This is a genomic window from Tumebacillus lacus (assembly GCF_026410385.1).
GTDB lineage: Bacteria > Bacillota > Bacilli > Tumebacillales > Tumebacillaceae > Tumebacillus > Tumebacillus lacus.
The window spans coordinates 1-57,671 of the sequence record NZ_JAPMLT010000008.1; the positions used below are offsets into that span (position 1 = coordinate 1).

At 57.8% G+C, this 57,671-nt stretch carries 53 protein-coding genes (1 of these 53 running past the window's edge); 18 read left to right on the forward strand and 35 right to left on the reverse strand.

The features are described 5' to 3' along the window. The 3 genes from OS242_RS13550 to OS242_RS13560 form a co-directional block, all read left to right on the forward strand. A partial coding sequence (locus tag OS242_RS13550) for a polymorphic toxin-type HINT domain-containing protein (protein ID WP_267152221.1) occupies nt 1-1,889 on the forward strand: 1,889 nt, incomplete at its 5' end. Continuing rightward, complete coding sequence (locus OS242_RS13555; protein WP_267152222.1) at nt 1,889-2,320, forward strand: SMI1/KNR4 family protein; 432 nt, start codon at nt 1,889-1,891, stop codon at nt 2,318-2,320. The genes OS242_RS13550 and OS242_RS13555, both read left to right, overlap by 1 nt. Nucleotides 2,321-2,423: 103 nt before the next feature. Beyond that, entirely contained in the window at nt 2,424-4,079 is a 1,656-nt protein-coding gene (locus OS242_RS13560; protein ID WP_267152223.1) for a polymorphic toxin-type HINT domain-containing protein, read from the forward strand. Between the two features lie 387 nt (nt 4,080-4,466). Here OS242_RS13560 and OS242_RS13565 read toward each other — a convergent pair. Beyond that, a protein-coding gene (locus OS242_RS13565; protein WP_267152224.1) for an IS3 family transposase occupies nt 4,467-5,725 on the reverse strand; the annotation gives its coding sequence in 2 pieces (ribosomal slippage) (nt 4,467-5,416 and nt 5,416-5,725; 1,260 coding nt in all). Nucleotides 5,726-6,445: 720 nt separating this feature from the next. Here OS242_RS13565 and OS242_RS13570 point away from each other — a divergent pair. Further along, nucleotides 6,446-6,703, forward strand: a complete 258-nt coding sequence (locus OS242_RS13570; protein WP_267152225.1) for an RHS repeat domain-containing protein — start codon at nt 6,446-6,448, stop codon at nt 6,701-6,703. After that, on the forward strand, nt 6,693-7,244 hold the full coding sequence (locus OS242_RS13575; RefSeq protein ID WP_267152226.1) for a cobalamin B12-binding domain-containing protein: 552 nt from the start codon (nt 6,693-6,695) through the stop codon (nt 7,242-7,244). Before OS242_RS13570 ends, OS242_RS13575 begins: the two co-directional genes overlap by 11 nt. On the opposite strand, the gene OS242_RS13580 is transcribed toward OS242_RS13575, so the two are convergent. After that, entirely contained in the window at nt 7,157-7,492 is a 336-nt protein-coding gene (locus tag OS242_RS13580; RefSeq protein WP_267152227.1) for a chemotaxis protein CheB, read from the reverse strand. The two genes, OS242_RS13575 and OS242_RS13580, sit on opposite strands and share 88 nt — an antisense overlap. Before the next feature lie 235 nt (nt 7,493-7,727). Here OS242_RS13580 and OS242_RS13585 point away from each other — a divergent pair, with 235 nt between their 5' ends. Together OS242_RS13585 and OS242_RS13590 are read left to right on the forward strand one after the other, a co-directional pair. Continuing rightward, a complete protein-coding gene (locus OS242_RS13585; RefSeq protein WP_267152228.1) occupies nt 7,728-8,033 on the forward strand; it encodes an antibiotic biosynthesis monooxygenase family protein in 306 nt (101 codons plus the stop codon). Then, the gene (locus OS242_RS13590; protein ID WP_267152229.1) at nt 8,033-8,398 is read left to right on the forward strand and encodes a hypothetical protein; all 366 of its coding nucleotides are present in this window, start codon (nt 8,033-8,035) and stop codon (nt 8,396-8,398) included. Before OS242_RS13585 ends, OS242_RS13590 begins: the two co-directional genes overlap by 1 nt. Nucleotides 8,399-8,445: 47 nt before the next feature. Here the strand turns inward: OS242_RS13590 and OS242_RS13595 are convergent, their stop codons facing one another. Further along, nucleotides 8,446-10,404, reverse strand: coding sequence for a DUF4910 domain-containing protein (locus OS242_RS13595; protein WP_267152230.1), 1,959 nt, complete (start codon nt 10,402-10,404; stop codon nt 8,446-8,448). Nucleotides 10,405-10,559: 155 nt separating this feature from the next. Between OS242_RS13595 and nikA the strand changes: the two genes are divergently transcribed. The 8 genes from nikA to OS242_RS13635 are packed head-to-tail and all read left to right on the forward strand — an operon-like array spanning nt 10,560 to nt 18,559. Continuing rightward, the gene (gene nikA / locus OS242_RS13600; protein WP_267152231.1) at nt 10,560-12,095 is read left to right on the forward strand and encodes a nickel ABC transporter substrate-binding protein; all 1,536 of its coding nucleotides are present in this window, start codon (nt 10,560-10,562) and stop codon (nt 12,093-12,095) included. A gap of 1 nt (nt 12,096) precedes the next feature. After that, nucleotides 12,097-13,041 (forward strand): nickel ABC transporter permease, encoded by a 945-nt coding sequence (nikB, locus tag OS242_RS13605; RefSeq protein WP_267152232.1) that lies wholly within the window; start codon nt 12,097-12,099, stop codon nt 13,039-13,041. Then, nucleotides 13,038-13,862, forward strand: coding sequence for a nickel transporter permease (gene nikC / locus OS242_RS13610; protein ID WP_267152233.1), 825 nt, complete (start codon nt 13,038-13,040; stop codon nt 13,860-13,862). The genes nikB and nikC overlap by 4 nt, the downstream gene beginning before the upstream one ends. Before the next feature lie 16 nt (nt 13,863-13,878). After that, nucleotides 13,879-14,775, forward strand: coding sequence for an ATP-binding cassette domain-containing protein (locus tag OS242_RS13615; RefSeq protein ID WP_267152234.1), 897 nt, complete (start codon nt 13,879-13,881; stop codon nt 14,773-14,775). Next, nucleotides 14,735-15,523: an ABC transporter ATP-binding protein gene (locus OS242_RS13620; protein ID WP_267152378.1), complete on the forward strand. Its 789-nt coding sequence runs from the start codon at nt 14,735-14,737 to the stop codon at nt 15,521-15,523. Before OS242_RS13615 ends, OS242_RS13620 begins: the two co-directional genes overlap by 41 nt. A gap of 19 nt (nt 15,524-15,542) precedes the next feature. Continuing rightward, nucleotides 15,543-16,358: a nicotianamine synthase family protein gene (locus OS242_RS13625; protein WP_267152235.1), complete on the forward strand. Its 816-nt coding sequence runs from the start codon at nt 15,543-15,545 to the stop codon at nt 16,356-16,358. Next, complete coding sequence (locus tag OS242_RS13630; RefSeq protein ID WP_267152236.1) at nt 16,359-17,663, forward strand: opine metallophore biosynthesis dehydrogenase; 1,305 nt, start codon at nt 16,359-16,361, stop codon at nt 17,661-17,663. Further along, nucleotides 17,660-18,559: a DMT family transporter gene (locus OS242_RS13635; protein WP_323372949.1), complete on the forward strand. Its 900-nt coding sequence runs from the start codon at nt 17,660-17,662 to the stop codon at nt 18,557-18,559. The genes OS242_RS13630 and OS242_RS13635 overlap by 4 nt, the downstream gene beginning before the upstream one ends. Nucleotides 18,560-18,634: 75 nt before the next feature. Here the strand turns inward: OS242_RS13635 and OS242_RS13640 are convergent, their stop codons facing one another. Further along, on the reverse strand, nt 18,635-19,147 hold the full coding sequence (locus OS242_RS13640) for a PepSY-associated TM helix domain-containing protein (RefSeq protein WP_267152237.1): 513 nt from the start codon (nt 19,145-19,147) through the stop codon (nt 18,635-18,637). Between the two features lie 173 nt (nt 19,148-19,320). On the opposite strand from OS242_RS13640, the gene OS242_RS13645 reads away from it, so the two are divergent. After that, nucleotides 19,321-19,926, forward strand: a complete 606-nt coding sequence (locus OS242_RS13645; RefSeq protein ID WP_267152238.1) for a C39 family peptidase — start codon at nt 19,321-19,323, stop codon at nt 19,924-19,926. Nucleotides 19,927-19,973: 47 nt separating this feature from the next. On the opposite strand, the gene OS242_RS13650 is transcribed toward OS242_RS13645, so the two are convergent. After that, nucleotides 19,974-24,245, reverse strand: a complete 4,272-nt coding sequence (locus tag OS242_RS13650) for a phosphodiester glycosidase family protein (RefSeq protein ID WP_267152239.1) — start codon at nt 24,243-24,245, stop codon at nt 19,974-19,976. 115 nt (nt 24,246-24,360) lie between these two features. Here OS242_RS13650 and OS242_RS13655 point away from each other — a divergent pair, with 115 nt between their 5' ends. Beyond that, entirely contained in the window at nt 24,361-25,128 is a 768-nt protein-coding gene (locus OS242_RS13655; protein WP_267152240.1) for a TatD family hydrolase, read from the forward strand. Nucleotides 25,129-25,413: 285 nt separating this feature from the next. Here OS242_RS13655 and OS242_RS13660 read toward each other — a convergent pair whose 3' ends face one another. From OS242_RS13660 to OS242_RS13770, 23 genes are all read right to left on the reverse strand, one after another. Beyond that, nucleotides 25,414-27,390 carry an ABC transporter substrate-binding protein gene (locus OS242_RS13660; RefSeq protein WP_267152241.1) on the reverse strand — a complete coding sequence of 659 codons (1,977 nt, stop codon included), beginning with the start codon at nt 27,388-27,390 and terminating at the stop codon, nt 25,414-25,416. A gap of 101 nt (nt 27,391-27,491) precedes the next feature. Then, entirely contained in the window at nt 27,492-28,976 is a 1,485-nt protein-coding gene (locus tag OS242_RS13665) for a nicotinate phosphoribosyltransferase (RefSeq protein ID WP_267152242.1), read from the reverse strand. 44 nt (nt 28,977-29,020) lie between these two features. Continuing rightward, the gene (locus tag OS242_RS13670; protein ID WP_267152243.1) at nt 29,021-29,818 is read right to left on the reverse strand and encodes a DUF92 domain-containing protein; all 798 of its coding nucleotides are present in this window, start codon (nt 29,816-29,818) and stop codon (nt 29,021-29,023) included. A gap of 53 nt (nt 29,819-29,871) precedes the next feature. After that, entirely contained in the window at nt 29,872-30,420 is a 549-nt protein-coding gene (locus OS242_RS13675; RefSeq protein WP_267152244.1) for a PIN domain-containing protein, read from the reverse strand. Nucleotides 30,421-30,543: 123 nt separating this feature from the next. Next, nucleotides 30,544-31,092: an excisionase family DNA-binding protein gene (locus tag OS242_RS13680; protein ID WP_267152245.1), complete on the reverse strand. Its 549-nt coding sequence runs from the start codon at nt 31,090-31,092 to the stop codon at nt 30,544-30,546. A 123-nt stretch (nt 31,093-31,215) separates the two neighbouring features. Beyond that, nucleotides 31,216-32,025, reverse strand: a complete 810-nt coding sequence (locus OS242_RS13685) for an ABC transporter permease subunit (RefSeq protein WP_267152246.1) — start codon at nt 32,023-32,025, stop codon at nt 31,216-31,218. Next, entirely contained in the window at nt 32,022-32,927 is a 906-nt protein-coding gene (locus OS242_RS13690; protein ID WP_267152247.1) for an ABC transporter ATP-binding protein, read from the reverse strand. Before OS242_RS13690 ends, OS242_RS13685 begins: the two co-directional genes overlap by 4 nt. Before the next feature lie 16 nt (nt 32,928-32,943). Further along, nucleotides 32,944-33,582 (reverse strand): TetR/AcrR family transcriptional regulator, encoded by a 639-nt coding sequence (locus tag OS242_RS13695; protein WP_323372955.1) that lies wholly within the window; start codon nt 33,580-33,582, stop codon nt 32,944-32,946. A gap of 126 nt (nt 33,583-33,708) precedes the next feature. Then, entirely contained in the window at nt 33,709-34,767 is a 1,059-nt protein-coding gene (locus OS242_RS13700; RefSeq protein ID WP_267152248.1) for a phosphotransferase family protein, read from the reverse strand. After that, the gene (locus OS242_RS13705) at nt 34,742-35,956 is read right to left on the reverse strand and encodes an acyl-CoA dehydrogenase family protein (RefSeq protein ID WP_267152249.1); all 1,215 of its coding nucleotides are present in this window, start codon (nt 35,954-35,956) and stop codon (nt 34,742-34,744) included. Before OS242_RS13705 ends, OS242_RS13700 begins: the two co-directional genes overlap by 26 nt. Before the next feature lie 16 nt (nt 35,957-35,972). Further along, complete coding sequence (locus OS242_RS13710) at nt 35,973-36,749, reverse strand: SDR family oxidoreductase (RefSeq protein ID WP_267152250.1); 777 nt, start codon at nt 36,747-36,749, stop codon at nt 35,973-35,975. 85 nt (nt 36,750-36,834) lie between these two features. Beyond that, the gene (locus OS242_RS13715; RefSeq protein WP_267152251.1) at nt 36,835-38,427 is read right to left on the reverse strand and encodes a long-chain-fatty-acid--CoA ligase; all 1,593 of its coding nucleotides are present in this window, start codon (nt 38,425-38,427) and stop codon (nt 36,835-36,837) included. Between the two features lie 126 nt (nt 38,428-38,553). After that, nucleotides 38,554-40,437 carry an LTA synthase family protein gene (locus OS242_RS13720; RefSeq protein ID WP_267152252.1) on the reverse strand — a complete coding sequence of 628 codons (1,884 nt, stop codon included), beginning with the start codon at nt 40,435-40,437 and terminating at the stop codon, nt 38,554-38,556. A gap of 86 nt (nt 40,438-40,523) precedes the next feature. Next, nucleotides 40,524-41,168, reverse strand: coding sequence for a DUF1385 domain-containing protein (locus OS242_RS13725; RefSeq protein ID WP_267152253.1), 645 nt, complete (start codon nt 41,166-41,168; stop codon nt 40,524-40,526). A 27-nt stretch (nt 41,169-41,195) separates the two neighbouring features. Beyond that, nucleotides 41,196-41,888, reverse strand: a complete 693-nt coding sequence (locus OS242_RS13730) for a uracil-DNA glycosylase (RefSeq protein ID WP_267152254.1) — start codon at nt 41,886-41,888, stop codon at nt 41,196-41,198. 109 nt (nt 41,889-41,997) lie between these two features. After that, nucleotides 41,998-42,333 (reverse strand): hypothetical protein, encoded by a 336-nt coding sequence (locus tag OS242_RS13735; protein ID WP_267152255.1) that lies wholly within the window; start codon nt 42,331-42,333, stop codon nt 41,998-42,000. 59 nt (nt 42,334-42,392) lie between these two features. Continuing rightward, on the reverse strand, nt 42,393-42,641 hold the full coding sequence (locus OS242_RS13740; RefSeq protein WP_267152256.1) for a hypothetical protein: 249 nt from the start codon (nt 42,639-42,641) through the stop codon (nt 42,393-42,395). A gap of 100 nt (nt 42,642-42,741) precedes the next feature. Continuing rightward, nucleotides 42,742-43,374 (reverse strand): hypothetical protein, encoded by a 633-nt coding sequence (locus OS242_RS13745; protein WP_267152257.1) that lies wholly within the window; start codon nt 43,372-43,374, stop codon nt 42,742-42,744. A gap of 2 nt (nt 43,375-43,376) precedes the next feature. Continuing rightward, entirely contained in the window at nt 43,377-44,555 is a 1,179-nt protein-coding gene (locus OS242_RS13750; protein ID WP_267152258.1) for a HEAT repeat domain-containing protein, read from the reverse strand. A 741-nt stretch (nt 44,556-45,296) separates the two neighbouring features. Continuing rightward, nucleotides 45,297-47,138 carry an FAD-dependent oxidoreductase gene (locus tag OS242_RS13755; protein WP_267152259.1) on the reverse strand — a complete coding sequence of 614 codons (1,842 nt, stop codon included), beginning with the start codon at nt 47,136-47,138 and terminating at the stop codon, nt 45,297-45,299. Nucleotides 47,139-47,335: 197 nt separating this feature from the next. Further along, the gene (locus OS242_RS13760) at nt 47,336-48,625 is read right to left on the reverse strand and encodes a helix-turn-helix domain-containing protein (RefSeq protein ID WP_267152260.1); all 1,290 of its coding nucleotides are present in this window, start codon (nt 48,623-48,625) and stop codon (nt 47,336-47,338) included. 222 nt (nt 48,626-48,847) lie between these two features. Further along, the gene (locus tag OS242_RS13765) at nt 48,848-48,979 is read right to left on the reverse strand and encodes a hypothetical protein (RefSeq protein WP_267152261.1); all 132 of its coding nucleotides are present in this window, start codon (nt 48,977-48,979) and stop codon (nt 48,848-48,850) included. A 56-nt stretch (nt 48,980-49,035) separates the two neighbouring features. Then, complete coding sequence (locus tag OS242_RS13770) at nt 49,036-50,196, reverse strand: helix-turn-helix transcriptional regulator (RefSeq protein WP_267152262.1); 1,161 nt, start codon at nt 50,194-50,196, stop codon at nt 49,036-49,038. A gap of 230 nt (nt 50,197-50,426) precedes the next feature. Between OS242_RS13770 and OS242_RS13775 the strand changes: the two genes are divergently transcribed. Further along, nucleotides 50,427-51,107: a hypothetical protein gene (locus OS242_RS13775; protein ID WP_267152263.1), complete on the forward strand. Its 681-nt coding sequence runs from the start codon at nt 50,427-50,429 to the stop codon at nt 51,105-51,107. 91 nt (nt 51,108-51,198) lie between these two features. On the opposite strand, the gene OS242_RS13780 is transcribed toward OS242_RS13775, so the two are convergent. From OS242_RS13780 to OS242_RS13810, 7 genes are all read right to left on the reverse strand, one after another. Further along, the gene (locus tag OS242_RS13780; protein WP_267152264.1) at nt 51,199-51,456 is read right to left on the reverse strand and encodes an HPr family phosphocarrier protein; all 258 of its coding nucleotides are present in this window, start codon (nt 51,454-51,456) and stop codon (nt 51,199-51,201) included. Nucleotides 51,457-51,574: 118 nt separating this feature from the next. Beyond that, on the reverse strand, nt 51,575-52,513 hold the full coding sequence (whiA, locus tag OS242_RS13785; protein ID WP_267152265.1) for a DNA-binding protein WhiA: 939 nt from the start codon (nt 52,511-52,513) through the stop codon (nt 51,575-51,577). A gap of 39 nt (nt 52,514-52,552) precedes the next feature. Next, on the reverse strand, nt 52,553-53,719 hold the full coding sequence (yvcK, locus tag OS242_RS13790; protein WP_267152266.1) for a YvcK family protein: 1,167 nt from the start codon (nt 53,717-53,719) through the stop codon (nt 52,553-52,555). A 7-nt stretch (nt 53,720-53,726) separates the two neighbouring features. Further along, a complete protein-coding gene (gene rapZ / locus OS242_RS13795) occupies nt 53,727-54,602 on the reverse strand; it encodes an RNase adapter RapZ (RefSeq protein ID WP_267152267.1) in 876 nt (291 codons plus the stop codon). A gap of 138 nt (nt 54,603-54,740) precedes the next feature. Then, on the reverse strand, nt 54,741-54,920 hold the full coding sequence (locus OS242_RS13800) for a hypothetical protein (RefSeq protein ID WP_267152268.1): 180 nt from the start codon (nt 54,918-54,920) through the stop codon (nt 54,741-54,743). Nucleotides 54,921-55,115: 195 nt separating this feature from the next. Beyond that, on the reverse strand, nt 55,116-57,335 hold the full coding sequence (locus OS242_RS13805) for a methyl-accepting chemotaxis protein (RefSeq protein ID WP_267152269.1): 2,220 nt from the start codon (nt 57,333-57,335) through the stop codon (nt 55,116-55,118). Between the two features lie 180 nt (nt 57,336-57,515). Continuing rightward, on the reverse strand, nt 57,516-57,671 hold the end of the coding sequence (locus OS242_RS13810) for an NUDIX hydrolase (RefSeq protein ID WP_267152270.1). Its footprint extends 297 nt past the window's final position; the window shows 156 of its 453 coding nt (coding positions 298-453); the start codon falls outside the window, past its right edge; the stop codon is at nt 57,516-57,518.

Consider the following 57,671-nt stretch of genomic DNA (forward strand, 5'->3'; position numbering starts at 1 on the left):
GCACCCCGACCGGCCACGAAGAAGCCATCAAGCAATACCACCTGAAAAAAGAGCAGACCCGCTACCTCTACGACGGCGCGACCTTGCTCAACGAATACACCGGAGCGGGCGATCCGCTCGCCCAATATTACATGGGCGCTGACGACCAGATCGTCTCCCGCAAAATGTTCGGCTTCCACGGCCGCAAAGACCAAGGCTACCTCGGCAACCTGCGCGACCGTGGTCACCAGCTCTTCTACCACTACGACGCGATGGGCAACGTCAACGACCTGACCGACCATCTGGGCAGCGACGTGCTGAAGTACCGCTACGACGCATTCGGCGGCGTGTTTACCCAACTGTGGACCCCGTACAACAACGTCGGTCTGACCGGCAAGAGCTACGACATCAAAGCCAGCCTCATGGACTACAGTGCCCGCTGGTACAGCCCGGCAGAAGCCCGTTTCACCACCAAAGACACGTGGGCCGGCCTGCAAGATCTGCCGCAGACGTTGAACCGCTACGCCTACGCCCTGAACAACCCGGTCAACATCACCGACCCGTCCGGCCACGCCCCGTGCTACGAAGATGACGACGGCGTCCTGCACTGCGGCTACGATCCTGATCCCGACAACTGGGAACCCCGCGGAGGCGGTGGTGGTGGAGGCGGCGGTTACACCCCGCCCAACCCAGACCCGGTCGACCCTGACCCGACCCCGCTCCCGCCCGCCTGGATGGACGTCGCGAAACGCGCCGCCGACCTGCTGGCAGCAGCAGGATTCACCCCGGAGGAGATCCAGAAGATCATCCCGCAACTGTTCTCGACAGGCGTGGACTTCATCCCGGTCGTCGGCAACATCAAATCCGGGCTGGAAGCGACCCTCGGCATCGACCTGATCACCGGGGAGAAACTCTCCACCTTCGACCGAGTCACAGCGGGAATCTCCGCCTTCAGCCTCAACTCAGGGGCACTGAGGGCAGGCTTAAAAACAGCCGGAAAAGTCGCCGACGTCGCCCTCGACACGAGCAGGCACACCGACGACCTCACCGACGTCTCACGAGCCCTCTCGTGCGGCCGCTGCTTCGGAACCGGTACGAAAGTCGCCACCGACGAAGGTCCGAAAAACATCGAAGACATCCAAGTCGGCGACAAAGTGCTCTCGAAAAACGACGTGACAGGCGACCTTGACTACAAAGAAGTCGAGGAGCTCTTCACCCGCATCGCACCGGACGTGTATCGGATCACCATCGGCAACGAAACCCTCACCACCACCGCCGAACACCCCTTCTACATCCACCACGTAGGCTGGGTCCGAACACAAGACCTCCACATCGGCGACGAGATGGAGACCAGTTCCGGCACGACGGCGGCGGTGGAGAAGATCCAGCGGGTAGACGAGCCAACGAAGGTGTACAACTTCAGCGTCGCGGACTACCACACGTACTTCGTGTCGGAGTTGCAGGTGTGGACGCACAATTCGAGTTCGGATTGTGGGATTGAGACGAATTATGTACTTTATAACAGTAAACATAAAGATTCAATGCCGAGACCAAAAGGAACTGGACCAAATGGTGGTCTACTGCAATCACACCATGGATTACAACAAGAATGGGCAAGTAATAATCTTAAACAATATGGTTATGATCCAAAACTTGCGCCGACAGTAACTATCGAGACTGGAAAAGGACTCCCACACACCTCAATTAGTAACGCACAAAATGCAAGGAGGAGTGCTCGGGTTGCTGTAGGAAATGGGAAGTGGAGTACGACTTTGCAAGACGAATTACACTATATTGTTGAAGATTTTTCTCGGGCAGGTTTTTCTCGGCAAACTATTCAGGGGGTTCTAGATCAACAGTATAGAATGCTAGATAAGCTCAATGTCCCATATGGGAGGGTAGATTTCTAATGGACATATACAATGATTTAAGCAGCAGGTTTGTAGTAGAATCAAAACAGTTGGGAGCAACAGAGGAGGAATTGAACCAACTCCGTGCAATTTCACCAATTGACGTGCCAAGTGAGTACGCGGAGATTGTAAAGCAAGCAACTGATCTTGAAATAAATGTGGATAGCAGTATGTATCTTCGCATATGGGGTCCATCTAGATGCATTGAACTAAATGAAGCGCACAATGTTCACATGTATATGCCACACTCACTTGCTATTGGAGATGATGAAGGCGGCAGAGGGTTATTTTACCTGAGTGGTAAATCAGGATTTGGGCTTTATGTCACTGGGTTCGGAAACTTGGACATTGATGAAGCGGAATACCTTGCACCAACATTGAATGATTTGTTAAAGAATAATGTTGGAGTAGAAAGGTTGTTAGAGTATTAATGCTGTTCGGATGGTTGTTTTATCAACCATCCTTTTTTTATGAAGAGGGGTTTCTTTTACTTAAAACGAATGGGGCGCAGACGACCAGATCGTCTCCCGCAAAATGTTCGGCTTCCACGGCCGCAAAGACCAAGGCTACCTCGGCAACCTGAGAGACCGTGGTCATCAGCTCTTCTACCACTATGACGCGATGGGCAACGTCAACGACCTGACCGACCATCTGGGCAGCGAAGTGCTGAAGTACCGCTACGACGCATTCGGCGGTGTGTTTACCCAACTGTGGACCCCGTACAACAACGTCGGTCTGACCGGCAAGAGCTACGACATCAAAGCGAGCCTCATGGACTACAGCGCCCGCTGGTACAGTCCGGCAGAAGCCCGTTTCACCACTAAAGACACGTGGGCGGGCCTGCAAGACCTGCCGCAGACGCTGAACCGCTACGCCTATGCCCTGAACAACCCGGTCAACATCACCGACCCATCCGGCCACGCCCCGTGCTACGAAGATGACGACGGCGTCCTGCACTGCGGCTACGATCCCGACCCCGACAACTGGGAGCCACGTGGAGGTGGCGGTGGTGGTGGAGGCGGCGGTTACACCCCGCCCAACCCAGACCCGGTCGACCCCGACCCGACCCCGCTCCCGCCCGCCTGGATGGACGTCGCGAAACGCGCCGCCGACCTGCTGGCAGCAGCAGGATTCACCCCGGATGAGATCCAAAAGATCATCCCGCAACTGTTCTCGACAGGCGTGGACTTCATCCCGGTCGTCGGCAACATCAAATCCGGACTGGAAGCGACCCTCGGCATCGACCTGATCACCGGAGAAAAACTCTCCACCTTCGACCGAGTCACAGCGGGAGTCTCCGCCTTTAGCCTCAACTCAGGAGCCTTGCGAACAGGCTTAAAAACAGCCGGAAAAGTCGCCGACGTCGCCCTCGACACGAGCAGGTACACCGACGACCTCACCGACGTCTCACGAGCCCTTTCCTGCGGCCGCTGCTTCGGGGCGGGTACGAAAGTCGCTACCGACGAAGGTCCGAAAAACATCGAAGACATCCAAGTCGGCGACAAAGTGCTCTCGAAAAACGACGTGACAGGCGACCTTGACTACAAAGAAGTCGAGGAGCTCTTCACCCGCATCGCACCGGACGTGTATCGGATCACCATCGGCAACGAAACCCTCACCACCACCGCCGAACACCCCTTCTACATCCACAACGTAGGCTGGGTCAGAACACAAGACCTCCACATCGGCGACAAGATGGAAACCAGTTCCGGCACGACGGCGGCGGTCGAGAAGATTGAGCAGGTAGACGAGCCGACAAAGGTCTACAACTTCAGCGTCGCGGACTACCACACATACTTCGTGTCGGAGTTGGAAGTGTGGACGCACAATTCGAGTAAGGATTGTGGTGCAGGAGCTAAAGTATTGTGGGGGAGTTGGGCAGATTATCCCAAAATGAAGGTTGATGGGCAAGACTATGCTCAAATAGGTGTCAGGCTGTATTCGCGACATGCGGTTGATAGATTGCAACCAAGTGGAAAGAGATACTCGGGGGAGTCACAAATTGTCCAAGCTGGTGGGTACGGTAAAACGAACGACTACGGTAGAAGTGTTTCTCCTAATTATGTTGAGGATGTTATACAAAATTCGACTCCCATAGTTCAAGAGAATGGAAATTTGTCCTATGTATCTGGTTCTCTTCAAGTGATTACGAATAAATATGGGACCGTCGTTACCGTAATAACAAAGTAGGTGACAGATGTGGGAAATGAATCACAAAAACTGATAGAAATCATCAAGAAGTTTATTAGCCATGAATTCGACCTGGAAGAATTCCAAAGCAGATTGGATACGGCAAACTTCCCCAAAGAGATCCAGGATGTCAAGCAGAACATCATCAACGAATTAGAAGAAATAAGGTTTACGAAATTGGAATCCAATCAATATGATTTTGGGGTAAAGGTGGCTCAGAGAATACTACATTCTCTAAAGGCATAACGTCATTGAGAAGGTTTTGCCTTTCATACACCCTTAGTTCCTTCAAGAAAGAGGCGGTTCAACACCCTAAATCTTGAGTCTATCAGCCTTATCCTTCATTTCTCACAAACTTCGTATGTTTCCCCGTAAATTTTCTCACCTTTACAACTTCACAACCAGAGGCTTGATTTTTCCGGCACGAACAGCTTCGCGGTACTCATTTGGTGACAGGTCGTAAAGACTTCCATGAATTCGCCGATTGTTGTAAAACTTCATGTATTCCATGATGGCTTCATGAGCCTCAGCAAAGGTCTCAAACTCAGACCTGCTCAAGAGTTCATCTTCCAAGACGGCATGGAACGACTCGATGTGGGCGTTCTTGTTCGGGGTCTTGGGTGGGATGCGCTCATGTTCGACACCAAACTCCACACAGGCAGACTCAAAGGCGTGGCTAATAAACTGAGGGCCGTTGTCCGTTCGAATGTTGGGACGATGGTCTCCCTCAAATTGATTTCGTTTCCACAATGCACGCTGCAACAGGGCCACCGCATCGCTTGCCTCACACTTGGTTCCTACGTAGTAATCCACGATAGATCGGTCTCCGACGTCTATGATCGAGAGGAGGAAGAAGAAACGATTCTCTCCTTCGATGTATCCGTATTTCACATCCGTTTCCCAGAGTTGATTCGAGGAGGTTACTTCACGATTGCTCGCGATTTTCCGCGGGTGTTTGGTTTTGATTTTACGTTGCGGGCGCAGGAGATTGAGTTCTTGACAGAGTCGGTAGATTTTCTTCTTGTTGATGATGAGAGCATGTTCTCGCTGCAAATGCACAGTTAACTTTCGGTATCCATATGCGTTCCCGTCACCGGCCACCGCCTCTAGCAACCACTCTTTGATCTGTTCGTCGCTGATTCGTTTCCCATCCTGCGTGACAGAATAGCCTGGCTGTGGACGGCCGCCGTTATGCACTCTCGACTTTGTTTCCTCTTGTGCACGCTTCCTGCGCGCGTACCACGTCGCTTCTAAGACACCGACAATCCGCAATACAGTGCGAACCGCATATCCCAACCCGATCCATTTGTCGGCGATTTCTATCTTCTGCGATAGGTTGGGTCGACCTTTTTTACAAGGTCACGCAGGATCTCGATCTCAATGTCTTTTTCACCGAGGATGCGCTTGAGCTTATCGTTCTCCTCCTCGATGGCTCGGAACTCGTCTACTGTTGGGACAAAGACTCCGACCTTCTTGGCCTCAGGTCGCGTTTGTTGGAAATCTTGATGCTTGGACTGCTTGACCCAACGATAGACCAAATCCGATTTGAGCTCATGACGACGCGCTACTTGTGCAGCATTGCCGACTTCCTGTACCTCTTTCACGATCGCTTGTTTAAACTCCAGGGTGTAACGAGTTCTTTTCATGTTGATCCCCTCCGATGATTTCTACTATATCGGAAAAGGCTATGAGTCTCAAAATGACTTCAGGGGCTTAATAGGAGGTATGTCAATAATTTTGTGCAACCTCCTGCAAGGTGATAAATTTAATATCGGAAGAAGGGGAAATGAGAGGTGAGGAATTTAAACGGATGAAGTTATAAGGAAATAACAAGATGATCTAGACCCTAACATAAAGGGGCTAGTAAATGTACTAAATTCATTTGAAGCCATTCGGACTTTAGGTAGTTGTGGCGGGCATCCTAACCCATTGCCCGGCCAATGGGAAGAAGGAACTTGATATGTAAAGTTTGATGTTGAACAATCCCTTGAAGGGTGGCGCACAATTGAGTTCTTGGCTTGGGCTATTAATCATGAATAGGATGAGGACTTGACGGTATTTTTTATACCGAAGTCAAGCCCCCCTTGGCTCAACGTACCCTCACAGACTTTGGGATGGGTTATTGAGGGATATAACGAGCAAGACCCTAACCAATTGGCAGATTTCTTGTATAAGGTGAAAAATGATTTTTACAAGTCTGCGAAGAATCTAGAGACTATGAGTGAATAAATATCTAACCTTGATTGGCTCAATGCCTTTCAAGGTTTCTTTTTTTCGTGGGGGCTACCCAGTATCGAATGAGCCCATCATTCAACCAATAACACGTACAACCCATGTAATATCCGTATAAAGATTTATCATTTTGATTGTACGCAAATCAGCAGTACGGACAGCCGTTCGCCTACGACGACGACAACCGCCTCACCAAAGTCAGCTACCGGGACGGCACCTACGTGTCCTACGCCTATGACGCTTTTGGCCGCAAAGTCTTCCGTGAAGAGCAATACTTTGACCTCAACGGCCCCGGTGCCTCGACTTTTACCCCTCCCTGCCGCAATCTCCGCTATAATAAGAACCATCTACCCATTCCACTGGAAGAGGCGGTGCAACATCATGTCATTTGAAGTGGAAAGATTCGCAAACCATCTGTTGGCTGGCGATCAGCGGGCGGCGTGGGCGGAAGTGATGACGTCGCAGCAGGCGGGGCACAACAGTTTGTATATTTTTGATCAGGTGATCACCAAAGCGATGGAGCACATCGGCACGCTTTGGGAGCAAAATGAGATCACGGTGGCCGACGAGCATTTGGCGACGTCGGTGTGTGATGTGGTGCTCACGTACTGTGAGTCGCTGTTCCTTGAGGCGGGTCAGGCGCTCGCGGCCAAACCGGCGGGGCGGGCGATGTTTTTCTGTTTGGAGAGCGAGCGGCACTATCTCGAGATCAAGATGGTCTCCCTGCTCTTCAAGCAAGCGGGCTGGGAGGTGCAGTTCCTCGGCCCGGACCTGCCGCTCGAGTACGCCATCGCCAAAGCGGCGAAATGGAAGCCGGATGTGATCGGGATCTCGGTGTCGATCGCCTACCATCTGCCGCATCCCGTCCCCTCCCGTCCCCTCTCGGCGGCCAACGACGACAGAAAAGCGTCGATCGGCAGGTTGATGCCTTGATCCGGGACGTAGGGGCTGAGCAACAGCGTGCCCTGATTGATCGACATGAAGTTCTGCGGCGGAATCAGATAGACCTGATTGGGTTCGATCCGCATGCCGTGCTCCGCGACGTTGATTTTCATTCTCGTGCGTCGAGCCAAAAGTTCGCTCATCAGGCTCTTGTGGTTCGGTGACAGATGTTGCACGACGACAAAAGCAGCGCCGGTCGTCGGCAGCACGTGTTCGAAGTACTGCTCCAGCGCTTCCAAGCCCCGGCCGATGCGCCGATGCCGACCACACGAACTGCCCCGTTCGTTTCCACCGCCACTTCAGCGCGGCCTTCCCGGTCGTCCCAAGGCATATCAGATCCCTCCAGTGGTTAACACGTGTCCGTCTCTATACGTGAAGATTGCGATTTTTTGATCGCCGTGTCTATAATGATTCCGTTGAAATAAGCCATGTTACATTCCATACTTACTGTATCGAAATAAAGAGGATGTGTCCATGTATATTGGACACTCCATCGTCCGCGTGCCGAAAGAAAAAGTGGAAGAAGTGATCGGTCTTTACCAAAATCGCTCCCGCTCGGTCGATCAAGCGGCTGGATTTCACTCGTTCCACCTGTTGCAAAGCGAGACGGATGAAGAGGAACTGACCGTGCAGATGATGTGGGAACGCAAGGAAGACTACATCGCGTGGGTGCAGAGCAGCGACTTCAAGCGCATCCACGATCTGGAGAAAAAGTACCCGGATCAAGAACTGGCCGCCATCAAGCCGACCGTGCTGCGCTACCGGGTGGTGGCCGACTGATGAAGGACGTGCAACTCCCGTTCGACCCGGTGCCGCTCATCGAGGCGATCACCGAGGACATCTACGCTGCATATCCGCAACTGCTGACCCGCTACGGGGAGGGCGGCAAGGACAAGTGCCGGGAAGACAACATGCACCACCTGAAACATCTACAGACAGCGTTCGTACTCGAAAATGATCAATTTTTTATTGATTATGCGGTTTGGTTGAACGGCATTCTCACATCGCGCGGGATGTTGCCTGCGCTTTTGATCGACAATTTGGAACGAGTCGACCGTGCCGTTCGCGGACATCTGTCAGAGGAACTGGAAACAGCGTACCGGCGGATGTTGGCCAGCGCGGTGAAGCGACTGTCGGAAGAATAAAAAGAAACGCCGGCAGGGCCTTTGCGGGGCTCTGCCGGCGTTTCTTTTTATTTGACCAGATCCAAACGTTTCAGCAGCCGGACGAATGCCAGCGCATACTCCGTGTCTGCCACACCCGATTCCAACTCGACGGCGGTGATCACCTCGCGCAGGGTGCGGGTGCCGTCCAGCCAATATTGCAACAGGGTCGGGAGCAGGCCCGGTGCGGCACAGCGGGATTCTGCCCCTTTCCACGCCGCCGCTTCTTCCGGGGTCAGGCGGTCGAGGTATCCGTCGAGGGCGATCGGACCTGAGAAGCGTCGGATGAAAATCTGATCGAGGAGCGGGTCGTCGTGCACAGACGCGGCCGGCTCTTCTTTGCCGTCGTGACCGCACTCGTGCAGGATGTGCAGTTCGCCTTGCTGGAAGGTGTGATGACTCTCCAGCATCGCCGTGTGCCGGTCGAGTGCAGTTCTCCACGCGGCGAGGTCATCCGGGCGGACGAGGACAGCCAGCGAGGCGAGGTCCGCTTTTTGCCGTTTGTGCAGATATTGGAGCCGGGCCTCCGCCTGCGAAAACGCCAACTCGCCGTCGCAAAACTGACCGATGACGCGCTCCAGCTCCCCGGCGAAGAGCGAGGTCATCCGCCCTGCCAGCGAGACGATGTCGCGCAGTTCGGCGTTGGCGATCCAGTGCAGGTAGGTCGCAGCGGTGGCGGCGACGCGCTCCATCAGGGCCGGGTCGATGTGCTCCGGTCGGTCCGCGTCGGTGTGGTAGTATTTGTCCGGCCACGTGATCATCATCGGGGTCGGGATGCCGACGCTCGGGTCGGCGAGGATGTAGTGATCGGAGCCGCCGGAGAACGGCGTGAAGACGTGCGGCGACGTGGCGTAGCGGGCCCCGCCGGAGAAAGAGCCTGCGTCTGCCGCCAGTTCACTGTAGATCGCGTAAGCCAGCTCTCCGACAAACGACGGCAGCGCGCGGGTCGGCTTTTCCACGGTGAGCGGCCCGCCGCCTTTGCGGTAGTCGGCGCCGACCATGTCGAGGTTGAGCGCGGCCACCGTCCGTTTCACGCGCTCCGGGTAGGCTTGCACGTAGGCGTGGGTGCCGGTCATCTCCGGCATCAGCAGGAAGCGCAGTCCCCGGCGCGGCTTTTGCACCTTGCCCTCGCGGATCAGGCGGGCGAGGATGCGGGCCGTCTCCAGCAACGTGCTCGGGCCGGACGCGTTGTCGTTGGCACCCGGTTTCGGATGGCAGAGGTGGGAGACGAGCAGGACTTCCTCCTCGGTCTCGCCGGGGATAAACGCTTCGACGTTTTCCAGTTCGCCTTCGTAGAGGTCCGCATCGACGCGAGCGTGGACGGTGACCGTCCCTTTGGTGCATAGGTCGCGCAGTTCCTGTCCCACGCGTGGCGACACGGCAAATCCGAACCCGGTCTCTTCGTCGGCATGCCACCAGAACGACATGTATTGCACTGCGTCGTAGAGGTCCTCCGGCGTGCGCACCGGCGGGAACGAGACCATGAAGTCCGAGACGATCCCGGCCGCGCCGTATTTTTTGACCGCGATTTCAAAGAGGTCTTTCGGACGTGCGGTGGCCAAGACGATTTTGCCGCGCACGTCTATTTGGGCATAGCTCGCATCGTCAAGTGGTCTGTCGATGCAGACCAGTTCCGCCGTGATCCCTTCCGGCGGCGTGGCGGTGCTGCGCTGGATGATCGTCATCTCGTTGTGCGTGTAGCTGGCGAGCCGTTTTTCATGCGGAGCGATCAGGGTGAGCTCCGCTTCCCGGCAGTGCCACTCGCGGAACGAGCGCCAGTTGCCGAAATAAACGTCCGGCGAGGCCGGGTAGCGGACGATTTTGGCGTCGAGGCCGTATGTAAGCAAGCGTTCGAGGCAGTAGTTCGCCGCGTCGCGATAGCCCGGCGAGGCTTGGATGCGATGATGCTGACAGATCGCGCGCAGATGATTCATCACCGACTCGCCGGATGCTTCCCGGCGGAAGGGAGTGGTCCAGTGTTGGAACATGGTGAGATCTCCTTTTCGGTACATTTATTTACTAGAATATTTCGACAGCCGTGAAAATCTTCCTTGTTCCTTCTCCCGTTGACGGGATATTTTTGCCATGCTATCATGCAAATAGGAATCGTTACGATTTACTTAGTTAAAAGGGGTTGATCGTTTTGAACAAATTACTTGTTGCCCTCGTGTTGAGCGCGGCTGTCACTTTGAGCGGTTGCAGCAGCCAAAGCGAAGTGGCGAGCGTGGCCGCCGGTGAGAAAAAAGCGACGCTGCTCTATCACTTCAAGAGCGGATCGCTCGACCCGCACAACGAGTGGGCTGTCCTGCGGGCCGGTGTGACGGAGACGCTGGTGCGGCTGGATGACCGGTTGCAGGTCGCACCGTGGCTGGCGACCAAGTGGGAGACGAAAGACAACCGGACCTGGGTGTTTACGATCCGTGACGGTGTCACCTTCTCCGACGGGAGCACACTGGATGCGGCCGCTGCCAAAGCGTCGTTGGAACGCGCAGTGAAAGCCAGCAAGACGATCGGCAAAGCGCTCAAGATCGTCTCGATGGAGGCGAACGGTCAAGAGCTGACCATCGTCACGTCCGATCCGCACCCGTCTCTCCCATCGGAGCTGATCAATCCGTACACGTCGGTGATCTCTGTGGCAGCCGAGCAAAAAATGGGAACGGAAGCGTTTAACAAAGCTCCTGTCGGCACCGGTCCGTTTAAGGTGACAGGATTCACGCCGAACTCCGAGATCCTGCTGGAGCGCAACGAGAGCTACTGGGACGGACCTGCGAAACTGGAGGAGGTCGTGTTCAAATTTAACGAAGACGGCAACGTCCGTGCTCTGGCTCTGCAATCGAAAGAAGCGGATATCGCCACCCAACTCCCGGCCGAGACGGTTGCGGCGATCCAGAAAGACAGCGACCTGCGCGTCGAATCGGTGCCGTCGCTGCGGGCGCACTTCCTGCTGTTCAACCAGCAAAAGCCGCTGCTGCAAGACATCCGCGTCCGAAAAGCGGTCGATCTGCTGATCCACCGCGACTCCATCGCCAAAGATGTGATGCTCGGACACGCGACGCCGGCGAACGGACCGTTCAACACGCGATTGCCGTTCGGAAGCACAGACGAGGTGCAACAGCAAAACCTCGACGAAGCGAAAAACTTGTTGCAGCAATCAGGCTTCCAGACCGGCGCCGACGGCAAGCTGACCAAGGACGGCCAGCCGCTCACTCTGGAGCTGATCACGTACAAAGCCCGCCCGGAACTCCCCTTGATCTCGCAGTTGATCCAGTCGGACGCTGCCAAGATCGGCGTCGCCGTCACGATCAAAAACGTCGAGAACGCCGACACCTATCTGCGCGAAAACAAAGACTGGGATCTCGCCACCTACAGCAACCTGTCCGCACCGCGCGGGGACGGCGGCTATTTCCTCAACTCGGCCCTGATGCCGGGCGGGTCGGTCAATGCGGCGGGCATCTCCAATCCGAAACTGAGCGAGGTCGTGAATCGACTCAACGCCACCAGCGACATCGCACAGCGGATCGCTCTGACGCAGGAAGCCGTCTCGGTGATCAAATTGGAAGTTCTGCACACCTACGCCGTCTATCCGAACCTGCTCGTCGGCGTCAACCAGCGCGTCACCGGTTGGAAGCCGGGCCCGGAAGAGTATTACATCCTCACGAACAAGCTCGACGTGAAGTAGCATGCTGCGATTGATCACAGCTCGTCTTCAGCAACTGGTGTTCGTCCTCTTTCTCCTCTCGGCGTTCACGTTTCTCCTGATGAAACTGGCACCCGGCGATCCGGTGCTGACGTTGCTGAAAATCGACCAAATCGCTGCCACGCAGGCGGAAGAAGCCGCGCTGCGCAGCCAACTCGGATTTGACCGCCCGATCCACGAGCAATACGCCTCCTGGATCTGGGGCGTGCTGCATCTCGATCTCGGTGACTCGTATCTGGCCAAACGCCCCGTGCTGGAGATGTTGCTGGAGCGCGTGCCGGGCACGTTTCAACTGGCACTCGGCGGCATCGCGGTGATGATGGCGATCGCCGTGCCATTGGGGCTGTTGGCAGCCAAATATCCCGGTCGGCTGCCCGATCATCTCAGCCGGTTGCTGGCGTTGATCGGCTCCTCCGTTCCGAGCTTTTGGATGGGGCTGCTGCTCATCTATGCGTTTTCCTACAAATTGAACTGGCTGCCGACGATGGGCACGGGGAGCTTCCGGCACATGATCCTGCCCTCCCTCACCCTCGGCCTCGCGATTGCCGCCGTGTATGCCCGCTTGCTTCGGGCCGGGCTGCTCGACAGTCTGTCGCAGGAGTACATCCGAGCGGCCAGAGCGCGAGGGATCGCGGAGTGGCGGGTGCTGACTCTGCATGCGCTGCGGGCCGCGCTGTTGCCGGTGGTCACGGTGTTCGGCATGAGCGTCGGACATCTGCTGGCCGGGACGGTCGTCGTGGAGATCCTGTTTTCGTGGCCGGGGCTCGGGAGCCTCGCGGTGGAGGCGATCTTTGCACGCGATTATCCGGTGATACAGGGCTATGTGCTGTTGATCGGGGTGTTTGTGGTGGCAGTCAATCTGCTCGTCGACCTGAGCTATGGCTGGCTCGATCCGAGAATTCGCTATGAAAAGGGGGAAGCCGCGTGAACACTTGGCACAGCATCCGGCAGAGCCCGATGACCGCGCTCGGCATCGCCTTGCTGACCCTGCTGGTCTTCCTGACGCTCTTCGGTCCGTGGATCGTGCCCAACGACCCGCTGACGGTGCAGATGTCGGAGCGGCTCCAACCGCCGAGCTGGCAGTATCCGTTCGGTACCGATCATCTCGGCCGTTGCCTGTTCTCCCGCCTGGTCGAAGGCGCGCAGATCACGCTCGGTCTCGCGGCTGTCGTGATCGTCACGGTGGCGGTGATCGGCATCCCGGTCGGCCTGTTGTCCGGCTATGTCGGCGGTCGCCTCGACACGATCCTGATGCGGATCGTCGACGGCGCAGGCGCTTTGCCGGAGTTTGTGGTCGCGATCTCCGTCGCCGGATTTCTCGGTCCAAATCTGACCAATCTGCTGCTCTCCATCGTCGCGATCAAATGGATGGGGTACGCTCGCGTCGTCCGCAGCATCGTGCTGTCCGAGCGGGAAAAAGAGTATGTGCTGGCGGCGAGAGTCGCCGGCGGGAGCGCGTGGACGGTGATGCGGCGGCATCTGATTCCGCAGATCCTCTCCCCTGTCTTTGTGCTGGCCGCGCTGGATATCGGCAAGATCATTATGTTGATCGCGATGTTTTCGTTTCTCGGTCTCGGCGCACAACCGCCGACACCGGAATGGGGTGCGATGCTCAACGACGGCCGACCGTATTTTCAGACGGTGCCCGAGTTGATGATCTATCCGGGGATGGCGATCCTGCTGGTCGTCATCTCCTGCAATCTGATCGCCGACGGCCTGCGCGACCGTTTGGACGTGCGGAGCCGATGAAAAGGAGGTGCGCGGCATGAGACCGATCGTAGAAGTGGAAGCTCTCTGCGTGCAGGCCCTTGCCAAGCGAGGGAAGGATCGTATCCCGCTGATTCAGGATGTCTCCTTTCAGATCCATCCCGGTGAGATGTTGGCACTGGTCGGCGAGAGCGGCAGCGGGAAAAGCGTGACGGCCGGCGCGGTACTCGGCCTGCTGCCAAACGCGTTGCACATCGGCAGCGGGAGCCTCCGCTTTCAAGGCGAAGACGTGCTGGCTTGGACGGAGAAAAAAAGACGGGGTCTGCTCGGCTCGCAGATCGGCTGCGTCTTTCAGGATTATCAAGGAAGCTTTACCCCGTTTCGGAAGATCGGCAAACAGTTGACCGAGATGATCCGCACGCATCACTCCCTGTCCAAGGCGACTGCGAAAGATCTGGCGCTGGAATGGCTGGATCAAGTCGCGTTGCCTGCGGAGCGCGTCTATGACTCCTACCCGTTTCAACTGAGCGGCGGTCAGCGGCAACGAACGGCCCTCGCCGCCGCGATGATGCTCCGTCCGGCGCTCGTTGTAGCCGACGAGCCGACGACGGCGCTCGATGTGCTGACCGGCGAGCGAGTGCTCGATCTGCTGGCCGAGCTCCAGATGCAGGTCGGATGCGCGGTGCTCCTGATCTCTCACGACCTGCGCCACGTGATGAAACGGGCCGATACGGTCGCCGTGATGAAAGACGGGCGGATCGTGGAGTGCGAGGCGACGGAGATGATTCGCCGCCGTGCGAGTCACCCGTACACGCAGACGCTGTTGCATGCGCGGCCGCTGCTGACAGATCTCGACGCGGGGCTGGATTGGGAAAACGAGGAGGTGGTGTCGAGTGAAAGACACGAAGGAGTCGATGGAGTCGAGTCCCTTGCTGACCGTGAACCGGCTGTCTAAGACCTACTCGACAGCAAAAGGAGCCCCCGTACAGGCGTTGCAAGATGTTTCCTTTCACATCCGCAAAGGCGAATGCCTCGGCCTCGTCGGGGAGAGCGGCAGCGGCAAAAGCACCTTGTCCCGCCTCTTGCTGTCACTGGAGCGTCCCGACAGCGGCGAGATGTATGTGCACGGTGTGCCGCTCAACGGATTGACCGGCAAAGCTCTGCGCGAGACTCGCAAACAGGTCCAGGTCGTCTTTCAAGACCCGCACGCCGCACTCAACCAACGGCTGCCGATCTGGCGGTCTGTCCTTGAGCCGCTCGACAATTACCCGGACGTTACCCCGCCTTTTTTGGCAGACGTACGCCCGAACAGACGGGAGACCGCTGCGAAACTGCTGGAGATGGTCGGTCTGCTCCCCGAGCACCTCGACCGCTACCCGCACGAATTGAGCGGCGGGCAAAAACAGCGGGTCGCCATCGCGCGCGGGATCTCGCTGCGTCCCGACCTGCTGATCTGCGACGAGCCGACTTCCTGCCTCGACGTCTCACTGCAAGCGCAGATGTTGCGACTGCTGAAACGGTTGCAACGGCAGCTCGGTCTGTCCTATCTCTTCATCTCGCACGACATCGTCTCGATCCGCATGATGAGCGACCGCATCCTTGTCATGCAGGAAGGCCGGATCGTCGATCAGTTCCCAAGCGATCAGATCTTGAGCGAAGAGCGGCACCTCTATACCAAACAACTGACAGCCGCAGTCCGTTAACCAAAGGAGGCCATCCAGCGTGAAAGAGAAATATCAATTCTTGCTGTCCCTCAAATCTCTGGCGTTTGAAATCAACGAATTGAACCTCTACTCAAAAGCTGACTCCGTCTGCTATGAACTGTTGCAAGAAAAACTGGATCAACTCAGCCGCTTCATGATCTGCGAACACAATCTCCAGCAATGGAGCCTCTGGGAAGACCACGAGGAGATCCGCCTGCACAGCGGTCATCTCCGGGAAACATCGGTGCAGGCTCTGTGCGACATGGAGAAATATCAGTCGATCTGCACCTGCAACGAGGAGCTGAACATCAGCGACTACATCGGCGTCCTCTCCGGCACGGTCAAGCAAGAGGTCGAAGAGTTTGGCATCGACGGCAGTTCCAAAGTGCTTTTTATCGGCTCGGGTGCCTTTCCGCTCTCCGCTCTGACCATCGCCAAGGAGACGGGGGCGCAGGTGATGTGCCTCGACATCGATGCGGAGGCGGTGCATTTAGGCAAACAGATCGCCGACGCTTCCGGCCTGCATGCCAACGTCACATTTTCCGGCAACACCGCAGGAGAGCAGGCTTTCCTGCGGGAGGCCACCCACATCATCGTCGCGTCTCTCGTTCCGAACAAACTGGAGGTGCTCGCAGAGTTGAAAACAGTTGTGAATGACGACGTGCAGATCGCCGTGCGCTACGGCAACGGACTGAAATCGATCTTTAACTACCCGCTGGAACAGGATCTGTCCGTCGAGTGGAACCTTACCCGCATCACGCGGGAGCACAGCATCTACGACACGGTGGTGCTGACTCCAAAGCGGCATCCGGTCACAGAAAGGCAGGTCTATTAAATGAAGCAATCGTTTGGCAACACGCTGATCATCGGAGCTGGACCGGCTGCACTCCACGTCGCGGTCGATGTCTCGCGGGGCTGGCACGGGCAACTCGGGATGGCCAATCGCAAAGGCGCTCACACCGATCAGATCCTGCACGAGTTGGAGCGGTCGGGCAACCGGGTCCGGCTGGAAGCAAAGGCGGAGAAGTTTCAACACTTGGCTGCGGAAGCGACGCTGATGCACTTTTATGAAGGATTTGACGAGATCGACGATATCTGGGAGACGGTGATCGTCTGCACCCCGAGTGACAGCTACATCGAGGTCGTTGACGCGTTGCAACTTCACTCGTTGAACGCTGTGAAGCGTGTGTTGTTGCTCTCCCCTGGGATCGGATCGAATCTTTTGGTGCAAAGTCGCCTCGGCGAGGCAAGGGATCGGATTGAAGTGATCTCCTTTTCCACGTACTATGCGGCCACGAAATGCGAGTCGGTGACGGGCAGTCTGTTGACGTCTTCGATCAAAGGGTTGAAGCGGAAAGTGTATGTTGCTTCTAATAAGAAGGAAAGCACATCTGCCCTGGCGGTGCAGACGTTTTTGGAAAATGTCGGGGTGCAGTGCGAGGTGTTGCGTCATCCGATCGAGGCCGAGTGCCGGAGCATCACGACGTATGTGCATCCTCCCCTGTTCCTGAGCGAGTTCTCGCTCGGGGAGATCTTCAAATCGGTTCCTTCTAGGAAATACATGTACAAATTGTACCCTGAGGGTCCGATCACGCAGCATGTGATCCGCTCGATGCGGTTGCTGTGGGAGGAGGTTTCGGCGTTGGTCCGAGCGTTCGATGCGCAGCCGCTCAATTTGCTGAAGTTTCTCAACGACGACAACTACCCCGTCCATGAAGTGACGCTGTCCAGGGACGATGTCGAGCAGTTTGAGTCGTTCGATCCGGTCAAGCAAGAGTATCTGCTGTACGTTCGCTACTCGTCGATCTTGATCGATCCGTTTTCGGAGCCGGATGAACAGGGCCGCTACTTTGAATTTTCGGCGGTGCCTTACAAGCAGGTGCACAAAGACAAGGACGGCAACTGGGTGATCCCCCGGATTCCGTACGAAGACTACAAGCGGCTCAAACTGCTGCACGGGCTCGGGGAAAAGGTCAACGTCCCGATGCCGGAGACGGCTCGGCTGATCTCCCTATTTGAGGCCAAGCTGCGCGAATTTATGGAAGCGGAAGGTCGCGAAAAGTTCCGTCCGGACCTCTTCGAAGACACCACCGCGGTCGAAGTGGCCGCTCTATATCAGGAACGGGGGGCTCGCAGATGATGAAAACGGGGTCGAGCCTCACAGGGCAGCAGCGTCCTTTTGCTTCGCTGATGAAAAACGGTGTGCTGTTTGCGATGTTGTCTTCGCTTGTCTTCAGTGTCATGAACGCGCTGGTCAAACAGGTCAGCGTGACGATCCCCTCTGCGGAGATCGCATTTTTCCGAGGGTTGATCGGGACGGTGATCATCCTGTTTATCATGAGATCGAGCCGGGTGCCGTTTTCCCGCACCGGCATCCCGATGCTTTTGACGCGCGGTGTGCTGGGCGCGCTGTACCTGATCGCCTACTTTTACACGATCTCCAAGATCCCGCTGACCGATGCCAGCATCTTGGCGCACATGTCGCCGATCTTTGTGTTCATCCTGTCGGTCGTGCTGCTCAAGGAAAAACTCTCACGGCGAACGCTGCTGATCCTGCCGGTTTTCATCGCCGGCGCGCTGTTGCTCGTCAAGCCGTTCGAGTACTCCTCCTACTCGGTCTACGCGCTGGTCGGCGTGCTCAGTGCCGTGCTGGCAGCCGGGGCGGCGACGTCGATCCGCTATCTGAGCCAAAAACATCACACGTACGAGATCGTGTTTTACTTCCTCGCCGTCTCAACGGTGGTGGCGATACCGTTCATGTGGAACGGATTTGTGATGCCGTCGCTGGTCGACTGGATGCTCTTGCTCGCCATCGGAGTCGTCTCCCTGCTCGGACAGCTCTTCCTGACCAAAGCGTTCACGCATGAAAATCCGGTCGTCGTCGAGATCGTCCGCTACATCGGCATCTTGTACAACGCGATGTGGGGCTTCCTGTTTTGGGCGGAGATCCCCGATGCGTTCACGATCACCGGCGGCGTGCTGATCATCGTCGGATGCGTGCTGTTGTCGCGACAAAAAAAGCCCATCAGTGCCTGAAGCCATCGCTTCTTATGCTCGTTTTGACAAACAAAAAGGCGTGGTCGGTCAATTGACCAACCACGCCTCTTTTCGCTACTCTGTTTTTTCCTGTTTCTTTTTCATCCGTCGACGAAGCGGGAAAAAGTACACATATCCGGTGAGCACCAATACGACCGTCAGAACCGAGATGACCTCAAGCAACGTCACGTACTGCAGATTCTCCCACTCCCCGACATGCAGTCCATACAAGAGATCAAGGATCGGACTTTGTTTCAAAGCTTGTATCTGTCCGGTATGATCGATTGTCAGTCGAAGAATGGGATCACGCGATACATACACTTTGAACTTGTCACCCGACTTGGAGACGGAGCGAATTTCCTCCCAAGTATACTCCCCCGTCGCGACCAACTGCGTTCCGATGTAAGAGAGAGTCCAATCGGCCTGATTGGCCGGCACTTCAATCTTTGTGTGTTGCAAATCGGTCGCTTCCTCTTGGTACCAAGGAACATTCAGCAGTAAAAATCCTGTCACTGCCCACATGATCAAAAATAAGCTCACCACGAGTCCTGCATAGCGATGCAGTTTACGATTCATCTGTCGAAACACGGTGCGATCCCCTCTCGATGGTCGATTTCCTGTTAATATCGCCCATCATACAACATCTGTCGCGTTGGGCGCATGGCCCGATGTGGCTAGTAAGTGATGAAAGAAACGTGAACAATTTTCGCAGGACACCTTTTCCGCTGCGTCGAAAGAGCCTAAAAAGGAGGTCGTTGCGAATGACTGTGAGGATCGAGGGCGTGCCCGTCCTCTACCAATACCCCGTACTTCCCACCGGCTGTGAGGCGACGGCACTGACGATGTTGCTCAACTGGGCCGGGGTCGACGTGACAAAGGAAGCGGTGGCCGACGGGCTGGTCAAGGAGCCCACCCCGTTCGAGCGGGACGGCAAGCTCGTCGGGGGCAATCCCCACCGGGCGTTTATCGGCGATCCGTATGACAAGGAGAGCTACGGGACGTTTCATGAGGTGATCGCGGCGGCGCTGGAGGGGTATCTTCCGAGGAAGGCGTGGGATGTGAGCGGGCTGAGTTTCGAGGAGTTGCTGGCTCATGTCGAGGCAGGCCGCCCGGTGGTGGTGTGGGCGACGATCGAGTTGAAAGAGCCGCGTCCGACCGACCTCTGGGAGGACATCGACGACTCGGGCACGATGATCCAGTGGCGGTCGCCGGAGCACTGCATGACGCTGGTCGGCTACGGCGAGGAGGTCGTCGTGATCAATGACCCGCATACGGGAAAGCAAGAGCACTACGACCGTGACCTGTTCCGCCTCCGTTGGGAGCAGATGGGGCAGCAAGCGGTGACGGTAAAGAGCGATCAGGCATAGACAGACGAGAAAAAGCCGTCCCGGTGTGTGGGGACGGCTTTTTGGTGCTATTTTTTGGTGACGACGGTGACACTCTCCGCCTTGCTCGCGATCACGGTGCCGTCTGCGGCGACGATCTCGACGAGGTAGCGGTAGACGCCCGCTTCGTGGAACTTCAGCATAAAGTCGCTCGTGTACGCGGCGGTGGCGACGCCGTTTTCGTCGAAGGTGAGTTTGTGGTACTCAACGTCTGTTTCATTCCACGACTTAAAATCTGTTGCGGAGATCTGACCTTTATCGTTGAAAGAAATCCGTAAATGATACTGTTTTTCTGCGTCCTCCGGGTGGAAGATCGCGGTCATCGAGAACTTGTTTTGTTCCCGCAAGACCAGTTCGGACGGGAGTTCGCTGGTCAGGACAGACGGGACGCGCACTTGTGTCTTCGCTTCCCGCCAGCCGGATCTCAACGTGATCTCCACTGTGCCCGGAGCGACTGCTTTGACCTCTCCGTCGCTGTCAACGGTCGCGACGTTCGGATCGCTGGTGATCCACTCCGTTTTAAAAGGATCTGCGACCGGCAGCGTGATCGGAGCGTTGAGCGAAGTCTGGAAGATGCCGTCTGCGGCCAGTTTCGCGCTCTCGCCGACACGCAGTTCGGCCGCTTCTTTCGTCCAGCGGATGGAGTCGAGGAGCGGGACGACTTCCCATTGCAGGTCGTCGCCGTCGATCTTCAGATTTACGTAATGGAAGTACCCGCCTTCGTTGGCCGGGATGTGCGTGTACTTGCCGCCGCCCCCGGAGATGATGTACTCGACGCCCTGCACCGTCTTGTGGTGGTAGGCGTGGAGGTCGCCGCTGAGGACGACGATCTTTTTCTCAGGATGGGCCGCTTTGTACGCGCCGAGCAGGTCGTAGAAGCGCTGTGCTTCCGCCGGATCTTTGAACCCGTGACCGGTGTTGAAGTCTTTGCCCTCGGCGCTGACTTCATCCGGCGGGACGTGCATGAAGAGGAAGATGTGGCTCTGCTCGGTGCTGTCTTGCAGCGTCTGTGCCAGCCACGGCCACTGCGACGGGTCGGAGTTGCTGATCTTGCCCGACGCGGAGTCGAGGCCAATGATGCGGGCGTTGCCGTAGTCGTAGAAATAGGTCGGCTCGCCGAACGTCTTTTGGTAGTTGACCCGCGAGTTGGTGCCGGAGATCTCGTGGTTGCCTATGGAGACGATGTACGGCGCGCGGAAGGCGTTCATGTTTTCGACGCCGAGCACGTAGTTGGCCGCCGTGTCGTTTTCCACGATGTCGCCGGTGTAGCCGATCAGTTCGGACGGCTCTTGGTTGATGCGGGCGATCTGCTCGCGGAGCAGGATGTCGGCGGCGGTCTGCCCTTGCCCGGCCGCGTAGTAGCCGCCGTCGCCGATGACGCTCATCTGGAAGGAGTCGGCGTTTTGCGGCTGACCGAGCGGTGCGCCGACGGTGAACGCCCACGTCTTCGTGGCCGGGTTGTTGTTTCGGTCGGCGACGGTGACGGTGACTTGGTGCGTCGTGCCCGATTCCCATTTCACAGCCGGGGTGAACCAGACGGTGCCGCTCGTCTCGTCGGTGCTGTGAGCGACCGTTTCGCCGTCGACCGTCAGGGTCGTTTTGCCGGAGTCGATGCCCGTGTACGCATCGGTCGCTTGGACGGCGATGCGCGGTCGGTCGGTGCGTGTGGTCGTGCCGTCATGCGGCGCGATCACGGAGACGGTCGGTGCGTCCGTATCCGGGCCGGTGTAGACGTTGAACGTCCACTCCCCTCGCGGCAAGGCCGGATTGCCGACTTTGTCGGTGGCGTCGAGGACGACGGTGTGAGGGCCGTCTGTCAGCGCCGTCGCCGGGGTGAAGGTGACTTTCCCGGTGGCCGCGTCGTACTGGTGGGCGACGAGGTGGCCGTCGAGGGTCATTTTCAGGGAGCCGGTGTCGACGCCGCTGCCGTCATCGCGGACGGTGGCGGAGATCGTCGGTTGATTGCTGTAGATCTTTTGACCCGCTGCCGGTGCATACGCCGAGAAGGTCGGGCCGACGAGGTCTTCGCCGGTGTCGCTGTAGACGGCGCGCAGGTTGTCAAAATAGATCGAGCCGCTGTTTTTGTTGGCGACGCTGGTCTCGACGAGGTAGAGTTGGCGGATCGCCAGCGGCAAGACCGCGTCGGACGGGAGGGTCGCTTCGACGTACTTCCAGCCGACCCAGTTCAGGCCGCCTGCCGGGGTGAAGTCGATCGTCTTTTTGGTCAGGTTGCCGTCCTCATACTGGCCTCGCAACCAGTGGTTTTTGCCGTCGCCGTAGACCCAGAGGCCGAATTTTTGCGGTCGTCCCTCGATGGCGCGGCCGATCAGTCCGGCCGTGCCGCGGATGTTGACGTAGGCGGCGGAGGTGCCCGCTTGGCCGGTGAAGTCGTACGCCAGTTTGGCGGCGTGCGTGCCGTAGCGGACCGGGTTCGGGCGGCTCGTCAGGGAGAGCGAGACCGAGTTGGCCCGGGCCGAGGAGGAGTAGAGGTCCGTGATGTCTTCGAAGTCTTCCAGCATCACCGGTGGTTTGCCGATGTTGACGACAGCTTCCGCACGGGCGGTGCCAAAGACGGCGATCACTTTGCCGCTGGCGGTGCCGGTGACGGCGGTGAGTTCGCCGTTCGGCGAGATCGTGCCGATGGCGCCTTCGGTCGACCACGTCACGCGGTCGGGAGAGAGCACGATCTCCTGCCCGGCTGCGTCATAGCCTTTGACGGTGAAGAGCTGTTTGTCGCCCGGGTTGACCAATGCCGGTGATGGGACCAGCGTGAGGCGGGCGACCGTGTCGACCACCGCCACGTCGACTCCTGCTGTCACGCCGCCGGAGCGGACGGTGACGGTGCCTTCCCCCGGCTGAGCGGCGGCGGTGAGCACGCCGCTTGCCGAGACGCTGCCGACGGCAGGATCGACCGACCACGTCAGAGCGGCCGGATCGACCGGAAGCCCGTTGTAATGCTGATCCTGCCCTTTCACGGTAAACGGCAAGGTGCCGCCCGCGATCAGTTTGACCGGCCCTTTCGGCTGCGGTACGAGGTGGGCCAGTTCGCCTTGTGGAGCGGTGGAGACGACCATCATCGCGTTGGAGACGGCACGTTCAAAGCCGTCGGAAGGCGAGTTGAGGATCGACAGCCCGGTGTCGCCCGGCAGTCGCGCCGCGTAGGTGGTCGAGCCGCCGCCGTCGACGTTGAAGGCGCTTTCCATGCCGATGCCGGCGAGGTAGCGCGCCCCTTCGGCGATGGTGACGCCGTCGCTGTAGGTCGGCTGACGGCCGTCGAAGGTGAGGAACGCGATCTTGCCGTCACGCGCCGCGACGAACGTGCGCGGGTGACGGTCGACGTTGTCGTTCAACGCCGCTGCGGTCGGTTGGCCGTTTTGCACCATCGTGGTCGAGCCGGTGACGATCTGCCGGGCAGCGGTCAGGCCGTTGTCGAGATCGAGCCGCACGGTGACCGAGCGACCCGGCGTCAGGTGGGCCTGCGCCCACGATGCTTGCGCCCCGCTGGCGGAGATCGCCCATTTGCCGGCCGGGATCGCGTTGTTGGTCGCGGTGCTGACCGACTCGACGGTGGCGGAGAGCGTCTGACCGAGCGCGAGTTTGGCATCGGTCGGGTGGAGGACGATCTCGACGCCCGTTCCCACCGATTTCGTAGTGGCGTTAAATCGAGGGCTGTACAGGTAGAGATGGTTTGTCGCCCCGCTGGTGCGCGGCTTGTTGACGCCGCCGTTAAAAGCGCGGGTCTCCCCCGTGTCAGCCAGCGTGAGAGCGGTGGTCAGCGTGATCCCGGAGCCGATCTTGAAGCTCCCGTCGCCAAACACGGCCAGATAGCCGCGCCCCGGCACGGAGGTGCCGGTGACCAACTCCCCGTTGCTTACCTGCAGGCCGACGGGCGTGCCCGCGTAGGTCGGATCGGTGTTGAAAAAGTCCATGTTGAAGCCGCCGACGACGCGTTGGTCTGCGCCGCCCAGTTGCGCGGCTTGGTTTCGCACGGTGTCGAGGGCGATGACTTTGCCCTTGGGCGAGGTGACTTCGAGGCGGATGTTCGGGTCGGTCGGATCGACCTCCATCATGTTGACCGCTTCGACGTGCTCGCCGTCGTGCAGGGTGCGTTCCGTGTGGACGACGCCCGGCGCGACGATGAAGCTGTCTTCGCTGACGGTGACAAACGGGCTGTCACCGGCCGCACTTGTGCTCGGGACAAGTCCCGATACGATCAGCGTGAGGGCCAACAGCCAGCAGAGCATGTGGCGCAGCACGGGCTGTCGGTGGAACAGGCTCGACTGTCTCGCGAGTGGATGCAAATCATTTCACTCCTTTTTCGGAATTTACTGTACATTTACTGATATTCGCATTTACTTCCGGCAACCCTTCCTTTACAGAGCGATTTGGTAAAATAGCAAGAGGAGGTGATCTGCGATGATCGATGCGCACCTGCATCTGGCACAATATCCGGCTGAGACGGTGGAACGGGAGATCGCCGCTTGGCGAGCGGGCGGTGTGGAAAGTGTGATCGCGGTAGCGACCGATGTGCGGAGCTGTCATCGCACGCTGGAGTTGCAACGGCGACACCCGGACTTTGTGCGGGCGGCGCTCGGCTGGCATCCGGAGCAGGCGTTGCCGAAGCGGTCGGAGCGGGAGGAGATCTTTGCGCTGATTCAAAACGAACAGCCCTCCCTCGCCGCGATTGGCGAAGTCGGGCTGCCGCATTATTCGCAGACGGAGCACTTGGCGGGCTACCAGGAGTTGTTGGCGGAGTTTGCCGTGCTGGCGGCGGAGACGGGATTGCCGCTGGTCCTGCATGCGGTGCATGACAAGGCAGGGCTGGCTTTGCAAGTGTTGGAGCGACATTCCGGTGTGCGGGCGCATTTTCATTGGTTGAAAGCCGATGCACCTGCGCTCGACGCTCTGCTCGCAGCCGGGCACATCGTCTCCGTGACGCCGGAGGTATGCTGGCGGGAGCGGGACCAGGAATTGGCACGCCGGGTGCCGCTTGCGCAGTTGTTGATCGAGACGGACGGCCCCTGGCCGTATGAGGGTCCGTTTGCCGGACGGCCGACCACGCCGCTCTTTCTGAATGAGGTGCGGGGCGCGGTCGCCCGCTTGAAAGGGATCACGGCCGAGGAGTTGGATGCGTCGTGCAGGCAGACGGTACGGGCGTTCTATGGAGCGAGTGGGAAATCGTGAGCCATCATTTCCCACTCGCTCCTACCCCCATCAAGAGACGGACACGTCCGTACTCTATAGCACACAATCGTACATTGTGTGACTGACAGGCCCCAGGGCTCGAGCAAAGGAGGTATAACCTCTACGGACGCTGCAGATACTATTCTTACACTTAGCTTTCTCCTTCTGATGGAAGCACGGTACTTGTGGCGCAAGTACCGTGCCTTTTCTATTTCGCCGATACACATATCAAAACGGCCTCCCGGAGCGGAAGGCCGTTTTTTTGTGCGTGGATGCGCAGGTGTGCTATTTCCCCGAGACAAACGTGTGCTTGAGGTCGAGGGACGGGAAGAACGAGTTGGTTTGCAGGTTCTTCACGTACGGTTTGACCACGAACGATTTGTTGTGGAAGGCGACCGGGCCGATCGGCATGTCGGCCATCAGTTGCTCCTCCGCATGGCGCAGCATCTCCATGCGCTTTTCAGCGTCCGGCATCGCCTTGGCTTCGCGGATCAACACATCGTAGGCGGCGTTGCTGTAGCCGACGTGGTTGAAGGGTGCTCCGGTCGTCCACATGTCGAGGAACGTCATCGGATCGTTGTAGTCGGCACCCCACAGCGCGAACGCCATGTCATAGTCACCCGTATCGGTGCGTTGGAGACGGACTTTATACGACACCGGTTCCAACTCGACCTGGATGCCAAGGCCCCGCTCCCAATGATGAGCCAGCACTTCGCCGCCCAGTCTGCCCGTGGCGGTGTCGTCGACGAGCAGTTTCAAGGTCGGGAACTCGGTCAGGCCGAGTTGCTTCATCCCTTCTGCCAGCATGCCTTTCGCTTGGGTCAAACGGGTGTCACGGTCGATCAGGTCGCCCGCGTCTTTGCGGTAGTCGCCGCCTTTGCCGTTGGAGACGCCCGTCGGGACAAATCCGGTCGCAGCTTCGGAGCCGTTGTTGTACACGTGACCGGCGTACGTCTTTGCGTCCACCGCGTAGGTCAGCGCTTTGCGGATCAGCGCATTTTGCAACGCAGGCACTTTCTGGTTGTAGTTGACGTAAGAGACGATCAGATCGTGCCCTACTTGAAGGTCTTTGGAGTCTTTGTAGGTGTCATACTGATCGCTCGACACCATGAATCGGTCGAGGTGGCCCGCTTTGTACATCGCTTCCAGCGCGTTTTGATCGCCCGCGATGTGGAAGGTCGCTTTCGGCAGCTTGACCTGTTTTTGATCCCAGTACGTGAGGTTTTTCTCGACGGTCAGGGAGTTGTGCAGATCCCAAGCGGTCAGTTTGAACGGCCCGTTGGACAGCAGATTGGCCGGGCCGTTGCCGTATGCGGCGCCTTTTGCCTCGACGAACGATTGCTTTTGCGGGAAGAAGATCGGGAGCGTGACCAGTTCGCTGAAATACGGCACCGGGCGGGTCAATTCGATGCGCAGCGTGCGGTCGTCGATGGCCCGGACGGCGACGTCGTCGGCGTCTCCCTTGCCCGCGTTGAAGTCGAGCGCGCCTTTGACGGTGTCGGTCAGGTGGAATGCGTACTGCGAGCGGGTGCCCGGATCGACCATGCGCTTCCATGCATACTCAAAGTCGGCGGCGGTGACGGTGGAGCCGTCCGACCATTTCGCGTCATCGCGCAGGCGGTAGGTGTAGGTCATGCCGTCTGTCGAGACGTCCAAGGCGCTGGCCACGCCCGGCACCACGCGGCCGTTGTCATCGAGGCGGGTCAGTCCTTCGCCGATCTGGTTGATGACATCGTGCGTTTGATAAGCGGTCGCTTGGGCCGGATCGAGCGATTCCGGCTCATGGGTCAGCGCGAGGTTGAGCGGGTGGCGCAGGCCCGGCGGGTAGATGCCGGTGGTGATCACGACGGTGCTGGCAGCGGCGTTCCACTGCACATCCGCCCCCAGCGCTTCCCCGACAAATCGCAGCGGCACCATCGTGCGGTTGCCGGAGATCTCAGCGGCGGTGTCGAGCGGGATCGCCTGTCCGTCGATCGTGCCGGTCTGGGAGCCGATCGGCAGTTTGATCACGGTGCCGTCTTTGGTCGCGGTGACCGTCGAGGTGGCCGCATCCCACTGGACGGCGGCACCGAGCTTTTCAAGGATGGCGCGGAACGGGACGAGCGTGCGGTTGTTTTTCAGATACGGCGCGGATTCGAACGATTGCTCCACTCCGTCGATCTGGATGTGGATGTGGTTTTCGTGCGCGCTCGCAACGCCGGGAACGGCGAGCAGCGAGAGGGCAGTCAAGGTGAGGACCGATTTTCCAGCCATGCTTTTCATATGGGTCTAACCTCCTGAAATTCCAGAAATTTGTCACTTCCTGAAAGTTTAGTCACCACGAAGCAGCCCAACGTTTCACGGGCTGGAAAAAAAAGTTTGTGTTATTGATTGAGATCACGGTTGAGTTTTTCCTTCATGCCGTGGATCATCTGCATTTTCATGTCGTATGTCTGTTTGGACAAGGAGACATGGTACGGCTCCGGGTTGAGCAGGCGCAGGGTCTCCGGCCAGAACAGGCCGATCTGCTGACGATGGTGCTCCCGGATCGCGTCGAGGGTGGGGAGTTCGTAGACTTGCTCGCCCTTTTGGTATATCGGTGTGAGCAGGTCGACCGCGTCGTACTCGGTGATCGTTTTGTTCAGATAGGTGTGCACCGGGTCGAACAGGGTCAAGGGCTCGCCTTTTGCAGCGTCCGTTTCGGACTGCAAGGTGAGATAGTCCCCGACCGCTTTGCCCGTTTCGCGGGAGATGATGCGGTAGACGTTTTTCAAACCTGGCGTGGTGATCTTTTCCGGGTTGCCTGAGATCTTGATCGTCGGCGCGAGGGTGCCGTCTGCCGTCTCTTTGGCGACGAGCTTGTACACCCCGCCGAGGGCCGGGTGGTCGGCAGCGGTGATCAACTGCGTGCCGATGCCCCACGAATCGATGCGGGCGCCTTGCGCTTTCAAATGCAGGATCGTGTGCTCGTCGAGGTCGTTGGACGCGACGATTTTCACATGCGTGAGACCGGCAGCATCGAGCATTTTGCGGGCTTCGATGGAGAGGTAGGCGAGGTCGCCGCTGTCGAGGCGGATCGCCTGCACCGTTTTGCCGTCGCCCTGAGCGGCGAGCCGCTTCGCGACTTTGATCGCGTTCGGGACGCCGCTTTTCAGCGTGTCGTAGGTGTCGACGAGCAGCGTGGATTGACCGGGCAGCGCGTCTGCAAATCGGGTGAACGCCTCCTCCTCGCTGTCGAAGTCCTGCACCCACGCGTGGGCGTGCGTGCCTTTGGTCGGGATGCCGAACAGCTGACCGGCGCGCATGTTCGACGTCGCGTGGAACCCGGACACGTACGCAGCCCGCGCACCCCAGATCGCGGCGTCCGCCTCTTGGGCGCGGCGGGTGCCGAACTCCATCAGGATGTCATCGGGCGCGACCACTTTGATGCGGGCGGCTTTGGTGGCGATCAACGTTTGGAAGTTGAAGAAATTCAGCACGGCCGTCTCGATCAGTTGCGCTTCGAAGATGCGGCCTTCGACGCGCAGGAACGGAACGTTCGGGAAGACCAGCGTGCCCTCTTCGCAGGCGTACAGATCGCCGGTGAAGCGGAACGATTTCAATTCTTCGAGGAAGGCCGGGTCGTAGTTCTCTTCCTGTTCGCGCAGGTAGTCGAGGGCGGCCTCGTCGAAGCGCAGCGAGTTGATGTAGCGGACGACGCGCTCCAGACCGGCGGAGACTGCGTAGCCGTTGCCAAACGGGAGTTTGCGGAAGTAGGCTTCGAAGACCGCTTTTTTGTTGTGCGTGTTGTGTTTCCAGTGCGCGTACATCATGTTGATCTGGTATTTGTCGGTATGTAAAACGAGGTTCGCCTGTTGTTCTGCGTACATGGAGGATACCTCTTTTCTTTTGTTTGGAGTTTGGTGATCGATTTCTAAAACAGCGCGACTGCCATCAGGACGGCAAGGCCGCCTGCAGCGGAGGCGATCAGATTGACGGCGTCGTTGTTCAGCCAGCGAACGCCGCGGTGGTAGTGTGTTTCGGTGCCGCAGTGGCGGGCGGCTTCCAGCTCGCGGTGACAGACGGGGCAGCGATTGAGGCGTTGCACGGTCGCGCCGAGCCACGAGTCGGTCAGCGAGCCGACCAGCCCGCCGAGGAGGGCCAAAGGCACGAGGTGTTCGGCGCTTTGCGAGGGCTGGATCAGCAGGAGCAGCGCAGCGACGAGCCCGATGAACAGGCCGCCGAGCACGCTGGCGAGCAGACCGAGCCCGGTGATCCCGCCCGATGTGCCGGGGGCGACGGGGCGCAGGGTACGGATCGAGCGGGGCGGCACGCGGCTCAGCCCGCCGATCTCGGTGGCCCACGTGTCGGCGGTGACGGTCGCCATCACGCCGATGAACGCCGCCCACCACAGCGGATGCGGGGCGACGGCGTTGGCGAGGACGAGCAGTGCGGCGAGCCCGCCGTTGGCCAGCACTTGACCGGCATCCCGGCGGCCCGATTTTTCGTAGGTGGATTCGACGGCCGCTTTTTGGCGATGCTTCCACTTGGACAGCAGGGACGACGACACGAAAAAGGCGATCAACGTCCCAAACCACGCCAAGCTCCCCGCCGCATACAACACCGTCCCCACCGCCACCGCCATCGCAAACCCGGACCCGGACAAAGACCGCTTCCAATAGGCCAGCCCCGCAATGGTCACGCTGCCAAGCAAACCGATCAGCCAGGTCATAGGGGGAGTCTCCTTTGTTGTTGAATGGGAATATATTCCGAGTCTACCACTACTCACTCCTCTTGGAAAATAGCCAATGCTGCATCAGGCGTCATGATCTGAATTCGTCCAAGCGAGTTGGGGAAATCTTTCAAGTTCCGTGTGATGATCGCATCGCTATCCGTCTCCAGTGCACCCACCATCACATGCAGATCGTCCAAATCAACTTGGGACGGCATGACACGCGTCTTCTGCCAAATGGTATTCAGCAGATCATCCCGCGTGCGATTGGTCAATTCGTAGAGGACCTCATGCAACGGCATCCGATAGGCACGGGGATCGAGCATAAATCCGCGGCCGATACTGACTTTGCGAATGTTCTCGACACTGAGCATCGGATACAGGCTTTCCAAAAAGCTGTCGATCTCCTCTTCGGTGTACTTAAATCTGTTGTTTTTGCCCATCCCCACTCTGCATTTGTTCATAAACTCCGCAATCACCACCTCGGTAATAACGGGTTCATACACTTTTTGAAGCCCCAACTTAAGCAATTGATTCGCTGTTCCCTTGGGAGACAGAATGCTCGCACACAAGTTGTTCGTGTCGATCAACAATTTCTTCACTGGTACACCCCCGGACAAAAATAAAGGGCGAGCATCTGCAAAACAGAGCTCACCCAAACATATCGCGTGTATTAAATTAGACACAGCCCACTTCTGTATTATACATTGATAATATCTAAACGTTTAAATGCTGTCAAGATCTTCTTCTGTGATCTCGTCCGCATATTTGCTGTGCAGGCTTTCCACCACACGCTCGAATTCTCGAATATCCTTTTCTGCTTGCACAAATTGTGAAGCAGGAATTTTGTAATGTGTACCCGCTGGGCGAATCGCTTTGATTCTGCCATCCTGAATCATGTTTAAGATCGTTTGTTGGCTGACTCCGATCCTTTTGGCTGTCTCACCGGTGCTTAGATAAACTTCCTGTTCATCCTCCCGGCTCTCATCATTTGCAGGCTTATATACAGACATCGCTACTGTTTCTTCAAATAGGTCCAGCATCTCGTGGTATTCCTTTTCATTTAATTCTTGGTGCTTGCAGAGCAAAGTATCTTTGACATCGCGAGATAATTTTTCGAAGATCTTTGCTAAGTCGTGGGCCATCTTGCCGGTTTGAAGCAGGGCGCGCATGGTACGAACCAAGCTCAAGCTGATCTCCACCTGACCATCTCGCAGATGCATGGAGACGGCCTCGCTTACTTTTTCAAAATCATGCGTATCCAAACCACTCACAGCAGATTCCCCCTTTTCCTGTCTATCATACACCAAGAACTCCAAAAATACACTCCAAAACTCCAAAAACACCAAAATTAAAAAGCCCTATTTTCTAAGTTGAAAATAGGGCTCTTTTTCCTATCACAACGGCAGATCCCGCTTCTGAAACACCGTCACGCTCCCCACAAACAGCACCACCGCCGCAATCGCGAGCCCGATCGCCGTCGGCAGGATCTCAACTGTGCCCTGCGCGATCTCTGCCGGGCGGTAGAGGGTGAACACCGTGACATTTTGCAGCCAGTCGAGGTCGCTGCTGAGCTTGCCGACGAGGTCGGCGGCATAAAAGAGCACGGTCAGGCCGGCAGCCGCTGCGAGGGCTCGCTTCTCGTCGTTGAACAGGCAGGAGAACAGGAACGAATACCCCCCGATCACCAAAAACAGAAGCATCCCCATCAGGTTGATCTGCACAAACGCCGCCGTCTCAAACGTGTGCCGCTCCGGCACGAACCACTCCACCCCCGCGATGCCGCCGACCGTGCTGGAGAGTGCGATCAGCAACAGGCCGGAGATCAACACCAGCGCCTGCGTCACAGCCACCTGCGAGCGGGAGACAGAGGTGGCGAGCAGATACGACATCGAGCCTCTGTCGATCAGCCGCGCCACCAGTTGGATCGCCGTCATCACGCTGTAGATCATCAGGATCAGCACGAACAGCAGCCCGTAAAACTCATTGGCCAGATAATCGGTCAGTTCATTCAACCCGCCCTCGATCCCGAACGCCTTGCGCATCCCTTCCGGCATTGAGTTGATCAGTTCATTGATGTTCGGATTGTCGGCGATGGTCGGGAAGATCCAGATCACCAACCATTGATAGAGCACGATCCCCGACACATACCCGAAAAGCGTCCGAGCGTGCGTTTTCATCATCGAGCGATACAGCGCGAGATTCATCGTACTCCCTCCTTGCCGCCCATGTGATCGTTGCGGTCGTAGTAGTGCATAAACAACTCCTCCAGATCGAGCGTCCGCACATCGACGCCGGTGATCGCATAGCCCCCGAGCGTTTGGAACAGGTGCTGATATTCTCCCTGCACCGCGATCCCCACCCGGTTGCCGTGCCGGTCTGCCACCGCGAGCCCCGACTGCGCCAGCCGGTCGGCCTCCGCCGCGCTCGCCAGCGTGACCTCGATGATCCGCTTTTGCCGAGCTTGCAGGTCGTGGACGTTCTCCTCGGCGATCAGCACGCCGTCCTTGATGATGCCGACCCGGTCGGCCGTGCGCTCGATCTCCTGGAACATGTGCGACGAGATCAGGATCGTCGTCCCTTTCTCCTTCTCCTCCAGCAACAGTTCGACGAACAACTTCTGCATCAGCGGGTCCAGACCTGAAGTCGGCTCGTCGAGGATCAGCACCGCTGGATCATGCATAAAGGCGGCGACGAGGCCGACTTTTTGCTTCATGCCTTTGGACATTTTTCGGATCGGCGTCTTGCTGTCAAACTGGAACCGCTCGATCAACTCCTCGCGGCGGGCTTTGCTCTTCAACCCCCGCATCCCGGCGAGCAGGTCCAAAAACTCCGCGCCGTTGATCCCGTCCAAGAACGCGATCTCCCCCGGCAGATAGCCGACTTTTTTCTGCACCTCGGCCGCGTCCCGCCAGCAGTCGAGACCGCCGATCCGCGCATGGCCTCGGCTCGGTTTCAAAAAGCCCATCAGATGGCGGATCGTCGTCGACTTGCCCGCCCCGTTCGGGCCGAGGTAGCCGTAGACCTCGCCCTGCTTCACCTGAAAATTCAGATCAAAGATCCCCCGGCCGTTGCCAAACCGCTTCTCCAATCCCGTGACTTGAATCATCCTCTGCTCTCCCCCTCTAGCGGCGGTAGATCCCGTGTTTGACCAGTTCAAAGTACACGTCAAACTGCTCCATCGCCCGCTCTTGATACGCCCGCAGCAGCGTCACATCACGCGGCGGCGGTTCGACGGCAAACAAGTGCTTTTTCGCGCCTTCCATCACCCATTTGAAATAGTGCAGGATCGTCTCATACGGCACATCCGGCCGCAGTTGCGACACGTTCAATCGGCTCATGATGCTCAGATACAAGCCCTGCGTGCTCGACGCAATCGTCGCGATCACCCCCTGATGGACGGGGTGCGCCATGTTTTCCGCGATGCGCTGGAAAAACCGGTAGATCTCCGGCTCCCCCTGCGAAAACTCGATCTCCCGCCACGCCAGCACTTTCAACGCTTCAAAAAAGTCGTCCGGCAACTCCTCCGGCGCGAGATCGAACGCCCGCTCCATCTCCTGTGCGCCCCGTTCGCAGACGTAGCGGAACAGGCCCTCTTTGTTGCTGAAATATTTGAACAGCACCCCTTTGGAAATACCGGCCTGCTCGACGATCCGGTTCGTCGATGCGAGGTCATATCCGTATTCCACAAACTCGGCGAGCGCCGCGCGGAAGATTTCGCGTTGCTTTTCTTCCGGCAGATTGAGAAATAATTCAAATGTCAGTTTCGTTCACTCCTTCATGTCGTGACCACACAGTCATGACCGCGTGGTCACGACCTACTTTACGCCCCTTCACAGATTTTGTCAATCAAAAAGAACGGCATGCACCCATGCCGTTCTCTCTCATCCTCAACTCTTTGCCGCGACTTTGATCAGTTGCGCTGCCACCGCGCCCATGCCGGCGAAACGGGGGTCTTGCGTCTGGCCTTGTTTCCAGCGGAAATAGATCTGCTGGCAGATCACCGCGATCTTGAACGTGGCAAACGCCATGTAAAAGTCCATCTGCTCCACGCTGCGCCCGCTTTTCAGCGCATAGCGGTGGATCAACTGCTCGCGGGTGTAAAACCCCGGCCGCGTCGTCAGCGGCGACAGGCCCTGCCGCAGCACCTCCGGGTCGCTCGCCTCCGCCCAGTAGGACAACGTGATCGCGAGGTCGGACAGCGGGTCGCCGAGCGTAGCCATCTCCCAGTCGAGGACGGCGGTGACCCGGGACGGGTCTTTTTCATCGAGGAGCAGATTGTTCAATTTCAAATCGTTGTGCACAATCGTCGCGGTCGGCGACTCCGGCAGCCCGTCGGTCAACTTTTTCGCCACCAGCGCCGCCTCCGGGATCTCGTCCGTCTTCGACCGCTCATAGCGCTCGATCCAACCTGCGACCTGACGCTGCATGTAGCCGTCCGGGCGGCCGATCTCCGCCAGCCCTGTGCCGCGCCACTCCACGCTGTGCAGTTCGACCAGCGTGTCGATCAACGCCTCCGACATCAGGCGGGCGTTCTCCTCCGTCTGCTCGTACTCCACCGGCCATCTGCGGTCGGCGACGACGCCCTTTTTCCGCTCCATCACGAAAAACGGCGATCCGATCACAGCGGTGTCCTCACAGAACAGATACGGCCTTGGCGCTTTGGCAAACAACGGCGACAGGGCGGCGAGCAACCGCGACTCTCTCCCCATGTCGTGCGCTTTGGGCGCGACCGGCCCGAGCGGCGGACGGCGCAGCACCGCTTCCCGCTCCCCGTCCCGCAGCAGATACGTCAGGTTGGAATGCCCCGCCGCAAACTGCTCCACGCGCCAGTCTCCGGAGGCAAGCTCCGGCACATGCTCCCCGAGATACGCGGTCAGCCGCGCCAGATCCAGCTCTTCCCCCGCTCGCACGGGGATCGTCTCACGAGTGCGCTGTTGCTCGCTCATCGGCTTTTTTCCTTTCCGCGTATTCCTTTAGCAGCCGCTTCGCCACGACCATGCGGTGCACCTCGTCCGGTCCGTCATAGATGCGGGCTGCCCGCGCCTCGCGGTACCAGCCTTCCAGCGGCGTGTCGGCGGAAAACCCGAGCGCGCCGTGGACTTGGATCGCCCGGTCGATGACGTCGTGCAGGACTTTCGCGCCGAAAAATTTGACCAACGAGATCTCCGTCCGCGCTTCGTCCCCTTGATCCATCTTCCACGCCGCATGCAGGGTCATCAAGCGCAGCGCTTGGATCTCTGCCGCCGAATCGGCGATAAAGTTCTGCACCGTCTGCATCTCCGCCAGCTTGCGGCCGCGCGTCTCGCGGGTCAGCGCATAGTCGAGCATCAGGTCGAACGAGCGCGATGCCACGCCGATCCAGCGCATGACGTGCGTGATCCGGCCCGGCCCGAGGCGCAGTTGGGCCAATTTAAAGCCGGACCCGATCTCGCCCAGCACGTTCTCCTGCGGCACGCGGCAGTTTGTAAACCGCACTTCGCAGTGCCCGCCCTCGCTGTGGTCGCCCATCACCGGCACCTCGCGGACGATCTCGTAGCCTGGATTGTCCGCGTCGACGAGGAACATGCTCGCCCGATTGTGCGGCGGTCCGTCCGGGTCGGTCACCGCCATCACGATGACAAACTCCGCGCCGACCGCGTTGGTGGTAAACCATTTGTGCCCGTCGATCACCCACTCGTCGCCGTCCTGCACCGCACGGGTCCGGAGCCCGGTCGGGTCGGAGCCGGACACTTCCGGCTCGGTCATGGCAAAGCAGGAGCGGATGTCGCCGTTGACCAGCGGTTCGAGGTATTTCTTCTTTTGTGCCTCCGTCCCGGCCATCCACAGGATCTCCGAGTTGCCGGTGTCCGGCGCGGTGGTGCCAAAGATGCGCGGCGCAATCGGCGAGCGGCCGAAGATCTCGTTGAGCAGCCCGAGCATGACGATGCCCATGCCAAGGCCGCCCGCTTCCTTCGGCAGATGCGCCGCCCAGAGACCTTGTTCCTTCACTTTCGCCTGCAGCGGCTTCAAGATCTCCATCGGCAACCCGCGATGCGGCTCCATGTATGGCTCATTCGGGTAGACGTGCTCTTCCATAAAGCGGCTCGCCTTGTCGAGCAACGCCTGCTGTTCCGGTGTCGGGGAAAAATCGTACATGCTCTGTGACCCTCCTTTATTTGGCCGTAAAGCCGCCGTCAATCGCGATCACTTGGCCTGTCGTGTACGCGCCTGCGTCCGATGCGAGGTAGACGACCGCGCCTTTCAGGTCATCGTCGTTGCCGTAGCGTCGCATCGGGAAGGCCCGCTTGAGACGATCGCCGCCGCGCTCCATCGTCGCTTCGCTCATCTTGCTCGGGAAAAAGCCCGGTGCGATGGCGTTGACGGTGACGCCGTGCGGCGCCCATTTGACGGCGAGGTCGCGCGTCAAAGAGATCACCGCGCCTTTCGACGCGTTGTAGCCGACGGTCGCCATCACCGATTCGTCGATACCGTACAGCCCGGCGATAGACGATATGTTAACAATCCGGCCCCAGCGGCGCTCGATCATGCCCGGCGCGAGCGCCTGCGCCATCAGGAACGTGCCGGTTGCGTTGACGGCAAACACCTTTTCCCATTTATCGAGCGGCATCTCAAGCGTCGGCGCACCCCAGGAGATCCCGGCGTTGTTGATCAAAATGTCGATCTGTCCAAAAAGTTCCGTCGCTTTCACCGTCACTTCTTTCACGCTCTCCGGGTTGGTCACGTCAAGTGCGAGCGCGTGCGCTTCCCGCCCGGTCGCCTCGCGGATCTCCGCCGCCACCTGCTCGCAGTTTTCGACGCGACGCGAGCAGACGATCACATCAGCCCCCGCCTCTGCCAACGCGCGGGCAAATTGCTCGCCAAGCCCCCGGCCGCCGCCGGTGATCAACGCCTTTTTCCCTTGCAGGTTAAACAGTTCGAATACGTGCATATGTACAGCCTCCCTTTGAGTTACATAATAGAGTTGTATGACATAACAAAGGGGAAGTTTCCCTCCCCTTGAGTTACCCGTGAAATTAAGCCCGCAGCGCCCGGCGCAGGATCTTCCCGACCGGCGTCTTCGGCAGTTCGGCGCGCACCTCGTAGAGGCGCGGCACTTTGTACGGAGCGAGCCGCTCGCGGCAGAACTGGTTCATCTGCTCCTCCAGCTCCGGCGACCATTCGGCCCCGTCTTTCAGGACGAGAAATGCCTTGACGTTCTCGCCGCGATATTCATCCGGCACACCGACGACGACCGCTTCCCGGACGTTCGGGTGCTGGTAGAGCACTTCTTCCACATCGCGAGGATAAACGTTAAATCCGCCCGCGATGATCATGTCTTTTTTGCGGTCGACGATGTAGGCATAGCCGTCTTCGTCGAGGCGGGCGATGTCGCCCGTGTACAGCCAGCCGTCACGCAGCGCATGCGCCGTCTCCTCCGGCATGTTCCAATAGCCCTTCATAATCTGCGGACCGCGCACCACCATCTCGCCGATCTCGCCGACATTGACGATCTCCTCGCCCGTCGCCAGATCGACGATCTTCGCCTCGGTGCCGGGGATCGGCACGCCGATGGAGCCAGCTTTGCGAGGGCGTCCGTCGAGCGGGTTGGTGTGGGCGACAGAGGAGGTCTCAGACAGGCCGTAGCCTTCGCAGATCATCGACCCCGTGCGCTGCTCAAAGCGCTGGAGCACCTCGACCGGCAGCGGAGCGGAGCCGGAGTTGCAGATCTCGATGGCGTCGATGCCGTACGCCTCCGCATCCGGGTGGTTGGCGATCGCCACGTACATCGTCGGCACGCCGGGGAAGAGGCGCGGACGATACAGCTTGATCGCCTCCAGCATCTCTTGCACGTCAAAGCGCGGCATCAGGATCATCGCGCAGCCGCGGAAGATCGCGATGTTCATCGCCACCGTCATGCCGTAAACGTGGAACAGCGGGATCGCCGTCAAGATCTTGTCTTCCGGCACAATCGCTTCGCCGCCCAGCACCATGATGCTCTGCCACGTGTTGGCGACAAGGTTGGCATGCGTCAACATCGCGCCCTTCGACCGACCGGTCGTTCCGCCTGTGTACTGCAACACGCCGATGTCCTCCAGCGGATCGATCTCCGCCGGGTCCGGGATCTCATACGGCGTCGTCATCACGCCGTTCCACGCCGTCGCATTCGCCGCTTCAAAAGCGGGCGCTTCCCCGAGCGACACCGGGATCACGCTGGAGAGCTTCTTCACAGCGTCCAGTTCGGCGATCCCCGCATAGAGGCGGTCGAGCACGACCAGCGCCTTGGAACCGGAGTCTTCCAGCGTGTACTCCACCTCACGCGGCGTGTACATCGGATTGACCTGCGTCACGATCGCCCCGAGGCGTGCGCACGCGTAGAACGCGATCACATAATGCGGCACGTTCGGGAGCATGATGCCGACCCGATCCCCTTTGCGAACGCCTTTTGCATGCAGAAACGCGGACAGTTGCACCGCTGCTTTGAGCAGTTCGCCGTGCGTGATCGTCTTATCAAAGAAATGCACGGCCGGACGGTCACCGTGCTTGGTCGCCGTCGCCACCAAACACTCATAGAGCGAATAGACGGGCGGCGCGTACTCCAACCCTTTTGCCACACTCTTCATCGACATGCTATCGAGTCCCCCTCTTCACATGGAACACAGCTGATGACCTGCTAGATTCATACTATCGGACAATTCGATATATTCTACCTCTTACATGTGATTCCCTCTTAAAATTCGACTTTTTTATACTGGTCATTCTAATTTTATTTTTCCGCCCAATATCGCAGGAAGACCGTTCGTCTCCAACAACAGATCGGACATCTCCAGTTCCCACTGACCTTTTTTGTACCCCGCTTCACAGGCGTTCAGACCGACCGGACGCCCCGTCGCCCGTGCGTAACAGACCCCGTCTCGAAAACGCCCGTTCTTGGCGGCCAGGTAGAACAGATCGTTCGTCACAAAGGAGCCGCGTTCGACATAGTGGGAAAACACGAGATACCCGTCCTTGCTGTTCAGCAGATCCTGCCCGAAATAGAACATCTTCGACCGGTCGAGCCCGAGCAGATTGGCCAGTGTCGGCAACAGATCCATCTGCCCGCCGGTGATCGTCTGCACGCCGTGCGGCTCCCCTCCCGGCAGACGGATCAACAGCGGCACCTTTTTTAACTCATGCTCCTGATGCCGGTCAAACGGCTCCGGCTGCCCCAAAAAGCGACGGATCTCCCCCGCCTTCAGCCCGTTTGCAAAATGGTCGCCGTACACCACCAACAGAGCATCGTCCAGCAGCCCCGACGTTTTCAATCCCTGCAAAAACTCCCCCAAAGCCGCGTCCGCATAATGCTGCGCCTGCAAATAGTCGGTAAACAGTTCGCTGTACTGCCCTTGAGGAATGGTCAGACCTTTCTTTTCCTCCGGGATCTTGTACGTGTGATGCCCGGACAACGAGATCAGATAGGAAAGAGTCGGCCCTTTCATGCGTTGTATCATCGGCAAGGCTTGCCGGTACAACGACCGGTCGGACAGCCCCCAGCCGATCGTTTCATCCGACCGGAAATACGTCTGCGAGAAAAATTTATCAAATCCCTCCACCGGATACATCGTCTCCCGGTTGTAAAACTCCGGCTTGTACCCGTGATACACGTACGTCTGATAGCCGACCTCTTTCAGGAGCTTTGGCAGCGATTGAAACTGGTTGCCGCTCTTGAGCACGTACGCGCTGCCGGCTCGTACCGGATGGAGCGAATTGAGCGACATAAACTCCGCATCCGACGTGTTGCCGTCGCCGATCTGCGCGAAATACTGATTGAAATACAGACTCTCGCCGATCAATCTGTTGAGCGTCGGCGTCACTTCTTGGCCGCCGACTTTGGCGTGGATCAGGAAATTTTGCATCGCTTCGAGCTGCACGATGATCACGCGCTTCCCTTTTGCCGCGCCGGTCAGCCGAGCGCCTTCCTGCCCCTGCTTGCGGCGGATGTCCATCCAGGTGATCAGCGCTTGCCGATCTGCCGTCGACACGCCGTTGCCGCTGCTTCTCAAGGCGGTGTTGAACACATCGGCGGCATGAAACCCGAGGATGCCGAAATGTTTCTGCATCGCGTCGTTGCCGTACAGATCTGCGAACGCACGCGGGCCTTGCGTCTGATAGAAATATGCCGTATTGAGAGCCAGCAACATCACCCCGACCAGCATTGTCAAGGCAGCCGTGCGCCGTCTCTTTATCTCCCGCCGTCCCGTCCCTTGTACCCTCCACACAAACAAAAAAGGCACTAAAAACAGAAAATCGCTAAAAAACAGCAGATCCCGCCACGACAACACCGTGACGAGGCTGTCCCACACACTTTGCACCTGCCCCGCCTGTTGCAGGATCGGCAGCGGGATCACCCGCTCATAAAACCGATAGAACACCAGATCGGCGAGCAGCAGCACCGACACCGTGAGATTGACGCCGAGCAGCGCATAACGGCGCACGTGCGGCTTCAGCACGAGCAGCCAGCCGGTGCACACGAGCAACAAAGCCAGAGAGGTGGTCAGCCGATCCCAGGCGCCAAAGCCTTGGTCGATGCCGATATGGAAAAAGATGATTTTAAATAAAAGAAACGCATGCACCAGCAGCAGATCTCGATATTTGTCCACCTTTGTCGGCCCCCTCTTTCCCTTTCAGGTTATGCAACAAAGCGGACAGGCATGAAAAAAAGAGCCTTCTCGGGAAGGCTCTTTTTTCACACATATTCATCTTCCGGGATCGCACGCCCCACGATCAGGCTCCGGTACGCGAGGATCGCCGTGCGCAGATGCTCCTCTGACGGAGCGGCGGTCGTCACCCGCCTTTGCAGCCACGCCGAGATCGGGAACAACACCCGCGTCTCGAACGGTCTCGCCAAGCGCGGCACGAGCGCCATGCACAGCCCGGCCGCTCCCAGCGCCCACCAGCCGCCGACAAACGGGGCGAGGAGCAGAAAGACGAGAAAGAGTTGGGACACCGAATTGGTCGAACAGCCCCGATTGACGATATCCGCGTCGGCGATCTCGCGCAGGTTGTAGAGATCGACCGCGCCGCGATACGAAAACACTTTGTGCTCCGCCCCGTGATACTGACGCAGCGAGCGGGGAAAGAGAAAATGATACCCGGCCCCGAGCAGGAACAGCAGGTACAAGGGCAACCGCAGCAGGAAGATCAACGCCGCCAACGCCCACATGTACCACGGCAGCGTGAACAGCACCCGCGACGCGATAAACCCGACGCCCGCCCAACTCCACGGCAGAAATCGCGTCTTCACCGCGCCGTCCCGATACGTGGCGTGCGCGATCCCCTCGCCGATGCGAAAAAAGAAAATGCCGTGCCGATACGACAGCCCTTGAATCATCCTCGCTCGCCTCCTCTCCGCTCTTCCTTACGCCTCGGTCAACGCTTTCGCCTTGGTGAAAATGTCCGTCCACATCTCCCGTGTCAGTTTGCCCGTGAACGTGTTTTGCTGGCTCGGGTGATAGCTCCCGAGCAGCGTCGGATAGCCGTCAAAGCGATAGGTCGCGCCGTGCCCGAACTCCACGCCCTTCACATCGACACCGGCCGCTTTGAGCCATTTTTTATATTGATCGAACGCCAGCTTGCCCAGCGCCAGGATCACCTTTTTCTCCTTCAAAAGGGCGAGTTCCGTCTCGAGATGCGGGCGGCAGGCGGCGATCTCGCCGGTCGTCGGCTTGTTCTGCGGCGGTGCACAGCGGACGATGTTGGAGATGTACGCGCCGGTCAGCACCAGCCCGTCACCGCGCCCTTCCGCCCGAGGCTGGTTGGCATAGCCAAAGCGGTGCAACGCCTCGTACAGCCACACCCCCGACTCGTCCCCGGTAAACACGCGTCCCGTCCGATTGGCCCCGTGTGCGCCGGGAGCCAACCCCAGCAGGATCAGCCGGGCATCATAGTCGCCAAATCCGTGCACCGGACGCCCCCAGTATTCCTCGTCGCGATACTTCGCCCGCTTTTCCACCGCGACCTGTTGGCACCATTCGCGCAGACGCGGGCAACGCTCGCAGGAGATGATCCCCTCTTCCAACGCGGCAAATTCCGTATGCGTGTGCGTCGTCACACGTCTCACCTCCGACTGTCTGTTTTTCTGTGCCCTCATTGTAACGCGAACTCGAAAAAGAGAAAAGCCGCCCCCCGCGCTGTCCAAGCGCATGGGAACGGCTGACATATCAATGACTTCGCTCTTTCATCAGGTCATGCAACCGCACGACTTGGTAGTACCCCTCCGCCCGCGTCAACGCCCGCTTTTGCGGGGATCGCGCCTGCAACTCGCGGTCGATCCACTCGTTGACGACCGCGATCTTCCATGCCTCTTTCGAATTGAGCGGTTGCTTGGCAAACGCCATTGCGTACAACGCCATCTTGTCGCCGGTGAGCGGGGCGGCGGTCGGCTTCAGCGCCGCGATGCGGGCTTTCAACCCTTCCAGATCCGCCCCCTGCCCCTTTTTCCACAGCCGTTCATACAGGCGGGCAAACTCCTGCTCGGTCATCGGCTGATGTTCCACCAACGCCCCGCCTCGCAAAGAGCACTTGGCCTCTAAGGGAACTCTGATCAATCATTCTGTTACTTTTGTGGCCTTCTTAGAACCGTGACAAAACCAATCAAGCTCAAGATCAAGAAAGACGCTCCGTAGATGTACAGTCCAAGAACTTGGCTCAAACCATCAGACGTTCCGTAGTAGAACCACCACCAGCCTCCTATCCCAAGGACGATGATGTTCAACAGGACGAGTTCCCACACCTGACGACGTTTCATGACAAGATAGACGACGGTGACGATCACAGCAACGAGAATGGGAAGAAACAGGGTCATGGTACCTCCTTGGTTGTAAGAAGTCTGCCAGAACCCGCTGACGTCTTCTATTCATGTAATGGATGTAGATTATTCTTACATTCTTATTCTGTCAAGCCAATTAGATCCCGGTCTCCCGCATCGTCGTCCATTTCAAACCAGAACCGCCACGCTGTACGTACGGGCTCAACTCAATCGTACCTGTTCCTCCGAGGTTATTGTGTTCAGAGGTATAGCTCGTTAACGAAATGTCGTGGTGCTGCGGAGTGCCAGAAGTTGTGCCGTCTGAAGAACGTCCCCAAACCCAGACGTTGTTCCATTCGTACGCATATTCGACGACGCCGTCACAGCGGATGTCCGTGATCTCGTCCACGGTAATGTACGTTCCCGCCGTTGACTCGTAGTTTAACATATCGTACAGCGTATAGGTAATGCCCGGGTCAGCATCCATTGCAGCTGCGGTGTTTAGGATGCTTGATGCTTTGCTTTCTGTACCGTTCGGATTCCAGAAGGAACCGATATAATTATTCCCAGCGATAAAGGAGTCCCACGTACTGAGTTGAATCGTTTCGTTGTAGCCCTTGATCTCGTAGATGCCTGCACCTGCTTTACGCAGACCAGCATGGTTCAAATAGTTAACTTCTGCACCATCACGGTAACGGCCGTCGGCGTCGACCGCTGCCGATGCGGTAGTAGCCGAGAGAACCGTTGCAGATGTGACTGCTACGACAAGGAGAGTTTTAAATGACTTCATAATTAATTCCCCCATTTTTCTGCATTGGACGGAATGTTATTAACCGGAAGTGCCTTGAGTGAGACAAGGACTTGAGCAGCCTTCTCACGGACTTCGATGTCGGTATGATTGACCAATGTCTCGACGTTTGCCTCTGCCGTTCTGAGTTTTGCATACATCACTGCTTGGAGTGCCGCCAGGATGTACTCTCGTGGTTGTCCTGTTTCCAGCATGGAGAGCACGGTTTTCTGGTTGCGTTCCAGAGTATAATTCGCGATGTCAGTATTTCCATACTTGCCGTAGACATCAAGGACAGCCAGCACAGATTCTGGACCGCCCAAGAGGCCTATGGAATAGACGGTGGTTGCGTACACTTCTGCATCTTTGGTATCTTTCGCCAGTTGCTTCATCACCTTGATATCCTTCAACGTGCCTGACTTCGCCCCTTCTGCAACCGCGTGGCGGACAAGGATGCCCTCTTCGGAGAGCGGGTTTTTCATCACCTCAGCCACGGCTTGTGCCAGACCGGGATGGTTGGTGCGCTTCATGGCGGTCAGCGCCGCGCCCTTGACGGCAGCCGGGGTGTCCGTATCGTTGACAATGTCTGCTAATGCTTTTTCCTGTTTGGCTTTCTTTCCCCCGTCTTTCGGAACATCGCGCAATTTCATAAGTGAATATTTACGGACCGCTTCCTTTTCAGACTTATCAGATGCTAATTCGATCAGCAAGTCGCCAAGTTTTTCCTTCTCACTGTCCTGCGTCGCTTCAGAAGCAACACGTTCTTTTTTAAAACCGACCGAGACAGTTCCATCGAGCAGGAAAGAACGGAAATTATCGTTGTTGGTTTTGTCTTTCACCATAGACGCGATGTCCTCCATCGGGAGGCCCGCATCCCAGCGTTTCTTTAGCAACGGGACGAACATAGCTCCCTGCTGGTCGAGTGCCAATTCGCCTGCATTCGACAATTCATACGCTGCTTCCAAGATCTCCTGTGTATTCAAGTTAGAAACGTATGCGTCGATCTCTTGCGGCTTTCCTTTAAGTTCACGAATCTTGTTGATGTGTTTGTTTTGGGATACGGATTCCTTACTAATCTTGATATCGTCTTGGGTCGCCATCGCGGTTGCCATGCTTAGCGCTGAACCTGCTGCAAGAGTCAGGGTCAAAGCAATTAGAGTGAGCTTTTTCTTAGATGCGGTCATATCCAGCCTCCGTTTTTCACTTGTTGTTGTTCCTTGTAAGGTGCACAACCAAACAGTAACACATTTGACAGTTACTGTAGATATAAAGTTTGCATAAAACACAAAAATAGTACTTACCGCCTATTCTTTATGTTTAATTGATATCAACTGACCTAGATGTCATATCCCGTTAAAATAGGCACTGTGTCACAAGTCCCACTCATCCTTTCCCATATCCTCAAAGCTTAATGCTTGCGGCTAATTTGACTTACTCCTCTCAGCCCTTGGTTATTCCCTTGCATTTTCCTTAAATATCGAATCTTCCTCGATGAGATGGATCGTAAATATGTTCTATATAATACGAATTTACGTTTACTTTTCGGTTCTCTGATCTGACAAAGTCCTCTCATCTAGCAAAGTGATTCTATTCTATTTTTGAATAACGATTACTGTGGAACGCAGGTTTCCACTTCAATCAAGAAAAGAGCCTTCGCAGGAAGGCTCTTTTCATAGTCGTATTCTTCTTCGAAAACTGCACGCCCCACGATCAGGCTCCGGTAGACGAGGATCGCCGTGCGCAGATGCTCCTACGACGGAGCGGCGGTTGTCACCCGCCTTTGCAGCCACGCCGAGGTCGGGAAAAGCACCCGCGTCTCGAACGGTCTCGCCTGTCTGTTTTACTGTGCCCTCATTGTAACGCGAACCAGAAAAAGAAAAAAGCCGCCCCCCGCGCTGTACAAGCGCATGGGAACGGCTGACATATCAATGACTTCGCTCTTTCATCAGGTCATGCAACCGCACGACTTGGTAGTACCCCTCCGCCCGCGTCAACGCCCGCTTTTGCGGGGATCGCGCCTGCAACTCGCGGTCGATCCACTCGTTGACGACCGCGATCTTCCATGCCTCTTTCGAATTGAGCGGCTGCTTGGCAAACGCCATTGCGTACAACGCCATCTTGTCGCCGGTGAGCGGAGCGGCAGTCGGCTTAAGCACCGCGATGCGGGCTTTCAACCCTTCCGGATCGGCCCCCTGCCCCTTTTTCCACAGCCGTTCATACAGGCGGGCAAACTCCTGCTCGGTCATCGGCTGATGTTCCTGCAGGTGGTTGTCATACCCGGCAAAGATCAAGCCTTGCTGATACAGTCGCTTGAGCTGCGGGTAAAACCACGCGCCTTGATACGGATAGGGCAGTGTGAACGGTTCCACCAACGCCCCGCCCCGCTTCAACTCCCCGCGCAGCTTCTCGATCATCTCCGGGTCGCGGCTCATCTCGCGAAACCCGATCCCGTGCTGAATCGACAGCGCCGCCGCCACCCCGGCCGCCTCTCCCGCCGTCATCCCGGTCGGGATCGTGCGGGCGCTGCCGGCCGCCAGCGACGAATAGCCGGACGCGCGGGAGGCTACCAGCAGGCGATCGACCTTCTGAGGCACCAGCGAGCGGAACGGGATCGCGTACTGCGCCGGGTCGATGACGACCACGTCGTCTTTTTCGGCGGACGTCGCTTGGATGTCGACCGGATACGCGCCATAGCCGACCGAGTCCCACTGGTCGCGGTTTTCCCACACATCTTCGATCTGCAGATTGTACTCCGCCTGGATATGCCGCGTCTCCCGGACATACAGTTGCTGCGGATACGACGCGATCTCCGCGTGTTCAAACGCGACAGGCACCTCTTTGCGCAGAAACGTCAGCACATGGCCCGTCTCCTGCTTGGCGATCTCATACGCCTCGCGCTTTTGCGCAGCATCCAGCCCGTCGACCCCGAGGATCTGCAGGGCGTTGATGTAAATGGTGCCGTCGCTGTTGCGGCCGATGTTGAGCCCGCGCAGTCTCGCGCGCGGCGACTGCGGTCGGTAGGCGTCGGTGATCTTCCAGAACCCCCATGCCGCGTTGCCGTTGATCTCGCCGCCGCCAAACTTTTTCGCTGCAAACGCCTTTTTGATGCCGTCCCAGTCGACGTGTTTCAAATGGATCATCAGCGTGACGGCCATCTCCGTGCGCCGTCCGATGTCCTCCTGGCCGATCGTGTGCGGCACGCCTGCCTGTGCCGCCAGATCGGCATCCTCCGTCGAATCGATAAATCGCTTGCCGAAAAACACCTGCTCGCCGTTCGCCTTGCTCTCCGTGACGATCCCGTTCAGCTCCGAACCGTCGTCCGAAGTCAACGCTTGCTTAAACCGCGTCTGCGGAAGGAAGGTGAGATTCGGCTCCCCCTCGATCATCTGCAGAAAAGCGTCCTGCCCTTTGTCGATGTCGATCACCGGCTGCGAGCCGACCGACCGGTGCCATTCTGCAAACAGACCGCCGTTGACGTTTTGGTTGTTGTGCGCGGCGAGGTCGAGATAGTTCAACGCGCCGTAGATCATCAAACCGCCGGGTCCGTCCCGCTCTTCCAGCAGCAGCGTTTTCAGACCGCGCCTCGCTGCTGCCACCGCCGCCACCACGCCTTCCGGTTCGGCGCCGACGACGATCAGATCGTACTGTCCGGGTGTCTCGGGTTTCACAGAGGCGTTCGTTTCCTGCGTGCGTATATGAACGATGCCGGCCAGCGGTAACAACATCAATACCAAGACTAAAATCCACAAAGCGTAGATTCGTTTCATCAGCCAGACTCCTTCTCTTTCTATCAGTCTATGTTGTTACCTTACTAGAATATGGCGGCAACGCCGATTTCATACCCCATACCCTCATAAAATTCAAATTTCTTCGGCAAAATTCCTGCCGCAAACGGGCAAAGAAAAAGCTTCCGCGCCAAACGGAGATCTCCGTTTCGGGAAGCTTTTGGATCTGCAGGCACCCTTTACAGCGCAATGCCGCGCTTGCGCAGTTTGTTGTGCAGGATATCGTGATATTTTTCCAAGCGCTTAAACGCCTCTTGGTACTGCCCTTGCTCGTCGAGATACTGGCACAGAGACAGCGTCAACTCTTCCAACTCAGCCAAGAGCCCCAACGATTCATAGATGCTCATCGCCTCATCATAGTGCACGCGGCCATCCTGGGCACAGCCGTAGCGGAACTGGACGAACGACAGCACCTGATGCGCCTTGCCCAGCGCCCGCTGCTTGTTTTTCATCAGGCGGATCGCCTGCCGGGCCGCTTCCATCGCTTCATCGCTCATGTCGTTTTCCAGATAGACTTCCGCGATGTCCGCATACGTTTCGCCGGCTCGCTCCAGTTCATCCTGCTCCTCGTACTGCGCGGCAAACCGCTTCAACTCGAGCACCGCCGTCTCCCAGCTCTTCTCATGTCTCTCCAGCAGGATCAGTTGTCGCTGCACATCCCGGTAGGCGGTGAGATGATTGCGCGTCTTCAAGATCGCCAAGGCCAGCATCGCGTACTCCCCCGACTTCTCAAAATCGCCCGCCTTTTGGTAAGTTTCTGACAAACGCAAGTAGGTGCGCCCGATGCCGTCGAGGTCGGAGATGCCTTCGTAGCAGGCCAGCACGTCCGCGTAGTAGCGGGCTGCCTCGTCGACCTTGCCGATCGCCTGGGAGAGTGCCGCGATCTGGTAAAGCGCCCTCGCCTGCAACTGCGGCTCGCACAGTTCGCCGCGGCGATACTCCTCCAAAGCGCGCTGCGTGTGATAGATCGCCAGTTGCAGCTCTTTGTCCTTCTCCGCAGCCGCGCCCAGTTGAATCAGAGCCGAGACCATCAACCGCACATCTTCACGCTCCGACGCTTGTTCAGACACCTTGGCAAACGCGACCGACGCTTCCGACACTCGGCCGGTCTCCAGATAACAGATACCCAGTTCAAACAGCGTTTCCGTCTCCGGCACCTGAGTCCGCGATTCGCCGAGCAGCTCTTCCAGCAGCGGAATCGCCGATGCGTACTCCCGCGCCTGCACCAGCGCGAGCGCCATCTTGTATTTGCTCGTGTATTCCATGTCGAGATTGACATCGGCCAGCAACTTGTCCAGCGAGACGTCCAACCGCTCCGCAATCGCGAAAAGCACCTTATAAGAAGGGCGTGCCCGATCCGATTCGATCTGCGAGATCATGCTCGGTGTGCAAAGCCCCCGCGACAGATCCATCTGGGTCATTTCTCGTTTCATGCGCAATTCTTTGATGCGTTGTCCAAGTGAACTCATTTTGCTTCGTATCCCCCTATAAAGCTGAAATCCCGCCCCTGTTAATGAATATACATACCCTCAATAAAATAGATATTACCAAAAATCAAAAATAAGGGAATGTTATTTTGATTATATCTGTGACGTTCCGTATTTTTAATGTAGAGCGTCACAAAAAAATCTCCCCATAAGCGGGGAGATTTTGGTCGGTTCATCATGTAAATGAGAAAGAATGACTGCGGATTATTTCGAGATGATGTACGGACCCGGTCCTTCCATCGCTGCGGTCGGAGTGGTGTCGAGCGTCAGAGCGGTGCCAGCCACCGCCACGGTGAACATTGCTGCAAACATTGCGAATACTGCTACCTTTTTCATTTGATCTTCTCCCCTTGTCATATAAATAATTCGGCAGTTCGCCGAAACTGTTTGACCTAGAACCAATCTCCCTTGCGATACCCGCTGATCTTGCAAGGGAGATTTTCTTTGAGCACACGAAAATATTTTTGCGCAGATGAGTAATCCTCTGCCTGCAGATAATACTCCGTCAAGAAATCGGCCGCCGTGCAGCGAACCTCTTGCGACGTCATCGTCAGGTCAAAGATCGCTTCCGCATAAGCGGGATCTCCGGAGATGTGCGCGCGCATCAGCAGCAGTTTGGCCTTGATCTCCGCCAACTCCAGATCGGGCTGTTGCAGATCGGCCAGCCGGCGGTCGATCGTCGACAGCGCCTCCTCCGTCTCTCCGAGACAGATCAGCGATCGGGAGAGCACAGCGTCCAACGACGCCTGCCAGTAGATCGAGCCGTTTTGCAAATTGGTGCGGGCGATGAGCAGCAGGTCTTTCGCTTCTTGAAAATTCCCGTCCTGATGCTCCAGATGCGCCAAATCGTGTTGCAATTTGCCGATCAGCAGCTTGTCTTCCACGCCTTTGTAGTGCTCATGGCTCATCTTAAAATACTCTCTCGCCTGCAACGTGTCGCCTTTGCGATAGGCGATAATCGCCCGATAGTGGCAGATCCGCCCCAGTTGCTCGGCATCGTAGCGGAACACTTCCTCCACCTCAGACAGCAGCGGAACCAGCCGTTCATGCTGGCCTTGTTTGTGATAGGAGGCCATCAGGTTGTTACAGGCGCGGCGGATGCGCGAGTAGTCGTCCAGTTTCAACGCCATCTCAAGGGACCTCTGCCACGCTTCGTGCGCTTCGCTCAGGATGCGCAGGTGGTAGAGGGCGCGGCCGAGCAGGTTGTAGGCGTCTGTCAGCTCGGTGCGGCCGATCGCCAGCGCCACCAGCGTCTCCGCCAAACGCCGGGCCCGCCACGGGTTCTTGCCGCTCGTCAGCAGCGCGCTCAGCTCCTGTTCGAGAGGCAGCGTATCCTTCTGTTTGATCCGCTCCACCGTCACGCCAAGGCCGCCTGCGATCTTCTCCAGCTCTTCCGCAGTTGCGTAGCGACCGTCGAGGATGCGCTCCAGCGTCATCCGGCCGATCCCGATCTCTTTGGCCAAGCCGCGCACAGTGATCTTCTTCGCCTCCAGGATCTCCTTGATCCTGTTGCCCAGCCATACATTGTAGTCCCCAGTCTCTCGCGGTTGCATCGTTCTCACCTCTGCTCTTTGCATGGAAGAGGCCGGCCAATCGTCGATAATAAATACTATTTTCAGAATGAATGTTATCACACGATCTTCACTCAAACAATAATTTGACTAAATTTCAATTCCGGTGATGTTCGCCAAATGAGCATTTAACAGCAACAGTCAGGGCAGCACCAACCAGACACCCTCGGCATAGTGTGGGTAGTAGCCCATTCAACCGGAGGTGAAAGCCTGTGACGACGATCGGACTGCAGGAGGGCTGGGCGGAAAACCGTCCCGTGCGATATGTGACGGCCGGACAGACGCCGCTCACGCTCGGCGGGATGTATGTGCTCGTGCGCGGCTACGACCCGCGCGGCGGCCCGCTGTTGCTCCCGCGCCACAAACAGATCCTCGACTCGATTCCGGGGATGCCCGGCTACAGCGCCTTGCGCTTGGTACATTTTGTGGAAGTGCCGGCCGATCTGCCGCTTGGTTCGGTGAAGAGCGTACAGGACGTGTTGAAGCGCTCCCTGCGCATTCGCACGCCCGGCATGATCGTAAACGCGCCCGTGGTGCCGCTCGACAGCAAAAGCACCGTCTACCCGATTGTGCCCGCCTGGCACGAGGGGATGGAGATCGGCTACCTCGACATCGGTCCGACACCGATCCGCGCCGGCAACGCCTACCAGTGCATTCGCGGCATCGACCGGGCCACGGGACGCATCGTGCCGGTCGAAGGTCAGAAGATGATCTTCGACGCCCTGCCGAGCAACCCGTCGTATTCGCCGATCTGGCGACTGCACTATGTGCGCGTGCCGGACGGCATCGAGCCGGACACCCTGCGCAGCGTGCAGACGATCCGCGACCGCAAACTGGCGATCCGGCCGACGACGATGACGATCAACGCCCCGATCCCGGACGTCGGGATCTGAGGGTGAGGATCTGCGGCCCCAAAAAGAAAAACCACGCAGCCGGCACAAAGCGTGCGGCACGTGGTTTTTTTCTTTTTCACGAAATAAGGGACTAGCCTTCCTGTTCGACCAGCTCAGCCAGGCGGTTGACGGCCGAGTCAGCGTCGGTGCCTTCTGCCTTGATCACGATTTCCGTGCCGTTGCTGATCGCCAGCGACATGATGCCCATGATGCTTTTGGCGTTGACCGACTTGCCCTGTTTTTCCACGAAGATCTCACTGACAAACTTGTTTGCTTCTTGCACGAACAAAGCAGCCGGACGTGCATGCAGGCCGGCGCGAAGTCCGACGGTCACTCGCTTTTCTGCCACCGCAATGGTCCCTCCTCAACAAATCTTGGTAGTAGTATACCACAGAGTCCTGCTTGTGAAAGCGTTTGTCAGGGCGACGAATGGAACAAAAATGCCACGACTTTTTTGTACAAAATAGCTAAATGCCCTGGCCCGCACGGATGCGTTCGGCCAGTTCATCCAGTTTGCGCAACCGGTGATTGACGCCCGATTTGGAGACCTTGCCGGGCAGCATCTCGCCGAGCTCTTTTAGATTGATATCGGGATACGCCTGCCGCAGTTCGGCGACCTCGCGGAGCTTTTGCGGCAGATTTTCCAGTCCCATCACCCGCTCCAGCAGCCGGATGTTGTCGATCTGGCGGACGGACGCTTCGATGGTCTTGTTGAGGTTGGCCGTCTCGCAGTTGACGAGGCGGTTGACCTGATTGCGCATCCCTTTAACGATGCGGATGTCCTCAAAGCGGAGCAACGCTTGGTGCGCTCCGACGATGTTCAGGAACTCGATGATCTTCTCGACCTCTTTGAGATAGACCACATAAGCTTTTTTCCGGTCGATCAACTTGCCGTTAAGATCGTAGGAGTTGACCAGATCGAGCAGCGCTTCGCTGTGCTCCATGTCCATCGACGAGATCTCCAGATGATAGGAAGAGCCCTCCGGGTCGTTGACCGAACCGCCCGCGAGAAAGGCGCCGCGCAGGTAGGAGCGCTTGCAGCAGGGCTTGCGGACCAGTTCCGGGTTGATCCCGGCGTTAAACTGGAGCGTTTCGTTGGCGATGCAGAGTTCCTGCAGGATCTCCTTGACTTGAAAAGGTACGCGCATCATGTAGATATTATTCTTTTTCAGTCGCATCTTCTTGCGCACGAGCAGTTCGGCGTGGACGCCAAACATCTCTTTGAGCAAGGTGTACATTCGGCGAGCGATCGCGGCGTTCTCGGTGACAACGTCGAGCGAGAAGCGCTTGTCGGCGATCAGGACGGTGCCGTTGATGCGGATCATCGCCGCCAATTCCGCCCGTTTGCAACAGGTCTTCAGTCCGATCTGGGTCAGTTCTTTTTTCGTGCGTGCGGCAAAAGACACCGCCGTCCACCTCCTCTCTCACTGCCATGCGGGCAACGCTCAGCGGCGGAGTTTATTGGGATCGCGGCCGACCAGCGCCAGGATCTGCTCGGAGATCCGGCGTGCATCATGCCGGGCATAGATCTGATAATGCAGGAAATTGCGGGCGATGACATGCAGCCCCATGTTTTGCAGATTCCAGAGATCAGCGACGACCGGAGCGGCCCGCTTTTCTCTGTATTGCTCGACAACGGCAGGCGGGATCGGTGCCGAGTTGACGAGGATGTAATCGAACAGCGGTCGGTCGATGTGGTCGTAGATCGCCTTGACGTGATCGGACGCCGTGTAATGGTCGGTCTCGCCCTGCTGGGTCATCACGTTGCAGATGTAGATCTTTTTCCCGGCCGCCTTTTCGATCGCCTCGGTGAGACCGGTGACGAGCAGGTTTGGCAGGATGCTGGTGTAAAGCGAGCCCGGTCCGATGACGATCGCGTCCGCCTGCTCGATCGCTTCCAAGGCTTCGGGCAGCGGATCGAGATCGTTCGGGAACACCTCGACGCGCTCGATCTTCTTGTTGACCGTCGGGATCATCGACTCGCCCTCGACGTACGTGCCGTCCTCCATGTGCGCCCGCAGGATGACCGCTTCCCGCACGGCGGGCAGGACGCGCCCGGAGACGGCGAGGACGCGGGACGCCTCCTTGATCGCCGTCTCAAAATCGCCGGTGATGTCGGAGAGCGCCGCGATGAACAGATTGCCAAAACTGTGCCCCATCAGCCCTTCACCCGACTGGAAGCGATGCTGCCAGAGCTTTTCCAGCAGCGGCTCCGTGTCGGAGAGCGCGACGAGGCAGGAGCGGATGTCACCGGGCGGCGGCATGTCAAAGTCGGCGCGCAAACGCCCGGACGATCCGCCGTCATCGGCTACGGTGACCACCGCCGTAATGTCGATGTCAAACTCCTTCAAACCGCGCAGCAACACCGACAGACCGGTGCCGCCGCCGACGACGACGATGCGCGGTTTGCGCTTTTCGAGGAGCATCTGCGTTCTGCTGATCTGTTCATCACGCCACCAGCCGAACGCGAGCAGCCCGGAGCCCATCAACAGACAGACGAGGCCGATCACCGTGGATTGGCCGGGCACCGCATGAATACCGATGCCCGCGGCGATCAGGCCGAGACCAAACGAACAGACCGTCCACGCCAGGAGCAACCAATAGCGCACCATGGGCAGATTATCCTTTTTCATGATCGCGGTGCACGACGGTCGCCCACTCATCGCGATCTTTGAGATGTTTGTACAGGGTCTCCGCCAGCGCGACGGAGCGGTGCTTGCCGCCGGTGCAGCCGATGCCGATCACGACCTGCGTCTTGCCCTCCTTGCGAAACTGAGGGAGCAGAAAATCGATCATGTCTTCGAGTTTATGGACAAAAGCGGACGTGATCGGCCACTTCATCACGTACTCGTAGACGTCCGGGTGTTTGCCGGTCAGCGGCCGCAGTGAATCGACGTAGTGCGGATTTGGCAGGAAACGCACGTCGAACACGAGGTCCGCCTCGATCGGCACCCCATGTTTGAAGCCAAACGACATGATGTCGACCTTGAGATGCTGCTCGTCGATCTGAGAAAAACGTCCGAGGATCTCGGCGCGCAGTTCGCTCGCTTTGAGATTGCTCGTGTTGAGGATGATGTCCGCCTTGCCCCGGATCTCGTCGAGCATCTTGCGCTCCTCGGCGATGCCTTCGACGACGCGGCCGTCCTTGGCCAGCGGATGACGGCGGCGCGTCTCCTTGAATCGGCGGACGATGGTGCTGTCATCCGCTTCGAGGAAGACGATCTGGTAGTTGATCTCCTGATGACCGCGCTGCTCCAGTTCCTTGAGCGCGTCGAAGAGATCCTTGAAGAAATCACCGCCGCGCATGTCGCAGACGAGGCCGACCTTGGTCACCTTGCCTTGCGATTGGGCGATCAGATCGCCAAACTTTGGAATCAATGCCGGTGGCAGATTGTCAACGCAGAAAAAGCCGATATCTTCAAGAGCCTGCACCGTAACCGATTTGCCGGCGCCGGACAGACCTGTGATGATCAAAAGGTTAATCCCGGTTTGCATCTGATCTCACCTCCCGTTAGATGCGTTCGTATCTTCCTAGTGTAGCAGAACCATTTCGGGAAAGAAAGGAAAGGGCACACAAAAAAACAGAGCCGGGCGTGTCCCGGCTCTGCGTCTGTTCTCTGTGCTGAAATTCGATCAGTCGGAAGAAGAGCTTTCTTCGCCCGGGCTGAACGGGTCGATCGGATCGGTGACTTCCGGCGTCGTCGGTTCATCCTCGGACGGGCTCCACGGATCGATCGGGTCGTGCGCGTCGGTGCCGGTGCCTCCTGTGAGCAACACGTCGAGTTCAAAGCTTTGGACCTGTTCCATGTTCATCTGCAATCCCCACCCCAATAGAAAATATTAACAGTGATTCTAGCATACTCGCAATGCGTGTCACTTGTAAACAGTGGAACATTCACAAAATAAAAAAAGAGCAGTCATCCACTCAAGGATGACTGCAATCCGAACTAAATTTATATTTGGGTTTGTGTGAGTCTTACCTGTCTCTTTGACTGACAAGCCCTCGAATCAGGACTTGTCCTTGTCGCCGTGTCCGTCCGTGTCGTCGGCATTCCAAGAGAGTTCTGCCTGCTCACCGGACTCTTCCTCACGCTCTGCAGAGGAATCGTCCGCGAAAGACGCATCCTCGGAGTCGTGCGTGCCGTAGCTGTCTGCGTTCGCATCGTCGTCCGAGTTGTACGCGCCGTAGCTGTCTGCATTCGCATCGTCGTTCGAGCTGTACGCGCCGTAGCTTTCAGCACTCGCATCGTCGTCGGAGTTGTACGAGCCGTAGCTTTCAGCATTCGAATCGTCATCCGAGTCGTACGCGCCGTAGCCGCCTTCATTCAGGTCATCCGCATCGAGATCACTGCCGCTCACGGCAAACGCACCTGCCGCTGCGTACATCGCAGCCGACTCGTAGCCATCGACCGTCTCGGTCGCGGCTGCGATCTCGTCGTCGATTTTGAAGTGGTTGACGCTGCGGTCGAGCTGCTCGGCCAGTTCGGCGAGGGTGACCGCAGATCCTGCGATCTCCTGCATGCCGGCGAGCTGTTCCTGCGTCGCAGCCGATACTTCCTCGATACCGGCAGCCGCCTCTTCCGTGACAGCCGCCACATCTTCGATGTTTTGCAACACCTGCTCCGAGTTGTTCGAGATCACGCGGATCGTGTCAGCCACGATCTGGATCTGCTCGACCATCTCTTCAATCGAGAACACGATATTTTCAAACCCTTGGTTCGTGTTCTGCATCGAGCGCACGCCTTCATCGACGTGTTTGTTCGTCTCCGTCAGCGCCGACTTCATCTGCTCCATGCCCTGCTGCGAAGCCCCGACGATCACGCGCACCTCGTTTGCCGCCCGCGACGACTGCTCCGCCAATTTCTTGACCTCATCGGCGACCACCGCAAACCCGCGACCGTGCTCCCCGGCACGCGCCGCCTCAATCGCCGCGTTCAGAGCCAGCAAGTTGGTCTGAGACGCGATCTCCGCGATCACGTTGACAAACCCGATGATCCGGGTCATCTCCGCATACAAATGTTCAAACGCCTGCGACGTCTCCACGTTTGCCGTGCGGATGCCCTCGATCTGACCGGACGTCTGCGCGAGCACCTCGCGACCGCCGAGCGCCGTGTCGGTCGCCTGTTGCGCGACGTCGACCACCTGCTCGACCGTCATCTGGATCGCCTGCACCGACTGAGCCAGCAGTTGCATCAGTTCCGCGCTCTCCTGCGAACGCTCCACCTGACGACCGGTGCCTTCCGCGACCTCCTGGATCGTCGTCGCCACCATCTCGGCGGCGCGGTTGCTCTCCTCGGAGCTCTTCGCCATCCGTTGCGAAGCGGCTGCGACCTGATAGGAGGCGCTGCCGACCTGGCGAATGATCTCGCGCAGGTTGGAGATGACATCCGACATCGCACGGGACAGCTGCCCCAGTTCGTCGTGCCCCTGCACCTCCGTCTCCACGCGCAGATCCCCTTGCGCCAACACCTCGTTGACATCGACCAAGTACTGGATCTTGCGCTGCAGGTGACGGTTCGTCGCCAGCCCGATCGCCCCGGCCACCAGCGCGATCAGCACGATGACCGCCAGCGTGATCATCCACGACGACGTGTACGTGCGGTCCAGCATCGCCTTCGAATTCGTGATCACCGCTTGGTTCTCACTGTTGATCTTCGTCAGCGTCTCGTCCAACTTTTTATGCCCGATGGACAGATTGCCTTCCCACAGTTGGAACGCGATGACCTCGTTTTTGTTCGCCTCTTCGATCAATTTCTTTTGCGACTCGCGATACGCGCCCCAGTTCTTTTTCAGTTCCTCCACGTTGGCATCGTTCTCCGCCACCGCTTCATACTCCGCGATGCTGTTCTCCATCACCGCGTTCATATCGCCCATGCGCTTCTCGATCAACTTGCGGCCGTCCGGCGTCATGCTCCGGATATAGTTGACCATCATGCGATCAAACTGCGACGCCGTGACCTTCATTTCCTCGGACACCTGCATCGCCTTCAAATTGACCGTCAACGCGCTGTTCATATTGCCGTTCAAACGCCAGAGCTGCGCAATCGACAACGTGCCGATCACCAGAATCCCGACAAACGTCACGATGATGATCAGCCCAAGCTTCTGGCTGAGCTTCATCTTCCACTTGTTATCAAAGCGTTCATACATCCGATCCAGCAACGATAAAAAGATCGACTTGTAGCGGGCCTTTGTCTCTTTTTGCTTCCGCTCTTTCCCGGTGCTCACACCTTTACCCCCTTCAATTCTCTCTTCGTAGACGAAAACGACGACGGATTATATGTCACACATTTCTCTACCTGTCGCGTGATTTCCTGCCACCGAACCCCACTGTAACAATTCTTTGTTACATGTAAGTAAAATTACAAAAAGAGCGGATCGCTGCTTGATCCGCTCCTCTGCGCCAGATTACTCGGGCTTCCAGTTCAACAATTGATAATCCGGCGTATAAACGAACTTGCCGTTCAACGACTGATCGGAGGTGGCAAACAGGGGCAAAAACTCGCGATCCCCTTCCGCCATCGGACGTTCGGACAGTTCGGCGACGGGAACCCACGCCAACTC

What these genes read in the sequence shown, in the direction of transcription:
- OS242_RS13615 (WP_267152234.1), top strand. Translation starts at nt 13,879, where the DNA reads ATGAGACCGATCGTAGAAGTGGAAGCTCTCTGCGTGCAGGCCCTTGCC.
- OS242_RS13595 (WP_267152230.1), bottom strand. Translation starts at nt 10,404, where the DNA reads ATGTTCCAACACTGGACCACTCCCTTCCGCCGGGAAGCATCCGGCGAG.
- OS242_RS13770 (WP_267152262.1), bottom strand. Translation starts at nt 50,196, where the DNA reads ATGCAACCGCGAGAGACTGGGGACTACAATGTATGGCTGGGCAACAGG.
- OS242_RS13740 (WP_267152256.1), bottom strand. Translation starts at nt 42,641, where the DNA reads ATGACCCTGTTTCTTCCCATTCTCGTTGCTGTGATCGTCACCGTCGTC.
- OS242_RS13700 (WP_267152248.1), bottom strand. Translation starts at nt 34,767, where the DNA reads ATGAGCGAGCAACAGCGCACTCGTGAGACGATCCCCGTGCGAGCGGGG.
- OS242_RS13725 (WP_267152253.1), bottom strand. Translation starts at nt 41,168, where the DNA reads ATGATTCAAGGGCTGTCGTATCGGCACGGCATTTTCTTTTTTCGCATC.
- OS242_RS13690 (WP_267152247.1), bottom strand. Translation starts at nt 32,927, where the DNA reads ATGATTCAAGTCACGGGATTGGAGAAGCGGTTTGGCAACGGCCGGGGG.
- OS242_RS13665 (WP_267152242.1), bottom strand. Translation starts at nt 28,976, where the DNA reads ATGTACGCAGAACAACAGGCGAACCTCGTTTTACATACCGACAAATAC.
- OS242_RS13590 (WP_267152229.1), top strand. Translation starts at nt 8,033, where the DNA reads ATGAAGGACGTGCAACTCCCGTTCGACCCGGTGCCGCTCATCGAGGCG.
- OS242_RS13755 (WP_267152259.1), bottom strand. Translation starts at nt 47,138, where the DNA reads ATGAAACGAATCTACGCTTTGTGGATTTTAGTCTTGGTATTGATGTTG.
- OS242_RS13575 (WP_267152226.1), top strand. Translation starts at nt 6,693, where the DNA reads ATGTCATTTGAAGTGGAAAGATTCGCAAACCATCTGTTGGCTGGCGAT.
- OS242_RS13655 (WP_267152240.1), top strand. Translation starts at nt 24,361, where the DNA reads ATGATCGATGCGCACCTGCATCTGGCACAATATCCGGCTGAGACGGTG.
- OS242_RS13555 (WP_267152222.1), top strand. Translation starts at nt 1,889, where the DNA reads ATGGACATATACAATGATTTAAGCAGCAGGTTTGTAGTAGAATCAAAA.
- OS242_RS13715 (WP_267152251.1), bottom strand. Translation starts at nt 38,427, where the DNA reads ATGTCGATGAAGAGTGTGGCAAAAGGGTTGGAGTACGCGCCGCCCGTC.
- OS242_RS13745 (WP_267152257.1), bottom strand. Translation starts at nt 43,374, where the DNA reads ATGAAGTCATTTAAAACTCTCCTTGTCGTAGCAGTCACATCTGCAACG.
- OS242_RS13620 (WP_267152378.1), top strand. Translation starts at nt 14,735, where the DNA reads ATGGAGTCGAGTCCCTTGCTGACCGTGAACCGGCTGTCTAAGACCTAC.
- OS242_RS13630 (WP_267152236.1), top strand. Translation starts at nt 16,359, where the DNA reads ATGAAGCAATCGTTTGGCAACACGCTGATCATCGGAGCTGGACCGGCT.
- nikB (WP_267152232.1), top strand. Translation starts at nt 12,097, where the DNA reads ATGCTGCGATTGATCACAGCTCGTCTTCAGCAACTGGTGTTCGTCCTC.
- OS242_RS13765 (WP_267152261.1), bottom strand. Translation starts at nt 48,979, where the DNA reads ATGAAAAAGGTAGCAGTATTCGCAATGTTTGCAGCAATGTTCACCGTG.
- yvcK (WP_267152266.1), bottom strand. Translation starts at nt 53,719, where the DNA reads ATGGTGCGCTATTGGTTGCTCCTGGCGTGGACGGTCTGTTCGTTTGGT.
- OS242_RS13750 (WP_267152258.1), bottom strand. Translation starts at nt 44,555, where the DNA reads ATGACCGCATCTAAGAAAAAGCTCACTCTAATTGCTTTGACCCTGACT.
- OS242_RS13685 (WP_267152246.1), bottom strand. Translation starts at nt 32,025, where the DNA reads ATGAATCTCGCGCTGTATCGCTCGATGATGAAAACGCACGCTCGGACG.
- OS242_RS13705 (WP_267152249.1), bottom strand. Translation starts at nt 35,956, where the DNA reads ATGTACGATTTTTCCCCGACACCGGAACAGCAGGCGTTGCTCGACAAG.
- OS242_RS13585 (WP_267152228.1), top strand. Translation starts at nt 7,728, where the DNA reads ATGTATATTGGACACTCCATCGTCCGCGTGCCGAAAGAAAAAGTGGAA.
- OS242_RS13710 (WP_267152250.1), bottom strand. Translation starts at nt 36,749, where the DNA reads ATGCACGTATTCGAACTGTTTAACCTGCAAGGGAAAAAGGCGTTGATC.
- OS242_RS13660 (WP_267152241.1), bottom strand. Translation starts at nt 27,390, where the DNA reads ATGAAAAGCATGGCTGGAAAATCGGTCCTCACCTTGACTGCCCTCTCG.
- OS242_RS13760 (WP_267152260.1), bottom strand. Translation starts at nt 48,625, where the DNA reads ATGAGTTCACTTGGACAACGCATCAAAGAATTGCGCATGAAACGAGAA.
- OS242_RS13800 (WP_267152268.1), bottom strand. Translation starts at nt 54,920, where the DNA reads ATGAACATGGAACAGGTCCAAAGCTTTGAACTCGACGTGTTGCTCACA.
- OS242_RS13670 (WP_267152243.1), bottom strand. Translation starts at nt 29,818, where the DNA reads ATGACCTGGCTGATCGGTTTGCTTGGCAGCGTGACCATTGCGGGGCTG.
- OS242_RS13645 (WP_267152238.1), top strand. Translation starts at nt 19,321, where the DNA reads ATGACTGTGAGGATCGAGGGCGTGCCCGTCCTCTACCAATACCCCGTA.
- rapZ (WP_267152267.1), bottom strand. Translation starts at nt 54,602, where the DNA reads ATGCAAACCGGGATTAACCTTTTGATCATCACAGGTCTGTCCGGCGCC.
- OS242_RS13635 (WP_323372949.1), top strand. Translation starts at nt 17,660, where the DNA reads ATGATGAAAACGGGGTCGAGCCTCACAGGGCAGCAGCGTCCTTTTGCT.
- OS242_RS13560 (WP_267152223.1), top strand. Translation starts at nt 2,424, where the DNA reads ATGTTCGGCTTCCACGGCCGCAAAGACCAAGGCTACCTCGGCAACCTG.